General features: G+C 63.0%; 52 protein-coding genes (1 of these 52 cut by a window edge). 33 read left to right on the forward strand and 19 right to left on the reverse strand.

The genetic code is table 11. The features are described from left to right. Positions 1-50: 50 nt before the first annotated feature. The 5 genes from ACF8FG_RS16545 to ACF8FG_RS16565 all read left to right on the forward strand — a co-directional run bounded on the left by ACF8FG_RS16545 (position 51) and on the right by ACF8FG_RS16565 (position 3,969). A complete protein-coding gene (locus ACF8FG_RS16545) occupies positions 51-755 on the forward strand; it encodes a TetR/AcrR family transcriptional regulator (protein WP_019437363.1) in 705 nt (234 codons plus the stop codon). 30 nt (positions 756-785) lie between these two features. Continuing rightward, entirely contained in the window at positions 786-1,334 is a 549-nt protein-coding gene (locus tag ACF8FG_RS16550) for a hypothetical protein (protein WP_014592169.1), read from the forward strand. Positions 1,335-1,473: 139 nt separating this feature from the next. Further along, the gene (locus tag ACF8FG_RS16555) at positions 1,474-2,751 is read left to right on the forward strand and encodes a flavohemoglobin expression-modulating QEGLA motif protein (RefSeq protein WP_003252215.1); all 1,278 of its coding nucleotides are present in this window, start codon (positions 1,474-1,476) and stop codon (positions 2,749-2,751) included. Then, positions 2,723-3,646, forward strand: coding sequence for an alpha/beta hydrolase (locus ACF8FG_RS16560; protein ID WP_070384302.1), 924 nt, complete (start codon positions 2,723-2,725; stop codon positions 3,644-3,646). The genes ACF8FG_RS16555 and ACF8FG_RS16560 overlap by 29 nt, the downstream gene beginning before the upstream one ends. Further along, a complete protein-coding gene (locus tag ACF8FG_RS16565; protein ID WP_003252219.1) occupies positions 3,643-3,969 on the forward strand; it encodes a hypothetical protein in 327 nt (108 codons plus the stop codon). Before ACF8FG_RS16560 ends, ACF8FG_RS16565 begins: the two co-directional genes overlap by 4 nt. A gap of 177 nt (positions 3,970-4,146) precedes the next feature. Here ACF8FG_RS16565 and ACF8FG_RS16570 read toward each other — a convergent pair whose 3' ends face one another. The 3 genes from ACF8FG_RS16570 to ACF8FG_RS16580 form a co-directional block, all read right to left on the reverse strand. Further along, positions 4,147-4,938 (reverse strand): OmpA family protein, encoded by a 792-nt coding sequence (locus ACF8FG_RS16570; RefSeq protein ID WP_014592167.1) that lies wholly within the window; start codon positions 4,936-4,938, stop codon positions 4,147-4,149. 50 nt (positions 4,939-4,988) lie between these two features. Beyond that, entirely contained in the window at positions 4,989-5,402 is a 414-nt protein-coding gene (locus tag ACF8FG_RS16575) for a DUF4398 domain-containing protein (protein WP_014592166.1), read from the reverse strand. A 275-nt stretch (positions 5,403-5,677) separates the two neighbouring features. Further along, positions 5,678-6,022, reverse strand: a complete 345-nt coding sequence (locus ACF8FG_RS16580) for a hypothetical protein (protein ID WP_014592165.1) — start codon at positions 6,020-6,022, stop codon at positions 5,678-5,680. Between the two features lie 181 nt (positions 6,023-6,203). Between ACF8FG_RS16580 and ppc the strand changes: the two genes are divergently transcribed. The 7 genes from ppc (at position 6,204) to ACF8FG_RS16615 (ending at position 13,396) form a co-directional block, all read left to right on the forward strand. Further along, a complete protein-coding gene (ppc, locus tag ACF8FG_RS16585) occupies positions 6,204-8,831 on the forward strand; it encodes a phosphoenolpyruvate carboxylase (RefSeq protein WP_318081665.1) in 2,628 nt (875 codons plus the stop codon). A gap of 257 nt (positions 8,832-9,088) precedes the next feature. Next, positions 9,089-9,739 (forward strand): adenylate kinase, encoded by a 651-nt coding sequence (gene adk / locus ACF8FG_RS16590; RefSeq protein WP_004575467.1) that lies wholly within the window; start codon positions 9,089-9,091, stop codon positions 9,737-9,739. Positions 9,740-9,878: 139 nt separating this feature from the next. Further along, positions 9,879-10,553, forward strand: coding sequence for a tRNA (adenosine(37)-N6)-threonylcarbamoyltransferase complex dimerization subunit type 1 TsaB (gene tsaB / locus ACF8FG_RS16595; RefSeq protein ID WP_014592162.1), 675 nt, complete (start codon positions 9,879-9,881; stop codon positions 10,551-10,553). 131 nt (positions 10,554-10,684) lie between these two features. Further along, positions 10,685-10,975 carry a hypothetical protein gene (locus ACF8FG_RS16600; protein WP_014592161.1) on the forward strand — a complete coding sequence of 97 codons (291 nt, stop codon included), beginning with the start codon at positions 10,685-10,687 and terminating at the stop codon, positions 10,973-10,975. A gap of 3 nt (positions 10,976-10,978) precedes the next feature. Further along, on the forward strand, positions 10,979-11,848 hold the full coding sequence (locus tag ACF8FG_RS16605; protein WP_318081663.1) for a DUF72 domain-containing protein: 870 nt from the start codon (positions 10,979-10,981) through the stop codon (positions 11,846-11,848). A 28-nt stretch (positions 11,849-11,876) separates the two neighbouring features. Then, positions 11,877-12,707, forward strand: a complete 831-nt coding sequence (locus tag ACF8FG_RS16610; protein ID WP_014592159.1) for an oxaloacetate decarboxylase — start codon at positions 11,877-11,879, stop codon at positions 12,705-12,707. After that, positions 12,707-13,396 carry an extensin family protein gene (locus tag ACF8FG_RS16615; protein ID WP_318081662.1) on the forward strand — a complete coding sequence of 230 codons (690 nt, stop codon included), beginning with the start codon at positions 12,707-12,709 and terminating at the stop codon, positions 13,394-13,396. The genes ACF8FG_RS16610 and ACF8FG_RS16615 overlap by 1 nt, the downstream gene beginning before the upstream one ends. Positions 13,397-13,398: 2 nt before the next feature. On the opposite strand, the gene ACF8FG_RS16620 is transcribed toward ACF8FG_RS16615, so the two are convergent. Then, on the reverse strand, positions 13,399-14,019 hold the full coding sequence (locus ACF8FG_RS16620; protein ID WP_318081660.1) for an energy transducer TonB: 621 nt from the start codon (positions 14,017-14,019) through the stop codon (positions 13,399-13,401). A 104-nt stretch (positions 14,020-14,123) separates the two neighbouring features. Here ACF8FG_RS16620 and ACF8FG_RS16625 point away from each other — a divergent pair, with 104 nt between their 5' ends. Beyond that, a complete protein-coding gene (locus ACF8FG_RS16625) occupies positions 14,124-14,900 on the forward strand; it encodes a class I SAM-dependent methyltransferase (protein WP_019752421.1) in 777 nt (258 codons plus the stop codon). 66 nt (positions 14,901-14,966) lie between these two features. On the opposite strand, the gene ACF8FG_RS16630 is transcribed toward ACF8FG_RS16625, so the two are convergent. Next, positions 14,967-15,608, reverse strand: coding sequence for a TetR/AcrR family transcriptional regulator (locus tag ACF8FG_RS16630; RefSeq protein WP_019437671.1), 642 nt, complete (start codon positions 15,606-15,608; stop codon positions 14,967-14,969). Positions 15,609-15,857: 249 nt separating this feature from the next. On the opposite strand from ACF8FG_RS16630, the gene ACF8FG_RS16635 reads away from it, so the two are divergent. Both ACF8FG_RS16635 and ACF8FG_RS16640 read left to right on the forward strand, forming a co-directional pair. After that, positions 15,858-16,958, forward strand: a complete 1,101-nt coding sequence (locus ACF8FG_RS16635; RefSeq protein WP_014592154.1) for an efflux RND transporter periplasmic adaptor subunit — start codon at positions 15,858-15,860, stop codon at positions 16,956-16,958. A 6-nt stretch (positions 16,959-16,964) separates the two neighbouring features. Continuing rightward, a complete protein-coding gene (locus tag ACF8FG_RS16640) occupies positions 16,965-20,030 on the forward strand; it encodes an efflux RND transporter permease subunit (RefSeq protein WP_119713350.1) in 3,066 nt (1,021 codons plus the stop codon). A gap of 141 nt (positions 20,031-20,171) precedes the next feature. On the opposite strand, the gene ACF8FG_RS16645 is transcribed toward ACF8FG_RS16640, so the two are convergent. The 3 genes from ACF8FG_RS16645 to plsB all read right to left on the reverse strand — a co-directional run bounded on the left by ACF8FG_RS16645 (position 20,172) and on the right by plsB (position 23,853). After that, positions 20,172-20,858 carry a DUF4197 domain-containing protein gene (locus ACF8FG_RS16645; protein ID WP_318081659.1) on the reverse strand — a complete coding sequence of 229 codons (687 nt, stop codon included), beginning with the start codon at positions 20,856-20,858 and terminating at the stop codon, positions 20,172-20,174. Between the two features lie 33 nt (positions 20,859-20,891). After that, positions 20,892-21,290, reverse strand: coding sequence for a YbaY family lipoprotein (locus ACF8FG_RS16650; RefSeq protein WP_318081658.1), 399 nt, complete (start codon positions 21,288-21,290; stop codon positions 20,892-20,894). 76 nt (positions 21,291-21,366) lie between these two features. Further along, the gene (gene plsB / locus ACF8FG_RS16655; RefSeq protein ID WP_019437669.1) at positions 21,367-23,853 is read right to left on the reverse strand and encodes a glycerol-3-phosphate 1-O-acyltransferase PlsB; all 2,487 of its coding nucleotides are present in this window, start codon (positions 23,851-23,853) and stop codon (positions 21,367-21,369) included. A 233-nt stretch (positions 23,854-24,086) separates the two neighbouring features. On the opposite strand from plsB, the gene ACF8FG_RS16660 reads away from it, so the two are divergent. Beyond that, positions 24,087-24,296, forward strand: a complete 210-nt coding sequence (locus ACF8FG_RS16660) for a cold-shock protein (protein WP_003252255.1) — start codon at positions 24,087-24,089, stop codon at positions 24,294-24,296. Positions 24,297-24,418: 122 nt separating this feature from the next. Here the strand turns inward: ACF8FG_RS16660 and ACF8FG_RS16665 are convergent, their stop codons facing one another. The 4 genes from ACF8FG_RS16665 to ACF8FG_RS16680 form a co-directional block, all read right to left on the reverse strand. Continuing rightward, positions 24,419-24,796: a hypothetical protein gene (locus ACF8FG_RS16665; RefSeq protein WP_010952612.1), complete on the reverse strand. Its 378-nt coding sequence runs from the start codon at positions 24,794-24,796 to the stop codon at positions 24,419-24,421. A gap of 17 nt (positions 24,797-24,813) precedes the next feature. Next, complete coding sequence (locus ACF8FG_RS16670) at positions 24,814-25,626, reverse strand: putative RNA methyltransferase (RefSeq protein ID WP_014592149.1); 813 nt, start codon at positions 25,624-25,626, stop codon at positions 24,814-24,816. After that, on the reverse strand, positions 25,626-26,777 hold the full coding sequence (gene dapE, locus ACF8FG_RS16675; protein ID WP_014592148.1) for a succinyl-diaminopimelate desuccinylase: 1,152 nt from the start codon (positions 26,775-26,777) through the stop codon (positions 25,626-25,628). Before dapE ends, ACF8FG_RS16670 begins: the two co-directional genes overlap by 1 nt. A 190-nt stretch (positions 26,778-26,967) precedes the next feature. Next, on the reverse strand, positions 26,968-29,559 hold the full coding sequence (locus tag ACF8FG_RS16680) for a glycosyltransferase (protein WP_014592147.1): 2,592 nt from the start codon (positions 29,557-29,559) through the stop codon (positions 26,968-26,970). Positions 29,560-29,678: 119 nt separating this feature from the next. Here ACF8FG_RS16680 and tcdA point away from each other — a divergent pair, with 119 nt between their 5' ends. Next, positions 29,679-30,488, forward strand: coding sequence for a tRNA cyclic N6-threonylcarbamoyladenosine(37) synthase TcdA (gene tcdA / locus ACF8FG_RS16685; RefSeq protein WP_003252264.1), 810 nt, complete (start codon positions 29,679-29,681; stop codon positions 30,486-30,488). A gap of 108 nt (positions 30,489-30,596) precedes the next feature. Here the strand turns inward: tcdA and ACF8FG_RS16690 are convergent, their stop codons facing one another. The 4 genes from ACF8FG_RS16690 to ACF8FG_RS16705 all read right to left on the reverse strand — a co-directional run bounded on the left by ACF8FG_RS16690 (position 30,597) and on the right by ACF8FG_RS16705 (position 33,704). Further along, the gene (locus ACF8FG_RS16690) at positions 30,597-31,007 is read right to left on the reverse strand and encodes a SufE family protein (RefSeq protein WP_003252266.1); all 411 of its coding nucleotides are present in this window, start codon (positions 31,005-31,007) and stop codon (positions 30,597-30,599) included. After that, a complete protein-coding gene (locus tag ACF8FG_RS16695) occupies positions 31,004-32,209 on the reverse strand; it encodes a cysteine desulfurase (RefSeq protein WP_019437666.1) in 1,206 nt (401 codons plus the stop codon). The genes ACF8FG_RS16690 and ACF8FG_RS16695 overlap by 4 nt, the downstream gene beginning before the upstream one ends. Before the next feature lie 81 nt (positions 32,210-32,290). Next, positions 32,291-33,325 carry a 2,3,4,5-tetrahydropyridine-2,6-dicarboxylate N-succinyltransferase gene (gene dapD, locus ACF8FG_RS16700; RefSeq protein WP_019437665.1) on the reverse strand — a complete coding sequence of 345 codons (1,035 nt, stop codon included), beginning with the start codon at positions 33,323-33,325 and terminating at the stop codon, positions 32,291-32,293. 31 nt (positions 33,326-33,356) lie between these two features. Further along, the gene (locus ACF8FG_RS16705; protein WP_003252272.1) at positions 33,357-33,704 is read right to left on the reverse strand and encodes an ArsC family reductase; all 348 of its coding nucleotides are present in this window, start codon (positions 33,702-33,704) and stop codon (positions 33,357-33,359) included. Between the two features lie 610 nt (positions 33,705-34,314). Here ACF8FG_RS16705 and ACF8FG_RS16710 point away from each other — a divergent pair. Further along, entirely contained in the window at positions 34,315-35,961 is a 1,647-nt protein-coding gene (locus ACF8FG_RS16710) for a Na+/H+ antiporter (RefSeq protein ID WP_014592142.1), read from the forward strand. A 105-nt stretch (positions 35,962-36,066) separates the two neighbouring features. On the opposite strand, the gene dapC is transcribed toward ACF8FG_RS16710, so the two are convergent. From dapC to map, 3 genes are read right to left on the reverse strand one after another with little or no spacing between them, the layout of a single operon-like run. Further along, on the reverse strand, positions 36,067-37,263 hold the full coding sequence (gene dapC / locus ACF8FG_RS16715; protein WP_010952672.1) for a succinyldiaminopimelate transaminase: 1,197 nt from the start codon (positions 37,261-37,263) through the stop codon (positions 36,067-36,069). Positions 37,264-37,293: 30 nt separating this feature from the next. Further along, complete coding sequence (locus ACF8FG_RS16720; RefSeq protein WP_010952673.1) at positions 37,294-39,996, reverse strand: [protein-PII] uridylyltransferase; 2,703 nt, start codon at positions 39,994-39,996, stop codon at positions 37,294-37,296. A 40-nt stretch (positions 39,997-40,036) separates the two neighbouring features. Then, positions 40,037-40,819: a type I methionyl aminopeptidase gene (gene map, locus ACF8FG_RS16725; protein ID WP_003252286.1), complete on the reverse strand. Its 783-nt coding sequence runs from the start codon at positions 40,817-40,819 to the stop codon at positions 40,037-40,039. Between the two features lie 346 nt (positions 40,820-41,165). Between map and rpsB the strand changes: the two genes are divergently transcribed. The 15 genes from rpsB to rnhB form a co-directional block, all read left to right on the forward strand. Beyond that, the gene (gene rpsB, locus ACF8FG_RS16730; protein ID WP_003252287.1) at positions 41,166-41,903 is read left to right on the forward strand and encodes a 30S ribosomal protein S2; all 738 of its coding nucleotides are present in this window, start codon (positions 41,166-41,168) and stop codon (positions 41,901-41,903) included. Between the two features lie 185 nt (positions 41,904-42,088). Then, a complete protein-coding gene (tsf, locus tag ACF8FG_RS16735) occupies positions 42,089-42,952 on the forward strand; it encodes a translation elongation factor Ts (RefSeq protein WP_003252290.1) in 864 nt (287 codons plus the stop codon). A 181-nt stretch (positions 42,953-43,133) separates the two neighbouring features. Then, positions 43,134-43,877 (forward strand): UMP kinase, encoded by a 744-nt coding sequence (pyrH, locus tag ACF8FG_RS16740; RefSeq protein ID WP_003252294.1) that lies wholly within the window; start codon positions 43,134-43,136, stop codon positions 43,875-43,877. After that, positions 43,874-44,431 carry a ribosome recycling factor gene (frr, locus tag ACF8FG_RS16745; RefSeq protein WP_003252296.1) on the forward strand — a complete coding sequence of 186 codons (558 nt, stop codon included), beginning with the start codon at positions 43,874-43,876 and terminating at the stop codon, positions 44,429-44,431. The genes pyrH and frr overlap by 4 nt, the downstream gene beginning before the upstream one ends. Positions 44,432-44,446: 15 nt before the next feature. Further along, a complete protein-coding gene (gene uppS / locus ACF8FG_RS16750; protein ID WP_010952675.1) occupies positions 44,447-45,202 on the forward strand; it encodes a polyprenyl diphosphate synthase in 756 nt (251 codons plus the stop codon). After that, complete coding sequence (locus ACF8FG_RS16755; protein ID WP_014592141.1) at positions 45,202-46,017, forward strand: phosphatidate cytidylyltransferase; 816 nt, start codon at positions 45,202-45,204, stop codon at positions 46,015-46,017. The genes uppS and ACF8FG_RS16755 overlap by 1 nt, the downstream gene beginning before the upstream one ends. Continuing rightward, the gene (gene ispC, locus ACF8FG_RS16760; RefSeq protein ID WP_119713353.1) at positions 46,014-47,204 is read left to right on the forward strand and encodes a 1-deoxy-D-xylulose-5-phosphate reductoisomerase; all 1,191 of its coding nucleotides are present in this window, start codon (positions 46,014-46,016) and stop codon (positions 47,202-47,204) included. The genes ACF8FG_RS16755 and ispC overlap by 4 nt, the downstream gene beginning before the upstream one ends. 71 nt (positions 47,205-47,275) lie before the next feature. After that, positions 47,276-48,628, forward strand: a complete 1,353-nt coding sequence (rseP, locus tag ACF8FG_RS16765; protein WP_026031852.1) for an RIP metalloprotease RseP — start codon at positions 47,276-47,278, stop codon at positions 48,626-48,628. Between the two features lie 73 nt (positions 48,629-48,701). Beyond that, positions 48,702-51,062, forward strand: coding sequence for an outer membrane protein assembly factor BamA (bamA, locus tag ACF8FG_RS16770; RefSeq protein WP_014592138.1), 2,361 nt, complete (start codon positions 48,702-48,704; stop codon positions 51,060-51,062). A gap of 44 nt (positions 51,063-51,106) precedes the next feature. Next, entirely contained in the window at positions 51,107-51,610 is a 504-nt protein-coding gene (locus ACF8FG_RS16775; RefSeq protein ID WP_003252311.1) for an OmpH family outer membrane protein, read from the forward strand. Position 51,611: 1 nt separating this feature from the next. Further along, positions 51,612-52,667: a UDP-3-O-(3-hydroxymyristoyl)glucosamine N-acyltransferase gene (lpxD, locus tag ACF8FG_RS16780; protein WP_014592137.1), complete on the forward strand. Its 1,056-nt coding sequence runs from the start codon at positions 51,612-51,614 to the stop codon at positions 52,665-52,667. A gap of 114 nt (positions 52,668-52,781) precedes the next feature. Next, entirely contained in the window at positions 52,782-53,222 is a 441-nt protein-coding gene (gene fabZ / locus ACF8FG_RS16785; RefSeq protein WP_003252314.1) for a 3-hydroxyacyl-ACP dehydratase FabZ, read from the forward strand. Then, on the forward strand, positions 53,219-53,995 hold the full coding sequence (gene lpxA / locus ACF8FG_RS16790) for an acyl-ACP--UDP-N-acetylglucosamine O-acyltransferase (protein ID WP_010952681.1): 777 nt from the start codon (positions 53,219-53,221) through the stop codon (positions 53,993-53,995). Before fabZ ends, lpxA begins: the two co-directional genes overlap by 4 nt. Before the next feature lies 1 nt (position 53,996). Continuing rightward, on the forward strand, positions 53,997-55,124 hold the full coding sequence (lpxB, locus tag ACF8FG_RS16795; protein WP_318078856.1) for a lipid-A-disaccharide synthase: 1,128 nt from the start codon (positions 53,997-53,999) through the stop codon (positions 55,122-55,124). A gap of 1 nt (position 55,125) precedes the next feature. Next, positions 55,126-55,648: the 5' portion of a ribonuclease HII gene (gene rnhB, locus ACF8FG_RS16800; RefSeq protein ID WP_003252319.1), read on the forward strand. 101 nt of this gene lie beyond the right edge of the window; the window shows 523 of its 624 coding nt (coding positions 1-523); it begins with the start codon at positions 55,126-55,128; its stop codon lies off the right edge, out of view.

Consider the following 55,648-nt stretch of genomic DNA (forward strand, 5'->3'; position numbering starts at 1 on the left):
GCCAGCACTGACGAAACACTGCCCATGAGGTATCCCCCGTGACACCCGCCATGCCTGACCAAGGCGCCGCCGGCATCGCCACCGCCGTCGCCGAAAGCGTGCAATACCAAGGCCGCAAGACTGCCCGCCAAGGCAGCGAACAGCGTCGCCAGTTGATTCTCGATGCCGCCATGCGCATTGTCGTACGCGATGGCGTGCGCGGTGTGCGCCACCGGGCAGTGGCCGCCGAGGCCGGCGTGCCATTGTCGGCCACCACCTACTACTTCAAGGACATCGAGGACCTCCTCACCGATACCTTTGCCCAGTACGTCGAGCGCAGTGCGGCCTACATGGCCAAGCTGTGGGCCAATACCGAGGTGGTGTTGCGCCAGTTGCTGGCACAGGGCGATGGCAGCCCGCAGGCACGGGCGCGGCTGGCTGACGACGTGGCGCGCATGACCGCCGACTACGTTCAGCGGCAACTGCTGAACCGCCGTGACTTCCTGATGGCCGAGCAGGCCTTTCGCCAGGAAGCATTGCTGTGCCCGCGCCTGGCCGAGCTGGTGTGCGCTCATGAGCAGATCCTGCTGCACGGCACCCGGCAATTGCTGCAAGTCGTGGGCTCGCGGCAGCCGGAGCAGGATGCACAGATGTTGACGGCGATTATCGAGCAGTTGGAATATCAAGGCCTGCTCAAGCAAGCGAATGCGCAAGCCGATGGGCAGATGCTCGCTATGCTTACCCGATACCTGCAGCTGGTGCTGGCATCGGCCTGAGCCGAGAACGACCTTTTCAAGGAGAACCTGATGAAAGCCTGGCGTGTGGTGTTGTTGACTTTGTCATTCCTGCTGCTGGGCGGTTGTCTGGTGACCTTCCATGAGCCCTTGCCCAGCAACCAGGCAGCGCCCAAGGCCCTGCTCGGCAAGTGGAGCAGCAAGGACGCCTGGGGGGAGCCGTTGAAACTGGTGATCAGCCGTAGCGGTGGCGACGCCTACAAGGCGGTGGCCACGGCCAAGGGCAAGGCTCCTGAAGAGTACGTGTTCACCGTGTCACGCCACGGCAACCGCTGGTACTTGTCGGCGGGCGTGCCCAAGCGCCTGGGTGGCAATTTCCTGATTGGCGGCTTCGATATCGTCGATGGCAAGGAACTGGTGGTCTACAACCTGGATGTCGAGCAAGTACAGCAGGCGGTGGACAAGAAGGAACTGAGCGGTCGTAGTACCGAAGTGCCGGAGGACAACGGCGACGGCGTGCTGATCGACAGCCCGGCGGCGCGGGTGCTGGCCTACCTGGACGACCCGGCCAACTCCGACCTGTTCGTTGAAGTGGCGCGGTTCCAGCGTTCCGGCAAGTAGTGGCCTGTACCGGCCTCTTTGCGGGCAATCCCGCTCCTACAGGGGCCTTGCCAGGCCTGGGCTTGTTGATATCCATGTAGGAGCGGGATTGCCCGCGAAGAGGCCGGTACAGGTTTCGTGTACTAGAAAGGAGTCCCCGGTGGACGAATACCAGCAAACCATCCGCGCCCTGTCCGACCGCATCGTCGCAGCACAGACGCCTATCCGGGTCCTTGACGCGGTGAAGTGGGACGACAACATCCGCCAGGGCTTTCTCAAGGCCAAGGGCAAGGAGCCGCCGGCGGTTGACCGCGCCTACTACCAGTCGCGCCCGCTGTCATTCGACTCCAGCGCGGTCAAGGCCGAGTTCCAGGGCATCGAGCGCGACATCATTCGCCAGTTGGGCCAGTTCAACCCGGTCGGGCAGATCATGAAGCGCATGTGCCGCGAATACCGCATGGTGGTGCGCATGCTTGAAGCGCGCGGTACCGAGGACTTCGGCCTGATCTCCCAGGAACTGTACGGCGCCGCCTCGGATGCCTTCCACGCCGGTGACCCGACCCTGGCCGACCTTGGCCTGATGCTGTCGGACTACCTGAACAACATCGATGGCCGTGGTGACCTCAAGGATGAGCCAAAGAATCTCACCGCCAAGGAGGCGGTGGAGATCCTCCAGCACCGGCTGAACAACGTGTTCGGCGAGGCCGAAGGGACCATTCGCGTGTTCGAGTCCGACGGTATCGTCGCCGACGCCGCAGCCGGTGCCGACTACATCAAGGTGCGTGCCGATGCCATGTTCAACGCCCGCGATGTGCGCGCCCTGGAGGTGCACGAAGGGTTGGTGCATGTCGGTACCACGCTCAATGGCCTGAACCAGCCGATCTGCACCTTCCTGGCCAAAGGCCCGCCCTCGTCGACGGTAACCCAGGAGGGCCTGGCGATTCTCATGGAGGTGATCGCCTTTGCCTCCTACCCCAGCCGCCTGCGCAAGCTCACCAACCGCACCCGTGCCATCCACATGGTCGAGGAGGGTGCAGATTTCATGCAGGTCTACGGTTTCTTCCGCGAGCAGGGCTTCGAGATGGCGCAGAGCTACAGCAACGCCAGCCGGGTGTTCCGCGGCTCGGTGCCCAACGGCCTGCCATTCACCAAGGACTTGTCCTATCTCAAGGGCTTCATCATGGTTTACAACTACATTCAGTTGGCCGTGAAGAAGGGCAAACTGGAACAGATCCCGTTGCTGTTCTGTGGCAAGACCACCCTGGAAGACATGCGCACCCTGCGCCAACTGGTCGAGGAAGGGTTGGTCGAGCCGCCCAAGTACCTGCCTGAACAGTTCCGCGACCTGAGTGCGCTGTCGGCCTGGATGTGCTTCTCCAACTTCCTCAACCACCTGAGCCTGGATCGCATTGAAGCCGACTACGCGAACATTCTCTGAGCACTGCCGCCTGCTCGTCCTCGGCCTGGTCCTGCTGAGCCTTGGCGGCTGCAGCAGCCTGTTGTTCTACCCCGAGCGTGGTCAGGCCTTCACCCCTGAGCGTGCCAAGCTGGAATACAGCGATGTCACGCTGACCACGGCTGATGGCATTCGCCTTCACGGTTGGTGGCTGCCAGCCAAGGCCGGGGCCGAGGTCAAGGGCACGGTGCTGCACCTGCACGGCAACGGCGGTAACCTGCCAGGGCACCTGGGGGGGAGCTACTGGCTGCCGGAGCAGGGCTACCAGGTGTTGATGATCGATTACCGCGGCTATGGCTTGTCGCAGGGCCAGCCGAGCCTGCCGGAGGTGTATCAGGACATTGCTGCAGCCATGGCCTGGTTGGAGCAGGCGCCCGAGGTCAAGGGCAAGCCGCTGGTACTGCTGGGGCAGAGCCTGGGCGGTGCCATGGCCATTCATTACCTGGCGGCCCACCCCGAGCAGCGTCAGCGCTTCAGCGCCCTGGTGTTCGATGGTGTGCCGGCCAGTTACCGCGCGGTGGGGCGCTTTGCGCTCAGCACCTCCTGGATGACCTGGCCATTGCAGGTTCCGCTGTCGTGGCTAGTGCCGGACGGCGACAGCGCGATCCGCTCGATCGAGCGATTGAGCAGCCCGCCCAAGTTGTTTTTCCACAGCATCGACGACAACCTGGTGCCGATGGACAACGGCATCCGCCTGTTTCAGCACGCGCCACCACCGCGGGTGCTGCAACTGACCCGAGGGGGGCACGTGCAGACCTTCGCCGACCCGACCTGGCGCCAGGTGATGCTGCGGTTCCTCGATGACCCCAGCCATTTCAACGGCCTGCGGCGGCTTGCCGAAGTGCCCAATTTCCCTGACGAGAAGAACAAGCAATGAGTGAAGAACGCAACGCCATCCCGCTGATCCTGACCGGCGTCGGCAGCATCATCGTGACGGTAGGGGCTTTGTGGTATTACGGTTACCTGCATTTCGCCAAGCCCGAAGATGCCCTGCTGCTGCAGGACTTCACCATGCTCAAGACCATCCCCGGCGAGGACTACAAGGTATCGCTGGACCCGGCGCCGCAAGTGGCCCAGTGCGTCGACGGCGTGCTGGTGCTGTTCGACACCCAACAGAAAGGCCTGACCGGCGTGCTGGTGGACAACCGCAAGCGCGCGGTGCGCTGCATGGGCGAGGAAACACCGCAGCAGGTGCAGTGAGCCATTATCCCTGCTGCCTTAACTCGCCTCTTCGCGGGCACGCCCGCTCCCACAGGGTCGCGCAAAACTCGAAACTGGCGCCGTACCTGTGGGAGCGGGCGTGCCCGCGAAGAGGCCAGAACAGGCAAAAGAAAGCCCCGCGTCGATCGCGGGGCTTGTCCTTTCAGCTAGCCAGCCTTAGCGCTGAACCTGGCTCACCGAGCGTGGTGCCACCGGCTGGTTGTCGTTGGAGATGGTCACCTCCACCCGACGGTTCTGCGCACGTCCCGAGTTGCTCGAGTTGTCCGCTACCGGGTACTCCTTGCCATAGCCCTGGGAAACGATACGCGCCGGATCTACCCCGGCACGTACCAGTGCCATGCGCACGCTGTTGGCGCGGCGTTCGGACAGTGTCTGGTTGTAGTTGGCCGAGCCGACGCTGTCGGTGTAGCCCTCGACGATCACCTTGCGTTCCGGGTTTTCCTGAAGGAACTGGGCCAGCTTGGTGACGTTCGGATAGGCGTTGCTCTTGAGTTCGGCCTTGTTGAAGTCGAACAGCACGTCACCGAAGGTCACCAGCGTTCCGCGGTCGGTCTGCTTGGCGTTGAGGCTGTCCTGCAGCTTGGCGATTTGCGCGTCGCGGGCGTCCAGCTTGGCTTTGGCGCGTTCAGCCGAGGCGTTTTTCAGATCAGCTTCGGCGGTGCGCAGGGCAATGGTCTGCTTGGCCACTTCGACGCGCTGGTTGGTCAGGTAGGCCAATTGGTCGACTTTCTTCTCGTCTTCACGGTCCATGTAGGCCTTGTCGGCCTTGTTCAGCCAGTCCTGGGCGTCCTTGGTCTCCAGTGCCGCGACTTTGCTCGCTTGCGGGTCGCTCTGCAGCGAGGAGAAGTTGGTGCGGGCCGCTTCCAGGTTGGCATTCGGATCGTGCGAGCAGGCGGCAAGACCGACGCTCAGGGCCAGCAGGGCGGGAATCATGACGTGTTTGCGCATAGTGTTCATCCTTTGATCGTGTGCGAAGGCTAAGGTTGGCAGGGCAGGGCTCACTGAGCGCTGCGCAGGCCTTCCTCACGTACGTCCTGAACGCCCTGGCGGGCATCCTGCACGGCCTTCTGGGCTTTGGCTGCCTGGGCTTTGCGTTCGGCGAGGCGGGCGTCCCACTCGGCCTGTTGGGCCAGGCGCTTGGCCTCGTCGTACTTCTTGTCGTGCATGGCGATTTCGGCTTGCTTGAACTTGTCCTGAGCCGCTTTCATTTCCACGGCAGCAAACTCGGTACCGCCAGCGCTGACGGCGGAGTTCACGGCGGACTGGGTAACGGCATACTGCTCGGTGGGCGGATTGCCTGCACAGCCGGCCAGGACCAGGCTACTGCCCAGCGCCAGCGCGGCCAGCTTGAACCCGCGCACATGAGTGGATGACAGTTTGCTAGTGCGGGTCTTCATGGTGGTCAGCTCCATTGGATCACTCCTGATAACGACGATGTCCGTAGCAGTCCATCGCTCAATCCCTGACTAACCGCGCGCTTCAGCTCAACGGTGCACGAGGGCAGTGTGCAGGGTTTTAGCGTGATGGCTATTGGCTCCGACTCGAAGGTTTTTCGAATAGTTCAGAAAAAAGCCCCGTAATCGGATAACTATTTCTGACTGATCGGTCAGTGCGATTTGCCTGGAACTTTCTCAGGCGGGAGCGGTATTCCGGGCCTTGAGCAGGCCCGGAATGCTGGAGCGCAGGATTATTTGTCGCTGTCGACTGCCGCGTTGCTCAGGTTGTGCAGGTGCTGGCGGGACAGGGAGAGAAAGCGCGGCGTAGGACCAACGTCTTCGTACAGTGGGTCGCCTTCCTCGTCGGTGGCGATGACCTGGCGGCCCTGCACATAGGGGAAGCTGGCCTCCAGTTCTTCAAGGGCGGCTGCGACCAGTTCGCCGAGCAGTTCTTCGGCGGTGCGCTTGGGGTACATGTCGATCAGCGCGGCCAGGCGCGCTTCTGACTCCAGGTCCAGATGCAGGACATGGCCGGTACGGCTGAGGGTGCCGGCGGCATTCTGTTCCCAGTGCTGGGCGAGTTCACGGATTTTCATGATGACCTCTGTTGACGCCTGGAAAGGCTGCACTGCATGGGAGTGCTGTGCTTTCACTTTAGTTTGGTTTGGCCGATCACGGCTTGCCATCGTCGCCCGGCTGTGGGCACTCTTGGGGTATACCGCTCGCTCCTGCACAGGGCGCGCTGAGGCTGATAGGGATGCAACGGAGAGAGCGCCAATGACCGATATCGATGTGCGTTTGCGTGAAGATGTCCATGTGTTGGGTGAACTGCTTGGCGAAACCATTCGCCAGCAGCATGGCGATGCGTTCCTGCAGAAAATCGAGGACATCCGCCACAGTGCCAAGGCCGACCGTCGCGGCCCGGGTGAGCAGTTGAGCTCGACCCTGGCAGACCTGGCCGAAGAAGATCTGCTGCCCGTAGCGAGGGCCTTCAACCAGTTCCTCAACCTGGCCAACATGGCCGAGCAGTACCAGTTGATCCGCCGCCGCAACGCCGACCAGCCCGAGCCGTTCGAAGCGCAGGTACTGCCCGAGCTGCTGGGGCGCTTGAAGCAGGCCGGCCACAGCAACGATGCCCTGGCCCGGCAACTGGCCAAGCTCGATATCCAGTTGGTGCTCACCGCACATCCCACCGAAGTTGCCCGTCGCACGCTGATCCAGAAGTACGACGCAATCGCCGGCCAACTGGCCGCGCAGGACCATCGTGACCTGACCTCGGCAGAACGCCAGCAAGTGCGCGAACGCCTGCGCCGGCTGATCGCCGAGGCCTGGCACACCGAAGAAATCCGCCGTACCCGGCCTACGCCGGTAGACGAAGCCAAGTGGGGTTTCGCAGTGATCGAGCATTCACTGTGGCATGCCATCCCCAGCCACCTGCGCAAGGTCGACAAGGCCCTGCTGGAGGCCACTGGCCTGCGCCTGCCGCTGGAGGCCGCGCCGATTCGCTTTGCCTCGTGGATGGGTGGGGACCGTGATGGCAACCCCAATGTGACGGCTGCGGTCACCCGCGAAGTACTCCTGCTGGCGCGCTGGATGGCCGCCGACCTGTTCCTGCGCGACATCGATGCACTGGCCGCCGAGTTGTCCATGCAGCAGGCCAACGACGCCCTGCGCAAACAGGTTGGCGACAGTGCCGAACCCTACCGCGCTGTGCTCAAGCGACTGCGCGACCGCCTGCGTGCGACACGCGCATGGGCGCATTCGGCCTTGACCAGCAACCAACCGGCCGATGCCGACGTGCTGGTAGACAACCGCGAGCTGATCGCGCCGCTGGAGCTGTGCTACCAGTCACTGCACGAATGCGGCATGGGCGTGATCGCCGAGGGGCCGCTGCTCGACTGCTTGCGTCGTGCGGTGACCTTCGGCCTGTTCCTGGGCCGCCTGGACGTACGCCAGGATGCTGCTCGTCACCGTGATGCGCTGACCGAGATTACCGATTACCTGGGCCTGGGGCGTTACGCCGACTGGGATGAGGAGCAGCGCATCGCGTTCCTCCAGGCCGAGCTGAAAAACCGCCGGCCCCTGCTGCCTGCGCATTTCAAGCCGCAAGCGGACACCGCCGAAGTGCTGGCGACCTGCAGGGAAGTGGCCGCTGCGCCGGCCGCCTCGCTGGGGTCTTACGTGATCTCCATGGCCGGTGCCGCCTCGGATGTACTGGCGGTGCAACTGTTGCTCAAGGAAGCCGGCCTGACCCGCCCCATGCGTGTGGTGCCACTGTTCGAGACCCTGGCCGACCTCGACAACGCCGGCCCGGTCATGCAGCGCCTGCTTGGCCTGCCGGGCTACCGCGCGGGCCTGCGCGGCCCGCAGGAGGTGATGATCGGCTACTCCGATTCGGCCAAGGACGCCGGCACCACGGCCGCTGCCTGGGCGCAGTACCGGGCTCAGGAGAACCTGGTGCGTATCTGTGCCGAGCATCAGGTCGAGCTACTGCTGTTCCACGGCCGTGGCGGTACGGTTGGGCGAGGCGGTGGCCCGGCCCATGCGGCGATCCTGTCGCAGCCACCGGGTTCGGTGGCGGGGCGTTTGCGCACCACCGAGCAGGGTGAAATGATTCGCTTCAAGTTCGGCTTGCCGGGCATCGCCGAGCAAAACCTCAACCTGTACTTGGCCGCCGTGCTTGAAGCCACGCTGTTGCCTCCTCCGCCCCCGCAGCCGGCCTGGCGTGAAGTGATGGACCAGTTGGCCGCCGATGGTGTCCAGGCTTACCGCCGCGTGGTACGGGAGAATCCCGATTTCGTCGAGTACTTCCGCCAGTCGACGCCAGAACAGGAACTGGGGCGCCTGCCGTTGGGCAGCCGCCCGGCAAAACGTCGCGCCGGGGGCATCGAAAGCCTGCGGGCCATCCCGTGGATCTTCGGCTGGACCCAGACCCGGCTGATGCTGCCGGCCTGGCTGGGCTGGGAAACGGCGCTGACCAATGCCTTGGCCCGTGGTCAGGGAGAGTTGCTGGCGCAGATGCGCGAGCAATGGCCGTTCTTCCGCACCCGCATCGACATGCTGGAAATGGTGCTGGCCAAGGCCGATGCGCAAATTGCCGAGGCCTACGACGAACGTCTGGTGCAACCACACCTGCGACCTTTAGGTGTGCACCTGCGCGACCTATTGTCGCAGTCATGCCAGGTGGTGCTGGGCCTGACCGGGCAGCCGGTGCTACTGGCGCACAGCCCCGAGACGCTGGAATTCATTAGCCTGCGCAATACCTATCTGGACCCGTTGCACCGTCTGCAGGCAGAGTTGCTGGCTCGCTCGCGCAGCCGCGAAGCCGCTCTGGACAGCCCGTTGGAGCAGGCCTTGCTGGTGACTGTGGCGGGTATTGCCGCCGGGCTGCGCAACACCGGCTAAGGGCAAGCCCGGGTCATGTCTGGCGCGTACCCTACAGGCCCGGCACTATGACGGGGAGGGTGGTTGCGCCTGGCGCAACCGCCTGCCCGGTCAGCCGCAAGTGGCGCATTCCTGCAACTTTGGGACGCTTGTCTGGCTGCCGGGCGCTGTGTATCTTGAGCAGCCTTCTGACCGATTTATGGTCATACCCGATTTTCCGGACTTGGCCCTGGTCGCCGAATCCATTGAATTTCATAAAAAAATTTGAGGAGCACGAGATGCGCGTAATTCTGCTGGGAGCTCCCGGGGCCGGTAAAGGTACTCAGGCAAAGTTCATCACCGAAAAGTTCGGTATTCCACAGATCTCCACCGGTGACATGCTGCGTGCCGCCGTCAAGGCTGGCACCCCGCTGGGCCTGGAACTGAAGAAAGTCATGGATGCCGGCCAGCTGGTCTCCGACGAGTTGATCATCAGCCTGGTGAAGGAGCGCATCGCTCAGCCGGATTGCGCCAACGGCTGCCTGTTCGACGGCTTCCCACGCACCATCCCGCAGGCCGAAGCCATGGTCGCTGCCGGTGTCGACATCGATGCCGTGGTCGAAATTGCCGTGGACGACGAAGAAATCGTCGGCCGCATGGCTGGCCGCCGCGTGCACCTGGCCTCGGGCCGCACCTACCACATTCAGTACAACCCGCCGAAAGTGGAAGGCAAGGACGACGAGACCGGTGAAGACCTGATCCAGCGTGACGACGACAAGGAAGAAACCGTTCGCCATCGCCTGTCGGTCTACCACAGCCAGACCAAGCCGCTGGTGGATTTCTACCAGAAGCTGTCGGCTGCCAATGGCGGCAAGCCGAAGTACAGCCACATCGAAGGTGTCGGCTCGGTTGAAGCCATCACCGCCAAGGTCCTGGCAGCCCTGAGCTGATCCGGCGCCTGACGCACCTCGACAACGGCCCGCTTGCGGGCCGTTGTCGTTTGTAGGCCGCACAGCGCCCCCTCAGGACACAACGCCGCTGCTGCTCTATACTGCCGCTCTTTTTCATTCGCACCTGGATACCCGTTCGATGACCACCCTGCTGGCCCTGGATACCGCCACCGAAGCCTGTTCCGTCGCGCTGCTGCATGACGGCAAGGTGACCAGCCACTACGAGGTGATCCCGCGCATGCATGCCCAGAAGCTGCTGCCGATGATCAAGCAACTGCTGGCCGACTCTGGCGTGGCACTGAATGCGCTGGATGCCATTGCCTTTGGCCGTGGCCCGGGCGCGTTCACCGGCGTTCGTATTGCCATCGGTGTTGTGCAAGGCCTGGCCTTCGCCCTCGAACGCCCGGTGCTGCCGGTGTCCAACCTGGCCGCTTTGGCCCAGGGTGCATTGCGCGAGCAGGGCGTGCAGCAGGTGGCCGCTGCCATCGATGCGCGCATGGATGAAGTGTACTGGGGCTGCTACCAGGCCACGGCGGGCGAAATGTGCCTGGTCGGCCGTGAAGCCGTATTGCCGCCCGAGCAGGTGGCGCTGCCGGCAGGCAGCAATGGCGAGTGGTTCGGTGCCGGTACTGGATGGGGCTACGCCGAGCGCCTGGCGGTACAGGTGGCGGCGAGCAACCCGGCTGCCTTGCCCAATGCGCTGGACATTCTCAGCCTGGCCACCTTTGCCTGGGCCCGTGGCGAGGCAATCGTCGCCGAGCAGGCGCAACCGGTTTATCTGCGCGATAATGTAGCCACGCCCAAGAAGCACTGAGTGCTGTTCGTCGGTTATCGCCGAACACGCTAAAACCTTTTGCGCGATCTGTGGTCCAGTTATCACTCAAGCATTAGCGACGGAACCCTGATGCTGCTAAATTGCCATCATTGGTCCTGAGTGCTCATGCCATGCGTATCGACGGTTTCTCATCGCAGTCCTACCCGCTCAAGCGCACCTCGCGCAAAGCAGCGGTGCGTGACGAGGCCATCGACGATGCCGAGGTGATCGAGGAGGCAGAAGCCGCCCCGCAGGAAGCCACCGCCCGCCGCCCTGGTGGTGGCCTGCCAGCCCGCCAGCAGGACATGGTTTTCCCTCGCGCCCGTGACCGCCGCACCGCCACCGCACTGGCCAGCTACCTGAGCACTGCCGGCTTTACTGACTGGGACATGGAAGTACTGGGGCTCGACCTGTACATTTGATGGATGAATCCCTCACCACTGCCTTACTTTCTCGGTTGCCCGTCGTGGAGCGAAAACGCCTGGCGCGACTACCTGTACCCCGCTGACGCCAACAGTAATCAAATGCTTGGCTTCTACAGCCAGGTGTTCAACGCCGTCGAAGGCAACACCACTTTCTACGCACGTCCCGCTCCCGGCACCATTGCCCGCTGGGCGCAGGTCATGCCCGAGCACTTTCGCTTCACTGCCAAGTTTCCGCGGGATGTCAGCCATGAAGGCGACCTGCGAGACCAGCTTGAGCCTGCCTTCGACTTCACCCGGCTGATGGCCCCGCTGGGCCAGCGCGTATCACCCTACTGGCTGCAGTTGCCGGCCCAGTTCGGCCCGGCGCGCCTTGGTGAGCTTTGTCACTTCCTCGATCAGATTGCCGTGCCCGTGGCTGTGGAAGTGCGCAACCAGGCCTTTTTTGCCAAGGGTGAGGAAGAGCGCCTGCTCAATCGCCTGCTGCACGAACGCGGTGTGGAGCGCATCTGTCTCGACCCACGTGCGCTGTTCAGTTGCACCTCGCGCGACCCAGCCGTGCTGCATGCGCAGTCGAAGAAGCCCAAGGTGCCTCCGCGGCCGGCAGCCTTCAGCCAGCACCCGCAGGTTCGCTTCATTGGCCATCCGGAACTGGAGGCCAATCACACCTTCCTTAGCCCTTGGGTAGAAAAAGTCGCCGCCTGGATCGAAGAAGGCCGCAATCCCTATATCTTCCTGCACACCTCGGACAATCGCCTGGCTGCGGCGCTGGCCCAGCGCTTCCATCAACGCCTGATGGCACGCCTGCCGGGCCTGGCACCTTTGTCGGAATTGCCGCGCGCCCCTGAGGTCGAACAATTGGGGCTACTCTGACATTTCCCTGACTGCCGGAGGTTGAACCATGGATGTGCAAACCCTGCGAGCTGAGGCCTTCAAGGCGTTACACGAGCGCGACGGCGCGTTCGTCATCCCCAACCCGTGGGATGCCGGCTCCGCCAAGTTGCTCGCCAGCCTGGGTTTCGAGGCGCTGGCTACCACCAGTGCAGGCCTGGCCTTCAGCCTTGGCCGGCCGGACGCCGAAGGCGCCTTGAGCCTGGACGATACACTGGACAATGCCGGCGAGATCGTCGATGCCACCGCGCTGCCGGTGGCCGCCGATCTGGAAAACGGTTTTGGCGACTTGCCCGAAGACTGTGCCCAGACCATTCTGCGTGCCGCCGAAATTGGCCTGGTGGGCGGCTCCATCGAAGATGCCAGCGGCCGCAGTGATGCGCCCATCTATGACTTCGGGCTGGCTGTGGAACGCGTGCGCGCTGCCGTGCAGGCTGCGCGAAGCCTGCCATTCCCGTTCACCTTGTGCGCTCGTGCAGAAAACCTGCTGCACGGGCGCATGGACCTCGACGACACCATCCTGCGCCTGCAAGCCTATGCCGAAGCCGGTGCCGACGTGCTCTACGCGCCCGGGTTGCGCACCGTGGAGGAAGTCCGTGCCGTGGTGCAGGCAGTCGCACCGCGCCCTGTGAATGTGCTGATGGGCATGGCTGGCGTGCCGCTGAGCGTCAACCAGTTGCAGGACCTGGGCGTGCGCCGCGTCAGCGTTGGCTCGTCGCTAGCCCGTGCTGCACTCGGGGCCTTCTACCGGGCGGCGCAGGAAATTCGCGATGAGGGCACGTTCGGCTACGGTGAGCAGGCAATGCCATTTGCCCAGCTGAACGATCTGTTCCGCCGCTGATGAGGGCATTGCTGGCGCTACTGGCCGGCCTGCTTACGGTGGCCGGCCTGGCCTGGCACTTCGGCTGGCGCCTGCCTGCCACATGGAACCCCTGGGCGCCGCTGGACGTACGCCAGCCGCCCAACCTGCTGACCCCCTACAAACTGTCGCGCCTACGCGATGACCCAACGCTGTGCCGGCAGGCGCTGGAAACCAGCCACCTGCGTTACCGGGCACAAGCCGACAGCCCGGCGTCGGCCAACTGCCCGCTGCAGAACGTATGGCGCATCGAGGGCGGCCAGGCGCGGCTGAGCAGCAGCTTTCTGGCCAGTTGCCCGTTGGCGGTGGCCTATGCACTGTTCGAAAACCATGGCTTGCAGCCGGCGGCGCAGGAAGTGTTTGGGCAACCGGTGACGCAGGTCGATCACCTGGGCAGCTTTGCCTGCCGCAATGTCTACCACCGCAAGCAGGGCCGTTTGAGCCAGCACGCCACGGCCAATGCGCTGGACATCAGCGGATTTCGCCTGAAGGACGGCCAGCGCATTATCCTGGCGCGTGACTGGCAGGCGGGCCGGCAGAAGGCGGAATTCTTGCGTCAGGTGCAGCAGGCCGCATGCGAAAGCTTCAGCACGGTATTGGGGCCGGACTACAACGCTGCGCACCGCAACCACTTTCACCTGGACATGGGGCGCTGGCAGATCTGTCGTTAGCCTCAGGCGTACGCGCGCACGTTGTTCAGCACCACTGGGCGCGCCCAGTGGATGTCGAACTCCAGGTCATTCTGCTGCTTGGCCAGGGTGGCTTCGTCGAACGGTTCGGGCGCCGGGTCCAGCAGGTTGGTCTCGAACTCGGCAATGGGCAGGAACAATGACCGTGGCGTGGGGCCAGGGCCGGGTTCGGCGATCGGCTGACCCTGCTTCATCACCACCGGGCGCAGCCAGCTGTTGTTGATGTCGAGCTGGCGCTGTTGCTCGATCAGTTCCATGGCGCTGAACGGCTCGGGGGCGGGCGGCAGCAGCTTGGCTTCAAGCTCGGCCTTGGGCAGAAACAACGGTTCGGGCGGCGCCACGATGGTGTCGTGCACCGGGCAGGCGCGCTGGGCGTCGATCAAGGCCAGTGCACGGGCGCCGCCGATGGGTTCGCCGCTGTCCTGGTCGTACTGCACGAACGACTGGCTGACGCCGTCTACGGGCTCTTCCTGCTGCTCGGCCATGGCCCGGGCAAAGAAATCCTGCCACAGGTGGCTGACGCCCCCGAGTGCCTGGGTGTTGTGCTGACTGTAGTTGCCGACAGGCGACAAATAGGTCAAGCCGATGGGAAGAGTTTCTGACATGGCAGTCGTGCGCGCTGTGCTCTGGCAGAATAGCGGGATATTGCCTGTATCGGCCGTGGCTGCCGATTCATTAAGGGCTTGGTTTGATTTTTCGGGTGTGAACGATGGAAGAGCAAGGCACGGGTATCAGGGTCGAGGCGATGACAGCTGAGTATGCGCAACAGGCCAGGGCGTGGGCTGAACGCCTGGGCCTGCCGCTGCAGGACGATACCGCTGCCTTCGCGGTGCAGGTGGGCGCCGATGGCTTGCAGATTCAGCAACTGGGCCCGCAGGCGCCTGGGCCGGTGCGTGTGGACTTCGTCGAAGGCCAGGCTGCGCATCGCCGCCAGTTTGGCGGTGGCAACGGGCAGATGATCGCCAAGGCCGTGGGCATTGCCCAAGGTATCCGGCCGCAGGTACTGGATGCCACGGCGGGGCTGGGCAAGGACGCGTTCGTGCTGGCCAGCCTTGGCTGCCAGATGACCCTGATCGAGCGCCAGCCGCTGATTGCCGCGCTGCTGGAGGACGGCCTGGCGCGGGCGCGAGCGGACGAAGAAGTGGGCCCGATTGTCGGGCGCATGCGCCTGCTGACCGGCAACGCCATCGAGCGCATGCGCGCCTGGGAAGGGGAGGCGCCGCAGGTGATCTACCTCGACCCGATGTTCCCACACCGCGACAAGAGCGCCCTGGTGAAAAAGGAAATGCGCGTGTTCCGGCCTTTGGTCGGTGACGACCTGGATGCCCCGGCCCTGCTCGAAGCCGCCCTGGCGCTGGCCAGCCACCGGGTGGTAGTGAAGCGCCCGCGCAAGGCACCGATCATCGATGGGCCGAAGCCGAGCCATAGCCTGGAAGGCAAGTCGAGCCGGTATGACATTTATCCGAAGAAGGCGTTGAAAGCCTGACGTTTGTGTGGCCTGCCCAGGCCTCTTCGCGGGTAAGTTCGCGAAGAAGCCTGCTAAAACCAGAAATCAGGGTTTGAATGCCCTCAAGAACACCCCCACCACCTCGCGCACATGCGCCTCGGCTTGATTGCCTTCCAGCGGCCCCGCACATCCCAGCAGCAACCGGTAATCCGGTGCCCCTTTTACCAGGCAGAAGAAGTGCTCCGCGGCGCGCAGCGGGTTGTCGATGCGCAGCAGCCCACGCTCATGAGCCCGGCGCAGTAGCGCTTCCATGCCTGCGAGCACGCGCTTGGGCCCGGCTTCGTAGAAGTACTCGCCAAAACTCGGGTCCAGGCTGCCCTGGGCCATGATCAGGCGGCTGAGTTTGACCGCTTCGTCACTGCTGATAAGCGCCTGGAAGTTGCGGGCAATGGTCAGCAGTACTTCTTCTACCGGCACCCCCTCGGGATACTCGAACAGCAGGTCAGGCAACTGGACCTGGCAGGTGGCCATGACCGCCGAGCAGAACAGGGTCTGTTTGTCGGTGAAGTGGCTGTACACGGTGAGCTTTGAAACACCTGCCGCCGCAGCGACCGCATCCATGCTGGTGTTGGCGTAGCCTAGGCTGAGGAAGAGCGTCTTGGCCGCTTCGAGGATAGCCTCGCGCTTGGCCAGGTCCTTGGGCCGGCCCGGGCCGATGGGTGCGTCGTTGGGCATTGTGGTCTGCATCTGGTTTAAGAATCTCCATCTTAACGGGTCAGCCGCGATACGGCTAAAACTAGCTGACATTTACCTGCGGCCTGCCAACGTTAAGCTGATCGACAGGGGGGCGTTCAGCCGCCGCTTGATCTCACAGGCGCCCGAGGGCTCCAGCCAGGTCGTCGAAAAACCAGCGCATGCCCTTCCCGGCATCGTTGCGCTGATTTAATATACCAGCCAGTACAAATATTAAATGTGCACTCCGCGAAAGGATTCATCATGTTGCGCCATGCCTTGTCCATCGCTCTGCCCGCCGCTGCTGCCCTGCTTCTGGCGGCGTGTGGCCAGGAAGCCGCCCCACCCGCCGCGCCGCGCCCGGCGCTGGTGGTGCAGCCGCAGCCTGCCGAAGCCGCTGCCGACAGTTACCCCGGCGAAGTGCGCGCGCGCTTCGAGCCGGAGTTGGCTTTCCGCATTGGCGGCAAGGTCAGCAAGCGACTGGTGGAGGAGGGGCAGCGGGTCAAGGCCGACCAGCCGCTGGCCGAACTGGACCCGCAGGACGTGCGCCTGCAACTTGAGGCCAATCGCGCCCAGCTGGCGGCTGCCGAGGCCAACCTGGCATTGGTGCGCGCCGAACGCGACCGCTACCAGAAGCTGCTGGAGCGGCAGATGGTCAGCCACTCCCAATACGACAATGCCGAAAACCTCTACCGTGCAGGCCTTGCCCGCCTGAAGCAGGCCAAGGCCGAGTTCGATGTGGCGGGCAACCAGGCCGAATATGCCGTATTGCGTGCGCCGCAGGCCGGGGTGATCGCCAAGCGCCAGGTTGAAGTGGGCCAGGTGGTCGCCGCCGGGCAGACCGTGTTCACCCTTGCCGCCGATGGCGAGCGAGAAGTGGCCATCGGCCTGCCGGAGCAGCAGTTCGCCCGCTTCGCTGTGGGCCAACCGGTGAGCGTGGAGCTGTGGTCGCACCCGCAGGCGCGTTTCCAGGGGCGCATTCGCGAGCTGTCACCGGCCGCCGACCCGCGCTCGCGCACGTTTGCGGCGCGCATCGCCTTTACCACGGCCACCGTACCGGCCGAGCTGGGCCAGAGCGCCCGGGTGTTCATCGCCAAGGATGGGCTGATCCCGCTGGCGGTACCGCTGTCGGCAGTGACTGCGGAAAACGGTCAGGCCTATGTCTGGCGGGTGAACAAGGAAAGCCGCCTGGAGCGGGCGACCGTGCGCCTGGGGGCTTATGGCAGCGACAGTGTGCCGGTGCTCGAAGGCCTGGACCCGGGTGACTGGGTGGTTGCCGCTGGTGGCCATGTACTGCGCGAGGGCCAGGAGGTACGCCCCGTGGACCGCAGCAACCGTGTAGTGAACCTGACGGCCAAGGAGTAAGTCCCGATGGGTTTCAACCTTTCTGCCTGGGCGCTGCGCAACCGCCAGATCGTCCTGTTCCTGATGATCCTGTTGGCCGCCATTGGCGCCATGTCGTACACCAAGCTTGGCCAGAGCGAGGACCCGCCATTCACCTTCAAGGCCATGGTCATCCGCACCCTGTGGCCAGGCGCCAGCGCTGAGGAAGTGGCGCGGCAGGTGACCGAGCGCATCGAGAAGAAGCTGATGGAAACCGGTGAGTACGAGAGAATCGTCTCGTTCTCTCGCCCCGGCGAATCGCAGGTTACTTTCATGGCCCGCGACTCGCTGCACTCCAAGGACATCCCCGAGTTGTGGTACCAGATCCGCAAGAAGGTTGCGGACATTCGCCACACTTTGCCGCCGGAGATCCAGGGCCCGTTCTTCAACGACGAGTTCGGCACCACCTTCGGCAATATCTATGCGCTGACTGGCGAAGGCTTTGACTATGCGGTGCTCAAGGACTACGCCGACCGTATCCAGATCCAACTGCAGCGGGTCAAGGATGTGGGCAAGGTCGAGCTGATCGGCCTGCAGGACGAGAAAGTCTGGATCGAGCTGTCCAACCTCAAGCTGGCCACCCTCGGCGTGCCCCTGGAAGCCGTGCAGAAGGCGTTGCAAGAGCAGAACGCGGTGAGCACCGCCGGTTTCTTCGAGACGCCCAGCGAGCGCTTGCAACTGCGCGTGAGCGGGCGTTTCGACAGTGTCGAGCAGATCCGCCAGTTCCCCATTCGCGTGGGTGATCGCACCTTCCGGATTGGTGATGTCGCCGAGGTGCACCGTGGCTTCAACGACCCACCTGCACCGCGCATGCGCTTCATGGGCGAGGATGCCATTGGCCTGGCGGTGTCGATGAAGGACGGTGGCGACATCCTGGTACTGGGCAAGGCCCTGGAAGGCGAGTTCGAGCGCCTGGCGCATAACCTGCCTGCCGGCATGACGCTGCGCAAGGTTTCGGATCAACCGGCGGCGGTCAAGGCCGGCGTGGGCGAGTTCGTGCAGGTGCTGGTCGAGGCGTTGGTCATTGTGCTGCTGGTGAGCTTCTTCTCGCTGGGCCTGCGCACTGGCCTGGTGGTGGCGCTGGCCATTCCGCTGGTGTTGGCCATGACCTTTGCCGCCATGCACTACTTCGGCATCGGCCTGCACAAGATTTCCCTTGGCGCGCTGGTGCTGGCCCTGGGCTTGCTGGTGGACGACGCGATCATTGCCGTGGAGATGATGGCGATCAAGATGGAACAGGGCTATGACCGCCTCAAGGCAGCCAGCTATGCCTGGACGAGTACGGCCTTCCCGATGCTCACCGGTACGCTGATCACGGCAGCAGGCTTTCTGCCGATTGCCACCGCGGCCTCCAGCACCGGCGAATACACCCGGTCGATCTTCCAGGTGGTAACCATCGCTTTGCTGACCTCTTGGGTGGCGGCCGTGGTGTTCGTGCCTTACCTGGGCGAGCGCCTGCTACCCGACCTGGCCAAGCTGCATGCCGCTCGCCATGGCAAGGACGGCCATGCGCCAGACCCATACGCCACCCCGTTCTATCAGCGCGTGCGACGGCTGGTGGAGTGGTGCGTACGGCGGCGCAAGACGGTAATTCTGCTGACCATCGCTGCCTTTGTCGGCAGCATCCTGCTGTTCCGCTTCGTGCCCCAGCAGTTTTTCCCGGCTTCCGGGCGTCCGGAACTGATGGTTGACCTGAAGCTGGCCGAAGGCGCCTCGCTGGCCAATACCGCCGAGCGGGTCAAGCAGCTGGAGGCGCTGCTCAAGCAGCAGGACGGTATCGACAACTACGTGGCCTATGTGGGCACCGGTTCACCGCGCTTCTACCTGCCGTTGGACCAGCAACTGCCGGCAGCCAGCTTTGCCCAGTTCGTGGTGTTGGCCAAGTCGATGGAAGACCGCGAGCGCCTGCGCAGTTGGCTGATCAGCACTGTGGACCAGCAGTTCCCCGACCTGCGCGCCCGGGTCACGCGCCTGGAAAACGGCCCGCCTGTGGGCTACCCGGTGCAGTTCCGGGTCACTGGCGAGCATATCGAGAAGGCCCGTGCACTGGCCCGTGAAGTGGCGGACAAGGTGCGCGAGAACCCGCATGTGGTGAACGTGCACCTGGACTGGGAGGAACCCAGCAAGGCGGTGTTCCTCGAAATCGACCAGGACCGCGCCCGTGCGCTGGGCGTGAGCACTTCGCACCTGGCGAGCTTCCTGCAAAGCTCGCTGATTGGCACCACGGTCAGCCAGTACCGCGAGGACAACGAGCTGATCGAGATCCTGCTGCGCGGCACCCTCCAAGAGCGCAGCGAGCTGGGCAACCTGGGTAGCCTGGCGTTGCCCACCGACAATGGCCAGAGCGTGGCGCTGTCGCAGGTGGCGACCCTGGAGTACGGCTTTGAAGAAGGCATTATCTGGCACCGCAACCGCTTGCCGACGGTGACCGTGCGTGCCGATATCTACGACCAGGAGCAGCCGGCGACGCTGGTGAAGCAGATTCTGCCGACCCTGCAGGAAATCCGCGCCAAGCTGCCCGATGGCTACCTGCTGGAGGTGGGCGGCACGGTGGAGGATTCCGAGCGTGGGCAGAAATCGGTGAATGCCGGCATGCCACTGTTCATCGTGGTAGTCCTGAGCTTGCTGATGATCCAGCTGCGCAGTTTCTCGCGCACGGTGATGGTGTTCCTCACCGCGCCGCTGGGGCTGATCGGTGTGACCCTGTTCCTGCTGGTGTTCCGCCAGCCGTTCGGCTTTGTCGCCATGCTCGGCACCATTGCCCTGGCGGGGATGATCATGCGCAACTCGGTGATCCTGGTGGACCAGATCGAGCAGGACATCGCAGCGGGGATGGAGCGCTGGCAGGCGATCATCGAGGCTACGGTGCGGCGCTTCCGGCCGATCGTGCTGACTGCGCTGGCGGCGGTGCTGGCCATGATCCCGTTGTCGCGTAGCGTGTTCTACGGGCCGATGGCGGTGGCGATCATGGGCGGGTTGATCGTGGCCACGGTGCTTACACTGCTGTTCCTGCCGGCGTTGTATGCGGCATGGTTCAGGGTGAAGAAGGGCTGAAGACCGCTCCTACAACGGCCTGTGTCCAACCCCGCCGCCGTGTAGGAGCGGGTTTACCTGCGAATACGGTGGCGGCAGCAACGGTGAGCGGCTGGTGAAAATTGGCCAGCAGGCCCGGCCCTTTCGCGGGTGAACCCGCTCCTACAGCGCGCCGAAGACCTTCTTGGCCAGGCTGGTAGCCGCCGCTGCCGGGTTCTGGCGAATGTTCTGCTCCTGTTTGCCGATCATCTCGAACAGGCCATCCAGCGCCTTCTCGGTCACGTAGTTCTCGATATTGGCGTCATCCTTGACCAGCCCCAGGCCTTTGGCCTGGGCAGCGAAGGCATTGTACTGCTGGGCCACGCCGACCTTGTCGGTGGCCTGCTTGACGATTGGCAGGAACTTGGCGCGGATCTGCTCGCGGCTGCTCTTGTTCAGGTACTGGGTGGCCGAGTCGTCACCGCCGCTGAGAATGCCCCTGGCATCGGTCACGCTCATGTTCTTCACGGCATCCACCAGAATCGCCTGGGCCTGTGGCACGGCTGCCTCGGCGGCTTTGTTCATGCTGGTTTCCAGGGCTTCGACCTGTTCACCCTTGCCGAACATCTTCATCGCCTTGGCGGCTTTGCCCAGGTTGCCTGGCAGCTCGATGCGCACGTCCGGATTGTTGCTGAAGCCGCCTGGGGTGCTCAGTTGCTTGACGGCCAGCTGCGCACCTTGGGTCAGGGCATCTTTCAGGCCGCCGGTGGCGTCTTTCTGGCTGAGGTCGCCCAGCGACAGGGCCAGGGCACTGGCCGACAGCAGCAGGCCGGCGCACAGGGTGGTGAAGCGCAGGGAAGTGCGGATCATGAAGCTTTCCTTGTAAACGGATGAGAGCGGGTATCAGCGAACCTGATCTACCTTGATGCGTACCGATTGCGGGTCACTGCCATCAAGCGCGACACTGTGGTGTTCGGTATTGATGAACAGCAACTTGCCATTCAGCTCGATGCGCGCGCTCACCGCATAGCGGTGGCCAGGCTTGACCTGCGCGGGGTCATAGGTGAGATGGAACGGCAGCGGCACGTTGCCTTTGACCGGACCGGCCTGGCGCGCGAGGGTCACGGCAGGGGCGTCCATCAGCGACACATCCTGCAGTTCCACGCTCAGGGTGGCGGCAGGCGGCAGGGCAATGCGCTGCAGGTAGAAGACTTCGCCGTCCAGGCTGGCCTGGTTGGGTGGGGTTTGGCTGGAGCAGGCTGCAAGCAGGGATGCGCAACACAGCATAAAGAGCTTTTTCATGGAATCTCCGGTGTCCTTGGAGCTGGCTTGTGGCCAACCCCACGGACTTTAGCGGATTTTGCCGACCGATGAACCGTTAGAGGGTCGAAGTTTCCAGCCCGTCGTCACGGTGCAGGGCCACCTGGCGGATAGACAGGCGCAGCTCGGCCGACAGTACTCGCTTGGCTACGCCCTCGGCCAGCTCGCCGAGCTTGTCGTGATAACCCAGCTTGCCTTGCGCGTCGGCGTGCAGCACGCCTTGCTGAAGCAAGGTCTGGATGAAGTGGCGGAACAGCGTCTTGTCGAAGAACTCCGGTGCGTTCAGGCCATGCAGGATCGACAGGCGCTGGGCCATCATCACGCACAGGTCTTCCAGCGCTTCGGCGCTCAGGCTGTTCTGCCCGCTGTTGATCAGCAGCGAGGTGGCCATGTAGAAGCGCTGCAGGGTCTGGGTGATGGTGCGGGCGAGCAGGGTCAGCAACACGAACTGCCGCGAGCTGGGCGCCGGGCGCACGTACAGGTCGTTGTCCTGGCGCAGCAGGCCCTGTTCCACCAGCGCGACCAGCCATTGGTCGATGACCTCGTCCAGCTGTTCCGGCGTCCAGCGCAGGAACAGTTCGGCCTGCAGATAGGGATAAAGTGCATGCACATACTGGCCCAGCAGTTGGCGGCTCATGCGTGAACTGCTGAGGAAGAAACTGGCGAGCAGCGCCGGCAGGGCGAAGATGTGCAGCACATTGTTGCGGTAGTAGGTCATCAGCACCGCGTTGCCTTCATCCAGGTAGAGGATGCGGCCCAAGGCGTCCTTCTGCTCGGCCACCAGGTTCATGCTGCGCACATGTTCGATCAGTGCTTTGCCGTCGCCCTCGGGCAGGGTGGTGTGCGGCGAGTAGGGCACTTGGCGCAGCAGCGCCAGGTACAGGTCGAGAACGCGGGTCAGGGCGCGCTCGTCCAGGGCAAGGCGGCTGGTGGACAGCAGTGCCAGGGCCACCAGGTTGACCGGGTTGATGGCGGCCGCCTCGTTGAGGTGACGGGCCACGGTTTCTCCAAGGCGGGCGGTGGTGGCGTTGAGCCAGTCCGGACGGTACTGCGGACCGTGATCCTGTTCACGCCAGCCGGGCTGCTGCTGGTCGAGGAAGCCAGCCAGGCGGATGGGCTCGCCGAAGTTCACGTAGACCTGGCCAAAGCGCTGCTTGAGTGCGCCGAACACCTTGAAGATGTCGAACACCGACTCCTTCTTCTTGCTGGCGCCGCGCAGTTCGCCCAGGTAGGTACGGCCTTCGAGCACGCGCTCGTAGCCGATGTACACCGGCACGAACACGATTGGCGTACGCGACGAGCGCAGGAAGCTGCGCAGGGTAATGGCCAGCATCCCGGTGCGCGGCTGCAACATGCGCCCAGTACGCGAGCGGCCGCCTTCGACGAAGTACTCGACCGGGAAGCCCTTGGTGTACAGGGTGTGCAGGTACTCGTTGAACACTGCCGTGTAAAGCGGGTTGCCCTTGAACGTGCGGCGCATGAAGAAGGCGCCACCACGGCGTAGCAGGTTACCGACCACCGGCATGTTGAGGTTGATGCCCGCAGCCACGTGCGGCGGGGTGAGACCGTTGCGGAACAGCAGGTACGACAGCAGCAGGTAGTCGATGTGGCTGCGGTGGCATGGCACGTAGATCACTTCATGGCCAGGGGCGATACCCTGCACCTGTTCGATGTGGTTGACCTTGATGCCGTCGTAGATCTTGTTCCAGAACCAGCTGAGCACCACTTCGAGGAAGCGGATGGCGGTATAGGTGTAGTCCGAGGCTATCTCGTTGCCATAGCGCAGTGCCTGGGCCTCGGCTTTGGCCAGCGGCAGGTTCTCGCGCTGCGCTTCGTCGGCAATCGCCTGGCGCACTTGCGGGGCATGTACCAGGCCTTTGACCAAGGTTCGTCGGTGCGAGATGTCCGGGCCGATGACGGCAGTCTTGAGGTTGCGAAAGTGCACGCGCATCAGGCGCTGGGCCATGCGCACGGTGCGCTCGTGGCCTTTGTTGTGCTGCACCAGTTCGCGCAGGTGGATTGGCGCGGAGAACTGTACCCGGGTCTTGCGCCCCAGGATCAGTACGGTCAGCAGCCGGCGCAGGCGCCCGGTTACCGCCCAGCTGTCGGCGAACAGCAGCTTCCAGGGGCTGGACTCGCTGGCCGGGGTCTGGCCCCAGAACACGCTGACAGGAATGATCTGCGCATCTTCTTCGGCATGCTGGCTGACGGCAGCCACCAGGCGCTCGAGCGTGGGCGGGGCGCCGCTTTTGTCCTGGCGGCCGAGCCAGTCCGGGTCGGGGGTCAGGTAGAAGAACGCGGCGGGTTCCTGCAGTGGGCCGACGGCTACCGGCAGCACCGGGCGCGGCAGCCCCGCCTTGGTGCACTCGTGGTCGAGCACGGCCAGGTCAGTGAGCGCGGGCGAGGGCAGCGCATAGAACACCGGCCGGCTGCGGTCGAGGTTGAGGGTCATGGAAGACTGGTTGATGGTCTCGGAGCGCACCCACAGGTACAACAGGCGACGCAGGCCGCCGAAGATCAGGCGGTGCAGGGGGGAACGGGTCATGGGGTGTGTGCCCTGGGTGTGATTTTCAGGTGGGTATTCTGCTATTTAGTCTGCCGTATCGGCGTAAGTTCAGCAAAATTCGGCCAACGACGGGACCGTCATCAATTTTTTTTGTTCTGTGTCATATACTCGGCCTGCCACTTGCAGGATATTTCGGCAAGCGGCGTTGGCACGGGGCAGGTGACCTCGTGCCTGCAAGGCGATCTTCACAATAAAAATCCGGAGTAGTTCAGATGTCGTCTCGTGAGACTGGGAATGTAAAGTGGTTCAACGATGCCAAGGGTTATGGCTTCATTCAGCGCGAAGGTGGTGCGGATGTCTTCGTCCACTATCGGGCGATTCGCGGTGAGGGGCATCGTACCCTGGTCGAAGGGCAGCGGGTGGAGTACGCCTGCGTGCAGGGCCAGAAAGGCCTGCAAGCCGAGGACGTAGTGGGCCTCTGAGCCTCTGGTTTCAAGCCGTAGGAGCGGGCTTGCCCGCAAAGCAGCCACCACGGTGGCTGCCACGGGCATAGCCCGTGTTCGCGGGTAAACCCGCTCCTACAGAAACGAGCAAGGCTGCCGTTTCATGATGTACGCCAGGTGATTTCCTCTTCACCGTCGGCGCTGATGCGGACCCAGCGGTCAGCATCTTCTTCCCCGTCTTCCTCGACCCAGCCACCTGGCGCGCAGCGCACTTCCACACCCAGCGCGGCAAATGCGGCGCGGGCGCAGGCAACGTCATCGGCCCACGGCGTCTGGTCGCTTTCCAGGTACAGGCTGTTCCATTTCCCTACAGCCTTGGGTAACCAAGTGACCGGAATGTTACCGGCCTGGCATTTGAAGGTATGGCCTTTCTGCTTCCACTCGGTGCACGGGCCGATTGCCTGGGCGAGCCACTCGGCAATCTGCTTGTGGTCGACGTCGGCGTCCTTCAGGTAGATCTCGATATCAGGTTGACGCATAAGGGCTCCGGGTGTGCTCAGTCTTGGCGCACGAAATAGTCATAACGCATGGAAACCGTGACCTCGAACGGCTCGGGCTGGTCGATCACCCGGGCACGTTTTTCGGCGCTGGCGCGCCAGCCGTGTGGGGTCATGGCCAGCAGGTCGGCGCGGGCCTTGGACGCGGCCAGGCTCAGGCGGAACTCGAGGGTTTCGCTGTGGGCGTGGGCCATGCCTTCAGGGACCAGGGCCAGGTGCTTGTCGTCGGCGTAAGGGCGTACTTCATCGTAGAGCACTTCACGCAGTTCCATCAGGTGGCCGCTGGTCGGGCCGACCCGCATCAGGCCGCCGCCGGGGCTGAGCAAACGCTTGGCCTCGGCCCAGTCCAGCGGGCTGAAAACGCTGGCGATGAACTGGCAGCTGGCATCGGTCAGCGGTACCCGGGCCATGCTGGCGACCATCCAGGTGACCGCCGGTGCTCGGCGGCAGGCGCGCTTGACCGCTTCGCGGGAGATGTCCAGCGCATAGCCGTCGGCGGCCGGCAAGGCCTGGGCGATCTGTGCGGTGTAGTAACCCTCGCCGCAGCCGATGTCCAGCCAGGTGCCAGGCTGGCGCTCGGCGGCCAGCTCGGCCAGGCGGCGGGCGACTGGCGCGTAATGGCCCGCGTCGAGAAAGTCGCGGCGTGCCTCGACCATGGCCTGGTTGTCACCGGGGTCGCGGCTGTTCTTGTGCTGCACCGGCAGCAGGTTCAGGTAACCCTGGCGGGCGCGGTCGAAGCGGTGGCCAGCCGGGCACACCACACCATTGTCGAGCCGGCTCAGCGGCGCCTGGCAAAGCGGGCAGGCAAGCATCAGGCGAGCAACCGGACCAGGGTCTGGTAGTAGATTTCGGTCAGCAGATCGAGGTCGCTGGCCAGGATCCGCTCGTCAACCTGGTGGATGGTGGCGTTGACCGGGCCGAGTTCGACCACCTGGGTGCCCATGGTTGCGATGAAGCGGCCATCGGAGGTACCGCCGCTGGTGGAAGGCTGGGTATCGCGACCGGTGACGCCCTTGATGCTGGCCGCCACGGCGTCGAGCAGCTCGCCTGGTTCGGTCAGGAACGGTAGGCCCGACAGTGCCCAGTCGACCGACCAGTCCAGTTCATGCTTGTCGAGAATCGCCGACACTCGGGCCTGCAGGCCTTCGACGGTGGACTCGGTAGAGAAGCGGAAGTTGAACAGCGCGGTCAGCTCGCCCGGGACCACGTTGGTAGCGCCGGTGCCGGAATTGAGGTTGGAGATCTGGAAGCTGGTTGGCGGGAAGAAGGCATTGCCTTCGTCCCAGTGCTCGGCAGCCAGTTCCGCCAGGGCCGGGGCGGCCAGGTGGATCGGGTTGCGCGCCAGGTGCGGGTAGGCCACATGGCCCTGCTTGCCGCGTATGGTCAGTTTGGCGCCCAGCGAACCGCGGCGACCGTTCTTGACCACGTCACCCAACAAGGTGGTGCTGGACGGTTCGCCGACGATGCACCAGTCCAGGCGCTCGTTGCGCGCTTTCAGGCGCTCGACCACCGCTTTGGTGCCGTGGTGGGCGGGGCCTTCCTCGTCGCTGGTGATCAGAAACGCGACCTTGCCGCGATGGTTCGGGTAGTCCTGCACGAAGCGCTCGCTGGCGATGACCATGGACGCCAGGCTGCCCTTCATGTCGGCGGCGCCACGGCCGCAGAGCATGCCGTCGGCGTCGATCAGTGCCTCGAAGGGTTCATGCTGCCATTGCTGGACCGGGCCGGTAGGCACCACGTCGGTGTGGCCGGCAAAACACAGTACCGGGCCGTCCTGGCTGCCGTGGGTAGCCCAGAAGTTGTCGACGTCTTCAATGCGCATCGGCTCCAGCTGGAAACCGACGGCGCCCAGACGGCTCATCATCTGCGCCTGGCAATCGGCGTCGACGGGGGTGACCGAGGGGCGACGGATAAGGTCGCAGGCCAGTTGAAGGGTAGGCGAGAGCTCGGCAGGGGCCGTCATGGGGGACTCCGGGGCAAGGCAAGGCGGGGAAATCTGAGGGGCGTTATCTTATATCAAATGGTTTCGGGCAGCACGGCCCATTCGCGGGCACGCCCGCTCCCACAGGTACTGCACAGCTCTGAACGCCTGTGCCAAGCCTGTGGGAGCGGGCGTGCCCGCGAATGGGCTGCACAGGTCAGCCCAGGCAGCTTCAAGCCTGCTGCGCTTCGGCAGCCTTTTCTGCGGGCTTGGGCAGCGACGACAGGAACGCCATCACCAGCGCAGCCACATAAGGCAACGACTGCACCAGCAACATCGCCACCCAGAAGCGCATGTCCGAACTCGGAAGCCCCTGCACCAGGTAGATGCCCAGCGCCGCGCCCCACAGCATCAACATGATGAACAGCTCTTCACGGGCTTCGGAAATCGCCACCAGCAACCCATGGCTGTCAGCGTTCTTCGGCGTTCGGAAGAACGGCATGCTGCTGGTGAAGAAACCATACAGTACCGCCTTGGCGATGGTGTGCGACAGCGCCAGCCCGGCCAGCGCAGCTGCGAAGGCATCCTTGAGGTTCACCCCCACCGCTCGGCGGTACAGGAAGATGATCTTGCCGACCTTGAAGAAGAACAGCGCCAGCGGCGGGATGGCGAAGATCATCAGGGGCGGATCGACCCGATGCGGCACGATGATCATCGCCGCCGACCACAGCAGCGCGCCGATGGTGAAGAAGATGTTCATGCCATCGGCGATCCACGGTAGCCAGCCGGCCAGGAAGTGGTAGCGCTGGCCACGGGTCAGCTGGCTGCCTTTGCCGCGCAGCAGCGCGCCGGCGTGGTGCTTGATGATCTGGATGGCGCCGTAGGCCCAGCGGAAGCGTTGCTTCTTGAAGTCAATGAAGGTGTCGGGCATCAGGCCTTTGCCGTAGCTGTTGTGGGCGTAGGCGGCGGACAGGCCTTTCTCGAACACGCGCAGGCCCAGTTCGGCGTCCTCGCAGATGCACCACTCGGCCCAGCCCAGTTCTTCCAGCACACTGCGCCGGGTCATGGTCATGGTGCCGTGCTGGATGATCGCGTCACGGTCGTTGCGGGTGACCATACCGATGTGGAAGAAGCCCTTGTATTCGCTGTAGCACAGCTTCTTGAAGGCGCTTTCGTGCTGGTCGCGGTAATCCTGCGGTGACTGCACCACGGCAATTTTCGGGTCGGCGAAGTGCGGCACCATGTGCTTGAGCCAGTTGCGGTCGACGCAGTAGTCCGAGTCGATTACCGCGATCACTTCGGCGTCCTTGGCCGTGTGCGGGATCAGGTAATTCAGCGCGCCACCCTTGAAGCCGGCCAGAGGCGCGACGTGGAAGAACTTGAAGCGCTCGCCAAGCTTTTCGCAGTGGGCCTTGAGCGGCTCCCACACGGCCGGGTCCTTGGTGTTGTTGTCGATCACCAGCACTTCGTAGTCGGGGTAGTCCAGGGCGGCCAGGGCGTCCAGGGTCTGTTTCACCATCTCAGGTGGCTCGTTGTAGCACGGCACATGCACCGACACCTTGGGCCGGTAGGCACTGTCGGCCTGCACGGGCAGGAATTCGCGTCGGCGCTTGCGTATCCAGACCGCCTCGGCCAGTTCGTGGGCCTCGGTGAGCAGCACGATGAACACGCCCAGCGCGCCGAGGGCCAGCAGCACGCCCACGGTCAGGCTGAACCAGGTGCTGTATTGCTGGCTGTAGTCATAGGCGATCCACACCAGCACCGACCCGCACAGGAAGGTGATGAACGTCAGGAAGGTACGGCCACGCTGGCGCAAGGCCGAGCCATCGATGAACAGCACCATCAGGGCGATCACTGCCAGCACCACCGACGCCACTGCCAGGGCCCGCCACTGCGGGATCGCCACCACGGGGCCGTCGAAGTTGAACTTCTGCTGCCGCTCGGCGTTGTAGACGCCCCAGTAGGCGCCTACCGAACCTTCGTCGCTGGCCTTCCAGGGTTGGTCATAGGCTTCAATGACAAAGTAGTTGTAGCCACGGCGGTTGAGGGTGTTGACCAGGGTGCGCAAGTAGATGGCCTGGTCGGCCTGTGTGGCATCGGCACCGCCGCGCATGCGGCCGTTGCTCGGCCAGCCGACTTCCGACAGCAGCAGGGGTTTGCGCGGGAACTGATGCTTCAGTTCACGGGCGCGGTCGAGGACGAACTCGACCGAATCCTTCATCGGCACGAACTCCCAGTAGGGCAGGATGTGCGCGGCAATCAGGTCGACGTGCCTGGCCAGCTCAGGATGCTCCTTCCAGATGTGCCATTGTTCACTGGTGGTCACGGGCACCTTCACGGCTGCACGTACGCGGTCCAGGTATTTGATCAGGTTTTCCGGTGTGACTTCTTCACGGAACAGCGCCTCGTTGCCGACCACCACCCGCACCACGCTGCGCGACGTGTTGGCCAGCTGGATGGCCGTGGCGATTTCGCGCTCGTTGCGCTCCAGGTCCGGGCTGATCCATATCCCCAGCGTCACCCGCAGGCCGAACTCCTCGGCCAGGCGCGGGACGTCGGCCTGGGTACCTTCCACGGTATAGATACGGATGCTGTCGGTCAGCTTGCTCAGTTGCTCCAGATCCTGGCGCATTTCGTCGTCAGTGGGGTACTGACCCTTCTGTGGGCTTTCGCCCAGGCGGAACGGCGAATACGAAAAGCCAGAGATCTGTTCTGGCCAGGCGGGGGCGGAGACCGGGCGGTTGATCAGTGCCCAGAACCCGGTGAACAGTGCGGCGATGGCCAGCACCACTACCAGGTTCAGGCCGAATTTACGTGAAGACATCGTCGTCCATTCATGTGGAAGTGATAGGACATTAAAGCAGGGTTGGCAGTCTCTTTCCTAACGATGCAGGCCAAGGGTCCACTGGCATATAATGCGCGCCGGTTTTTTGGGGTATGAACATGAGCACAGAAGATCCACGCTTTGCCGGCGTTGCCCGGCTGTATGGCGACCAGGGGCTGCAACGTCTGGGCCAGGCCCATGTGGCTGTGGTCGGTATTGGCGGGGTGGGCTCGTGGGTGGCCGAAGCACTGGCACGCAGCGGCGTGGGCGAGATCACCCTGTTCGACCTGGACGATGTCTGCGTCAGTAACACCAACCGCCAGGCCCATGCGCTGGAAGGGCAGGTGGGGCGGCCCAAGGTCGAGGTCATGGCCGAGCGCCTGCGGGCGATCAACCCAGGGTGTACGGTGCATGCGGTGGCCGACTTCGTCACCCGCGAGACCATGGCCGAGTACATCACCGAGCATCTCGATTGCGTGATCGACTGCATCGACAGCGTCATGGCCAAGGCGGCGTTGATCGCCTGGTGTCGGCGGCGCAAGATTGCCATTGTCACTACCGGTGGCGCGGGCGGGCAGATCGACCCGACGCAGATCCAGATCGCCGACCTGAACAAGACCTTCAACGACCCATTGGCTTCACGGGTGCGTTCCACCCTGCGCCGCGACTACAACTTCTCGCGTAATGTCAGCCGCAACTATGGCGTGCCGTGCGTATTCTCCAGTGAGCAGCTGCGTTACCCCAAGGGGGATGGCAGCGTTTGCCTGCAGAAAAGCTTTGTCGGTGAGGGCGTGCGGCTGGACTGCTCGGGTGGCTTTGGTGCAGTGATGATGGTGACCGCGACCTTTGGCATGGTAGCGGCGAGCAAGGCGATAGAAAAACTGGTGGCTGGAGCGCGCCGGCCGTCGGAACGGGTAAAGCCTGAATAGACCGCGTGGGCGTCTTCGCGGGCCCGCCCGCTACAGGTATTGCATCTCTCTCAAGCATGATGCCGTACCTGTGGGAGCGGGCAGGCCCGCGAAGAAACCGGCGCCGATTCAGCGGTTGGACGCCAACTCCGCCATCCGCTGCAACACCGCATGCAGCCCATTGCTGCGCGACGGCGACAGTTGGCGTTCCAGCCCGAGCTGGGTAAACCACTCGCGCAGATCAATCCCGGCCAGCTCCTCACTGGCCAGTCCCTGCACCCGCACCAGCAACAGCGCCAGCAGCCCACGCAACAAGCGGGCATCGCTGCTGGCCTTGAACCGCCACACGCCTTCGATCTGCTCGGCCACCAGCCACACCAGGCTCTCGCAGCCATGCACCCGGTTGGCCTCGGTCTTTTCGGCATCAGCCAGCGGCTCCAGGCGGTCACCCCACTGCATCAGCAGCCGCGCACGCTGTTCCCAGCCTTTGCCCTGTTGAAAAGCTTCCAGCGCTTGGTGCGCCTGTTCCGGCAGGCTCATCGCAACAGCTCCAGGCCTTGGTCCAGCGCGTCGAAGAAACGCTGCACGTCATCGCTGTCGTTGTACAAACCCAGCGATACCCGTATCGCGCCTTCCAGCCCCAGCCCCTTCAGCAGTGGCATGGCGCAGTGGTGACCCGCACGCACGGCAATGCCCTGTTCAGTCAGCAGGTGAGCGATATCGGCGTTGTGCACGCCCTCGATGACGAAACTGGCCAGGGCCGCCTGCGGTGTGCCCAACACCCGCACGCCCTCGCGGTCGCCCAGGCCACGCAGCAGGTGCTGGTGCAGGCTGGCTTCATGCGCTGCGACCGCATGGGCATCGAGGCTGGCCAGATAGTCCAGTGTCGCACCCAGGCCGATCACCCCGGCAATCGGTGGCGTACCCGCTTCGAAGCCCAGGGGCGCGGGACGGAAGCTGGCGCTGTGGTACTCGGCCAGCTGCACCATCTCGCCACCGAACTGCCAGTGGCGCAACAGCGCCAGGGCCTGGGCGCGGCCATAGAGCACGCCGACGCCGTCCGGGCCGTACAGCTTGTGGCTGGAAAACACATAGAAGTCGCAGCCCAGTTGCTGCATGTCCTGGCGACCATGCACCACGCCCTGGGCACCATCGACCACCGTCAGCGCGCCCTGGGCGCGGGCATGGGCCAGCAGCGCAGGCAGCGGTTGCCAGGTACCCAGCACGTTGGACAGCTGGCTGATGGCGAGTACTCGGGTGCGCGGGCCGATCAGTTGCAGTGCCTGGTCCTGGTCGATACGACCATGGGCGTCCAGTGGCAGCACCACCAGGCGCAGGTTGCGCCGGTACGCCAGCTGTTGCCAGGGCAGCAGGTTGGCATGGTGCTCCAGGGCACTGATGGCAATTTCGTCACCGGCTTCGAGGCGGTGCTCCAGGCCATAGGCCAGCAGGTTCAGTGCCGAGGTGGCGCCGTGGGTGAACACGATCTGCCGCGAGTCTGCGGCATTGAGCCAGGCGGCGACTTTGTCGCGGCTGGTTTCGAAGGCCTGGGTCGCCAGCGCACCTGGCAAATGCTGGGCACGGTGCACGTTGGCTGCGCCATGGCCGTAGTAATGGCTCAGGGCATCGAGCAAGGCTTGCGGCTTCTGGGTGGTGGCGGCGCTGTCCAGATAAGTCTGGTGCTGCCGTTGCAGGGCGGCGATGGCGGGGAAGTCGGCACGCCAGGGAGAGGGCTGGAACATGTTTGCGAGGCCTGGAATGAAAATCGGGTCTGGTGCATTGGCGCCAGACCCGATCTTAACACCTCAAACCCGGCAGGGTTCTCAGTTGTGAGCGTGCAGCGCTTCGTTCAGCTCGATGGCCGACTTGTGGGTCTTGCACTCTACCGCGCCGTTCAGCGAGTTGCGGCGGAACAGCAGGTCGGTCTGGCCGGCCAGGTCGCGGGCCTTGACCACTTTGACCAGTTCGTTGTTCTCGTCCAGCAGGTTCACCTTGGTGCCCGCGGTGATGTACAGGCCGGCTTCGACAGTGTTGCGGTCGCCCAGCGGAATACCGATACCGGCGTTGGCGCCGATCAGGCAGCCTTCGCCTACTTTGATGACGATGTTGCCGCCACCGGACAGGGTGCCCATGGTCGAGCAGCCGCCGCCCAGGTCCGAGCCCTTGCCGACGAATACGCCCGCGGAAACGCGGCCTTCGATCATGCCCGGGCCTTCGGTACCCGCGTTAAAGTTGACGAAGCCTTCGTGCATGATGGTGGTGCCTTCGCCAATGTAGGCGCCCAGGCGCACACGGGCGGTGTCGGCGATACGCACGCCGGCCGGAACCACGTAGTCGGTCATTTTCGGGAACTTGTCCACCGAGAACACTTCCAGCAGCTCGCCCTTCAGGCGTGCTTCCAGTTGCAGTTCGGCCAGCTCGCCCAGGTCGACTGCGCCCTGGTTGGTCCAGGCCACGTTCGGCAGCAGCGGGAAGATGCCGGCCAGGCTTACGCCATGCGGCTTGACCAGGCGGTGCGACAGCAGGTGCAGCTTGAGGTAGGCCTCTGGGGTCGAGCTCAGGGCAGCGTCTTCGGCCAGCAGGGTGGCGACCAGCGGCTTGTGGCTCTCTGCCAGGCGGGTCAGCAGTGCGGCTTGCGCGGCGTCCACGCCTTTCACGGCTTCGGCCAGTTGCGCGGCCTGGGCGTTGCTGAAGGCGATGGCCTGGTTACCACCTTCGTAACCGAGAACAGGGGCTACTGCAGCAACCAGTTCGGCGCTCGGGTTGAGCAGTGGTTGTGCGTAGAACACTTCCAGCCAGGCGCCCTGGCGGTTCTGGGAGCCGACACCGAAGGCCAGGCTGAACAGGGTATTGGACATGTGATTACCTCGTGCGAAATAGGGTAGGGGCTCAGGCCAGGGCAGCGGCGTACAGGTCGGGCTTGAAGCCAACCAGGGTACGCGCGCCAAGGTCGAGCACCGGGCGTTTGATCATCGACGGCTGGGCCAGCATCAGCTCGACGGCCTTGGCCTGGTCGAGGTCTGCCTTGCTGGCGTCGTCCAGCTTGCGGAAGGTGGTGCCGGCACGGTTGAGGATGACTTCCCAGCCGTGTTCGTCGCACCAGCGGTTCAGGCTGTCGCGGTCGATGCCTTGGGTTTTGTAATCGTGGAATTCGTAGGCGATGGCTTTGTCTTCGAGCCAGGTACGCGCCTTTTTCATGGTGTCACAGGCTTTGATGCCGTAGAGCGTGTAGGTCATTGTGTACATTGGGGTTACAAGTCGCCCCAATCTCTCCGTTTTTCGATGTCAGTCGCGGGATTATGCGGGAACGAGACTGGGAGCGCCACGGGTGTGCAAGTCTTGGGGTTTGGTGGGGCGTGGTTAGGTCTGCCTTGAGTCTTGTAGCGCCTTTGAGATCGAGCGCCGCCCGCGCGGCGCTTCGCGGGTAAACCCGCTCCTACGTTTGTTTCTGGCCAGTTATGCCTGTGGCATTTGCGCGCGAACGCCTTGGCGCACGCCTCGATATCGCGTCGTACAAACAAGGCGGTCGCGCGGGTCTGGCACAGGCGATACTGGCCCGAAACAAACGTAGGAGCGGGTTTACCCGCGAAGCGCCGCGCGGGCGGCGCTCGATCTCGCAGGCGCTGTATGTCTTAAGCCGGGAACCTGGCGGCGCTCGATCTCAAAGGCGCTACAAGACTCAAGGCAGGCCCTACCATCAAACCTAAGTATCATCATGTTACATATTCAACCTCCACCTGCGACTATCGTGCAGCGGCCCCAGCTTGCCGATCGCCGCTAACATATTGTTTCAATGGCGATGTTTCGCCCCGTTGTCGTTTCTGGTTCACAAAGGAAGCTTTCCCGGATGCAGTCCGCCTACACCGTTCTCATCCTGCTGACGCTGGTCAGCCTGTCGAAGCTGGTCGGCCGTGTGATCCCGCTGCCATTGCCGCTGGTACAGATTGCCGCCGGTGCCTTGCTGGCGTGGCCGACGCTGGGCCTGCATGTAGCCCTTGACCCCGAATTGTTCCTGTTCCTGTTTCTGCCTCCGCTGCTGTTCGCCGACGGCTGGCGCATCCCCAAGCGTGAGTTATGGCGCATTCGTGGCCCGGTAGTGGCGCTGGCCGTGGGGCTGGTGTTGTTCACCGTGGTCGGTGCCGGTTATTTCATCCACTGGTTGCTGCCGAGCATCCCGTTGCCGGTTGCCTTCGCCCTGGCCGCAGTGCTTTCGCCGACCGACGCCGTGGCCGTTTCGGCCATTGCCCAGGACCGCCTGCCCACTCCCCTGATGCACATGCTGCAGGGCGAGGCGCTGATGAACGACGCGTCGGGCCTGGTAACCTTCAAGTTCGCCTTGGCGGCGGCGATCACCGGGGTGTTTTCGTTGGCTGACGCCAGCTTCAGCTTCGTGTTGGTCGCACTGGGCGGCCTTGCGGTGGGCGTGGTACTGAGCTGGTTGATCGGTCGCCTGCGCATGTGGATGATCACCCGGGGCTGGGACGATCCGGCTACCCACGTGGTGTTCATGTTGCTGCTGCCGTTCGCAGCCTACGTGCTGGCCGAGCGCCTGGGCGTTTCGGGTATTCTCTCGGCGGTGGCGGCCGGCATGATGCAGAGCTGGCTCGACCTGCTGCCGCGTCAGACCAGTACCCGCCTGCTCAACCGCAGTGTCTGGTCGTTGCTGGAGTTTGCCTTCAATGGCCTGATCTTCCTGTTGTTGGGCTTGCAGTTGCCAGACATCATCAAGGCTGTGGTCAGCCACGAAGCGACCCTCTGGCCGACATTGGCCTACCGCTGCCTGGACGTGGTGGCGATCTTTGCCGCACTGATTCTGTTGCGGTTCATCTGGGTCCAGAGTATCTGGCGCTCAATCGGTGTGGTACGTCGCTGGCGCGGCAAGCCGGCATTGGTGCTGATGCCTACGGCGCGTTCCTGCTGGTTGCTGACCTTGGGTGGTGTGCGCGGCGCGGTCACCCTGGCGGGTGTCATGTCGATCCCGTTGCTGATAGGGGCTGGTACAGCTTTCCCGGAGCGTGACCTGCTTATCTTCATTGCTGCGGGGGTAATACTGCTGTCGTTGATCAGTGCCTGCATCGCGCTGCCGCTGTTACTGCGAGGGGTGACCAAGAGCCCTGACGAGCGCTTGCACCAAGAGGTGCAGGAAGCCTGGCGGCGCACAGCCGAGGCGGCGATTCATGCCTTGGAGGCAGAAGAGGTGATCGACAGCAACGCCCCGCAGGACGCTGCGCAGGCAACCTTGGCGACCGAGCTGAAGGCGCGCTTGATGGCTGAATACCGGGATGAGCTGGACAGTTACAACGACAGTGCCGAAGCCAAGGCCCTGGCCGCACAGATGGACTTGTTGGAGCGGCGTTTACGTTTGCGTGCCCTGAGGGCGCAGCGGTTGGAGCTGTACAACCTGCATCGCCAGCACCTGGTGGGGGATGAGGTGGTGCGGCAAGTACTGGGTGAGCTGGATATGAGTGAGGCGAACCTGGGGCAGGTCAAGTAGACCCTATCAAGGCCCTTCGCGGGCACGCCCGCTCCCACGGGTACTGCGCTGCGCTTGAAATCAGCGCAGTACCTGTGGGAGCGGGCGTGCCCGCGAAGGGGTTGATCAGCGGTTTTGCAGGAAGGCGCGAATCCGCTCCGCCGCTTCGATGCATTCGGCCAGCGGTGCAACCAGTGCCATGCGCACGCGCCCGGCACCCGGGTTCACCCCATCCACTTCACGCGACAGGTACGACCCCGGAACCACGGTCACATGCTGGGCTTCGAACAGGTCGCGGGTGAACTCGGCATCGTCGCCCGGTACCTTGGCCCACAGGTAGAAACTGCCGTCCGGGCGCTGCACGTCCAGTACCGGCTGCAGAATATCCAGCACGGCATCGTACTTGGCCCGGTATTGGTCGCGGTTCTCGCGCACATGCGCCTCGTCCTGCCAGGCGGCGATGCTGGCCAGCTGGGTTTGCACTGGCATCGCGCAGCCGTGGTAGGTGCGGTACAGCAGAAACGGCTTGATGATCTGGGCATCGCCCGCGACGAAGCCCGAGCGCAGCCCTGGCAGGTTGGAACGCTTGGACAGGCTGTGGAACACCACGCAGCGCGCAAAATCGCTACGACCAAGCTCGGCGCATGCCGACAGCAGGCCTGGCGGTGGCGCATCCTCGTCGAAGTACAGCTCGCTGTAGCACTCGTCGGCGGCGATCACGAAGTCGTGTTCGTCAGCCAGGGCAATCAGCTTCTTCAGGGTGTTCATCGGCACCAGCGCACCGGTAGGGTTGCCCGGCGAGCACAGGAACAGGATCTGGCAACGCTTCCACACCTCGGCCGGTACGGCGTCGAAGTCTGGGTTGAAACCGTTGTTTTCCAGGCACGGCAGGTAGTGCGGGGTGGCACCGGCCAGCAGCGCTGCGCCTTCGTAGATCTGGTAGAACGGGTTGGGGCTGATCACCAGGCCGTCATCGGCGCGGTTGACCACGGCCTGGGTGAAGGCGAACAGCGCTTCACGGGTGCCGTTGACCGGGAGAATGTGGCGGTCGGCGTCCAGCCAGCCGGCGGGCACGCCAAAGCGTCGTTCGCACCACTGGCCGATGGCCTGGCGCAGGGCTGGCAAACCAAGGGTGCTGGGGTAAACCGCCAGCTTGTCGAGGTTGTCGGCCATGGCCTGGGCGACGAACGCCGGCGATTCGTGCTTCGGCTCACCGATCGACAGGGCGATGGCGCGTTTGTCCGCCGCAGGCTTCACGCTGCCCAGCAGGGCGCGAAGCTTTTCGAACGGATAGGGCTGAAGCTGGGTCAAGGCATGGTTCATCGGCGCAAGGTCTCGTCAATCGTCTAATCGTTAAAAGGTCACGCGGGTCTGGCTGGTGTCACTACCTTGACCGGCCTGCAGTTGCTGCACGATGGCTTCCTGCAGGCGGCTGCACAGCTGCGGGTCTGACAGCGGCTGGTTGTCGGCATCGGTAATGAAGAACACGTCTTCTACCCGCTCGCCGAGGGTGGCGATCTTGGCGTTTTGCAGTGACAGGTCGAACTCCAGGAAGATCCGCCCCAGCCGGGCCAGCAGGCCCGGGCGGTCTGGCGCGGTGATTTCGAGGATGGTCACCGGCCGCTGGGCATCGTTGAGGATGGTCACTTGCGGCGGGAAGTCGAAGTGCTTGAGCTGGCGCGGTACGCGGCGCTGGATGATGGTCGGGTAGTCCTCGGGGTTGCGCAGGGCTTCGGTCAGGCCATCGCGAATCTGCTTGACCCGCTGCGGGTTGTCGCCGATCGAGCCACCGTCGTTGTCCAGCACAATATAGGTGTCGAGGGTGAACTGGCTGCTCGACGTGATGATCCGTGCGTCGTGGATGTTCAGGTTCAACTGCGACATGGCCGCCACCGTCACGGCGAAGAAATCGTGCTGGTCGGGGGCATAGATGAAGATCTGCGTGCCGCCTTCGAACTCGCGCTGGGTGGTTTCCTTGATCAGCACCAGCGGCCCGCCATCGGCCGGTTGCTGCAGGATCGCATCCGTGTGCCAAGCCACGTCGGCGGCGGTGTGCTTGAGGAAATAGTCATCGCCCAGTTGCGCCCATAGCTGCTCGACATCGTCCGGGTCGGTGCCCTCACGCACCAGGATATCCAGTGCTGACGACTGGGTCTGGCGAATCTGCTCTTCGCGGTCCAGCGGGTTTTCCAGGCCCCGGCGCAGGGCGCGCTTGGTCTCGGTGTACAGCTGGCGTAGCAGGCTGGCCCGCCACGAGTTCCACAGGCTCGGGTTGGTGGCGTTGATGTCGGCCACGGTCAGTACGTACAGGTAGTCAAGGCGCGTCTCGTCGCCCACGTGCAGGGCAAAGTCGTTGATCACCTGCGGGTCGGACAAGTCCTTGCGCTGAGCGGTGGTCGACATCACCAGGTGGTTCTGCACCAGCCAGACGATCAGGCGGCTGTCCCAGGCCGGCAACTGGTGCCGTTCGCAGAACTTCTGCGCGTCCACTGCACCGATTTCCGAGTGGTCGCCCTGGCGGCCCTTGCCGATGTCGTGGTACAGCCCGGCCAGGTAGATCAGCTCGGGTTTGGGCAGGCGCCCCATGAGCTTGCTGGCCAGCGGGAATTTCTCGGACACCGGCGTGTATTGCAGCTTGCGCAGGTGCTTGATGAGGTTGAGGGTATGCGCGTCGACCGTATAGATATGGAACAGGTCATGCTGCATCTGCCCGACGATCAGGCCGAACTCTGGCAGGTAACGGCCGAGAATGCCGTAGCGGTTCATCCGGCGCAGGTTGCGGTGGATGCCGATTTCGCACTTGAACAGCTCGATGAACAGGCTGGTATTGCGGATATCGGTGCGGAACGTGTCGTCGATCAGGTGGCGGTGTTCGCGCAGCAGGCGCACGGTATCGGCACGCACGCCCTTGATCTCGGGGTGTTGGGCCATCAGCACGAAGATTTCCAGCATGGCGAATGGCGTGCGTTTGAACACGTTCGGGTGAGTGGCCTCGATATAGCCGTCATGCAGGCGGAACCGCGCATTCAGCGGCTGGGTGCTGCCACTTTCCTCATCGGCGAGGATAACCTCTTCGAAGTGCTGGATGATCAGGTCGCACAGCTGGCTGATGCTCATCACCACCCGGTAGTACTGCTGCATGAACTGTTCGATCGCCCGCTTGGGGTTTTCATCGCTGTAGCCCAGCAGCGTGGCGATGCTGCGCTGGTGGTCGAACAGCAGGCGGTCTTCGGCGCGACCGGCCAGCATGTGCAGGGCATAACGGACTTTCCAGAGGAAGTCCTGGGATGAAGCCAGCAGTTCATTCTCGCTTTCCAGCAAGAAGCCTTCGCCGGCCAGTGCGTGCAGGTTGAGCGTCCCGTACTGGCGGCGGGCCACCCACAGGACCGTCTGGATGTCACGCAGGCCACCTGGCGAACCCTTGACGTTGGGTTCGAGGTTGTACTCGGTGTCGTTGTACTTGTGGTGGCGGGCCTTGAGTTCGGCGCGCTTGGCCAGGAAGAACTCCTTGCTCGGCCACATGTGCGCGGTGCTGGTGACTTCCAGCATGCGCTGGCGCAAGGCCTCGGGGCCGGCGATGGTGCGGCTTTCCATCAGGTTGGTGATCACCGTCAGGTCGGCGCGGGCCTGTTCGGCGCACTCGTCGACGGTGCGCACGCTCTGGCCGACTTCCAGGCCAATGTCCCACAGCAAGGTCAGAAAGCGCTCGATGGCGTCGCGGTACTGCTCGTGCTCGGCAGCGCCCAGCAGAATCAGCAGGTCGATGTCCGAGTGCGGGTGCAGTTCACCGCGCCCGTAGCCGCCCACCGCAACCAGGGCAATGCCGCTCTGGTCGCCCCAGTCGAACTGGTTCCACGCCTGTTGCAGGATATTGTCGACGAGCCAGGCGCGGGCCTCGATCAGCGGGCGGATGTCGCTGCCGGCGCGAAAACGTTTGTCGAGCACCTCGCCGGCCAGGCGGATGGCTTTCTTGAAGGCGGCGATGGGGCTCGCCTTGAGGGCCAGTTCCGCCTGGAACTGGCCACGGTCGAACAGCTCGGGGTCCACCTGGGGCATCGCGTCACGTTCCTGTCGTGGGTGGCCTGTCGGGGTGTGGTCAGGCCGAAGTGCGCGGGATGGTGTCGTCCTTGCGCAGGGTGAAGATCTCGTAGCCAGTCGCGGTCACCACCAAAGTGTGTTCCCACTGGGCCGAGAGCTTGCGGTCCTTGGTGATGGCGGTCCAGCCGTCGCCCAGCACCTTGGTGTCGGCCTTGCCCTGGTTGATCATCGGCTCGATGGTGAAGGTCATGCCTTCCTTCAGCTCCATGCCCGTGCCAGCGCGGCCATAGTGGAGGATCTGCGGCTCTTCGTGGAACACCTTGCCGATGCCATGACCGCAGAACTCGCGTACCACCGAGAAACCGTTCTTTTCCGCGTGCTTCTGGATCACTTCACCGATGTCGCCCAGGCGGCAGCCCGGCTTGACCAGCTCGATGGCCTTGTACATGCATTCCTGGGTGACCTTGGACAGGCGCTCGGCCCAGACCGGCACGTTACCGACGTGGAACATGCGGCTGGTATCGCCGTGGTAGCCGTCCTTGATCACGGTGACGTCGATATTGAGCGTGTCACCGTCCTTGAGCGGCTTGTCGTTGGGGATGCCGTGGCAGACCACATGGTTGATCGAGGTGCAGATCGACTTCGGGTAGCCCTTGTAGTTGAGCGGTGCCGGGATGGCCTGCTGAACGTTGACGATATAATCGTGGCACAGGCGGTCGAGCTCTTCGGTGGTGACACCGGGCTTGACGTGTTCTTCGATCATTTCCAGCACTTCGGCGGCCAGGCGGCCAGCGATGCGCATCTTCTCGATGTCTTCTGCGGTCTTGATGGTGACGGTCATTACAGGCTCTCTACGGCGCCGTGCACGGCGCGAACAAACGGGAAAGGCCGGATTCTAGCAGAGCAGGGCGCCGATCGGTCGGGATAAAGGCGGCCATGCTGTTGTCTACAGCTGGCATTCTGGCGCGAAAGCCGGGGTGCTGCAAAAAGTGCTGACAGACGCAACAGTATCCGGGTTCCGTTCGCTCGCGGTCTGTGGTATAAAATGCGCCGCTTTCGGGGACGACCCCGTCAGCACTTAACCCACACACGTGTCGACACGATGACCTGGGTGCCCCGAGTTGCAGAATTCGCGGGTTGGTCATTGGGATACGTGGAGGCCCAACCCGACTTATCAAGGAACTATCATGTCCCAAGTCAACATGCGCGATATGCTGAAGGCCGGTGTGCACTTCGGCCACCAGACCCGTTACTGGAACCCGAAAATGGGCAAGTACATTTTCGGCGCGCGTAACAAGATCCACATCGTCAACCTGGAAAAAACCCTGCCAATGTTCAACGACGCTCTGTCGTTCGTAGAACGCCTGGCCCAGGGCAAGAACAAGATCCTGTTCGTCGGCACCAAGCGTTCCGCCGGCAAGATCGTCGCCGAGCAAGCAGCTCGTTGCGGTTCGCCGTACGTTGACCACCGTTGGTTGGGCGGCATGCTGACCAACTACAAGACCATCCGCGCTTCGATCAAGCGTCTGCGCGACCTGGAAACCCAGGCCGAAGACGGCACTTTCGCCAAGCTGACCAAGAAAGAAGCCCTGATGCGCTCCCGCGACCTGGAAAAACTGGATCGCAGCCTGGGTGGCATCAAGGACATGGGCGGTCTGCCAGACGCTCTGTTCGTTATCGACGTTGATCACGAGCGCATCGCGATCACCGAAGCCAACAAACTGGGTATCCCGGTTATCGGCGTTGTCGATACCAACAGCAGCCCGGAAGGTGTTGACTACATCATCCCAGGTAACGATGACGCCATTCGCGCTATCGAGCTGTACATGACTTCGATGGCTGACGCAGTCATCCGCGGCCGCAACAACGTTGCCGGCGGCACCGAAGTTTACGCTGAAGAAGCGGCTGCACCTGCTGCTGAGTAATAGGCGCTAGCGTCTACTTGGCACGCAAAAAGGGGGCTTTGCCCCCTTTTTGCCACCTTGAAATCCTGCTGTCAGCATCGGCCCCGCATCATGGGCCTGCTGAAATGAAAACAGCGGATTTGCAGAATTGAACGCCCGTGATTGACGGGTGGAATGGTTGAAAAACTTTCCAAGAGGATTTTGAAATGGCAGCAATTACTGCAGCGCTGGTAAAAGAACTGCGCGAGCGTACCGGCGAAGGCATGATGGATTGCAAAAAGGCCCTGGAAAAGGCCGGCGGCGACATCGAGAAAGCCATTGACGACATGCGTGCCTCGGGCGCCATCAAGGCCGCCAAGAAGGCTGGCAACGTCGCTGCTGAAGGCGCTATCGCCGTCAAGACCGACGGTACATCCGCCGTCCTGCTGGAAGTGAACTCGCAGACCGACTTCCTGGCCCTGCAAGACGACTTCAAGAACTTCGTGGCCGAAAGCCTCGAAGAAGCCTTTGCCCAGAAGCTGACCGACGCCGCTCCGCTGATCGCCTCGCGTGAAGCTGCTCGTGAAGCCCTGGTTGCCAAGTGCGGCGAGAACGTCAACATCCGTCGCCTGGTGCGCGTTGAGGGTGACGTTGTCGGTGCCTACCTGCACGGCAACAAGATCGGCGCTGTCGTCGTTCTGAAAGGCGGTGACGTGGAGCTGGCGAAGAACATCGCCATGCACGTTGCAGCTTCGAACCCTGAGTTCCTGGATTCGTCGGAAATCTCAGCCGAGGCCATCGAGCGCGAGAAGAATGTCTTCCTGCAGCTGAACGCCGACAAGATCGCCGGCAAGCCGGAAAACATCGTTGAGAACATGATCAACGGTCGTATCACCAAGTTCAAAGCCGAAGCCTCGCTGAAAGAGCAAGCCTTCGTCATGAACCCGGAAGTCAAGGTTGGCGAGCTGGCCAAGAAAGCCGGTGCTGAAATCGTTTCCTTCACCTACTTCAAAGTAGGCGAAGGCATCGAGAAGCCAGTCGACGACTTCGCTGCTGAAGTTGCCGCTCAGGTCGCTGCTGCCAAGCAGTAAGACAGCCCCGTCTGTCGCCCCAAAGAGGCTGCCCGCTCACGCGCGCAGCCTCTTTGTCAAAACGGGGAGGGGTTTATACGACTCCCTCTTCGCTGGCACCGAAGCGGTGCCACGCTACAGTTAGCAGGCTGCAAGCAGCCCGCACGAATTTTCTAAAAGTACGCCGCAGGAGAGACTCGCAATGGCTCAGCAGGTGAGTGGTCGCCAACCTCGCTATAAACGCATTTTGCTCAAACTTAGCGGCGAGGCCCTGATGGGCTCGGAAGACTTCGGGATCGACCCGAAAGTGCTGGATCGCATGGCGCTTGAAGTTGGCCAGTTGGTAGGGATCGGCGTCCAGGTCGGCCTGGTGATTGGTGGTGGCAACCTGTTCCGCGGCGCCGCGCTCAGCGCTGCCGGCATGGACCGCGTCACGGGTGACCACATGGGGATGCTGGCTACCGTGATGAACGGCCTGGCCATGCGCGATGCGCTGGAGCGCTCGAACATCCCGGCCCTGGTCATGTCGGCCATTTCCATGGTGGGTGTCACCGATCATTACGATCGCCGTAAAGCTATTCGTCACCTCAACTCCGGGGATGTGGTAATTTTCTCCGCCGGTACCGGCAACCCGTTCTTCACCACCGACTCCGCGGCCTGCCTGCGCGCCATCGAAATCGATGCTGACGTGGTGCTGAAGGCGACCAAGGTCGATGGTGTGTACACTGCCGATCCATTCAAGGACCCGCATGCCGAGAAATTCGATCACCTGACCTACGATGAGGTTCTGGATCGCAAGCTGGGTGTGATGGACCTGACCGCAATCTGCCTGTGCCGTGACCACAAGATGCCATTGCGGGTATTCAACATGAACAAGCCTGGCGCCCTGCTGAACATCGTGGTGGGTGGCGCTGAAGGCACACTGATCGAGGAAGGCCAAGCATGATCAACGACATCAAGAAAGACGCGCAGGAGCGCATGGGCAAGTCCATCGAAGCCCTGTCCCGCAACCTGGCTGCAATCCGCACCGGTCGCGCTCACCCAAGCATCCTGGACAGCGTCAAGGTTACCGCCTGGGGTAGCGAAATGCCGCTGAACCAGGTCGCCGCGATCACCGTCGAAGATGCCCGCACCCTGAAGATTGTCGCTCACGACAAGAACCTCAGCGCTGCCATCGAAAAGGCCATCCTCACCTCCGATCTGGGCCTTAACCCGTCCAGCGCCGGTACCACCATCCGTGTGCCGATGCCGGCCCTGACCGAGGAAACCCGCAAGGGCTACACCAAGCAGGCCAGCGGTGTTGCCGAGGATGCCAAGGTGGCCGTGCGCAACGTGCGCCGCGACGCCCTGGCTGACCTGAAAAAGCTGACCAAGGACAAGGAAATCAGCGAAGACGAAGAGCGTCGCGCCGCGGACGAGATCCAGAAGCTGACCGACAAGTTCGTCGCCGAAGTGGATGCTGCCTTCAAAGCCAAGGAAAAGGACCTGATGGCCGTCTAAGGCCGGGGTTTTTTAATGGAAAAGACCAAGCCAGCGGCGCCGTCCTCGGTGCCGCGTCATGTCGCGATCATCATGGATGGCAACAACCGCTGGGCGAAAAAACGCCTGCTGCCCGGCGTGGCCGGGCACAAGGCGGGTGTGGATGCCGTTCGCGCGGTCATCGAAGTCTGTGCCAAGTCCGGGGTCGAGGTACTGACCCTGTTTGCCTTCTCCAGCGAGAACTGGCAGCGCCCTGCCGAAGAGGTCGGTGCGCTGATGGAGTTGTTCTTCTCGGCGCTGCGCCGTGAGGCCAAGCGCCTTGACGAGAACAATATCAGCCTGCGCATCATCGGCGACCGTTCGCGTTTCCATCCTGAGCTGCAGGCCGCCATGCGCGAGGCCGAGGCAGTGACCGCTGGCAATAACCGTTTCATTCTGCAGATAGCAGCCAACTACGGTGGTCAGTGGGACATCGCCCAGGCTGCCCAGCGGCTGGCGCGGGAAGTGCAAGCCGGGCACCTGCGCCCGGAAGACATCACCCCGGGGCTGCTGCAGACCTGCCTGGCAACCGGCGACCTGCCATTACCGGACCTGTGCATTCGCACCGGTGGCGAGCACCGCATCAGCAATTTCCTGTTGTGGCAGCTGGCCTATGCCGAGTTGTACTTCTCCGACCTCTACTGGCCGGACTTCAAACACGAGGCCATGCGCAATGCCCTGGCCGATTTCGCTTCGCGCCAGCGCCGCTTCGGTAAGACCAGCGAGCAGGTCGAGGCTGGAGCTCGTGCTTAATGCTTAAACAACGCATCATTACTGCGCTGATCCTGCTGCCGGTCGCGCTGGGTGGTTTCTTCCTGCTCAATGGCGGGGATTTCGCCCTGTTCATCGGCTTCGTAGTGACCCTCGGTGCCTGGGAGTGGGCGCGCCTTGCCGGGCTGATGGCCCAGCCCCTGCGCATTGCCTATGCAGCGGTGGTCGCGGGGGCGCTGATGCTGCTGTACATCCTTCCGGAGCTGGCACCCTGGGTGCTGGGCGCTGCCGTGATCTGGTGGGGGCTGGCCACTTGGCTGGTGCTTACCTACCCGCGCAGCGGCGACCTGTGGGCCAGTGCTGCCTGTCGGTTGTTGATCGGCCTGCTGGTGTTGCTTCCGGCCTGGCAAGGGTTGGTGCTGCTCAAGCACTGGCCCTTGGGAAACTGGCTGATCCTGTCCGTCATGGTGCTGGTGTGGGCCGCCGACATCGGTGCGTACTTCTCTGGCCGGGCATTCGGCAAGCGCAAGCTGGCTCCACAGGTCAGTCCGGGCAAGAGCTGGGAAGGCGTGTACGGTGGCCTGGCGGTCAGCCTGTTGATTACCCTGGGTGTCGGCATCAGCCGCGACTGGGGCTTTGGTCAGATCCTGCTGGGCCTGTTGGGCGCTGCGTTGCTGGTGATGTCCTCGGTGGTCGGTGACCTGACCGAGAGCATGTTCAAGCGTCGCTCCGGTATCAAGGACAGCAGCAATCTGCTGCCCGGGCATGGGGGGGTGCTCGATCGCATTGACAGCCTGACTGCGGCAATCCCGATATTCGCCGTGCTGTTGTGGGCTGCCGAATGGGGTGTGATGTGAGTCGCCCGCAGCGTATTACCGTACTCGGGGCCACCGGTTCCATTGGCCTTAGCACGCTGGATGTGATTGCGCGTCATCCTGACCGTTATCAAGCGTTCGCCCTCACAGGCTATTCGCGCATCGACGAGCTGTTGGCGCTATGCGTGCGTCATCGTCCGGCATTTGCTGTGGTGCCGAGCACTGAGGCGGCGGTGAGGTTGCGTGCGAGTCTGGCTGCGGCCGGTTGCACCACCGAGGTGCTGGAAGGTGAGGCCGGGCTTTGCCAAGTGGCGTCGGCCGCTGAAGTGGATGCAGTGATGGCAGCCATTGTCGGTGCTGCCGGCCTGCGCCCCACGCTGGCGGCAGTCGAGGCAGGCAAGAAGGTGTTGCTGGCCAACAAGGAAGCACTTGTGATGTCGGGCGCGCTGTTCATGGAGGCGGTGCGGCAAAAGGGTGCGGTGCTGCTGCCGATCGACAGTGAACACAACGCTATCTTCCAGTGCATGCCAGGCGACTATGCCCGTGGCCTGAGTGCCGTCGGTGTGCGCCGGATCCTGCTTACCGCGTCCGGCGGGCCGTTCCGCGAAACGCCGGTCGAGGCGCTGATGGACGTGACCCCGGAGCAAGCCTGTGCGCACCCCAACTGGTCCATGGGGCGCAAGATCTCCGTGGATTCGGCCAGCATGATGAACAAAGGCCTCGAGTTGATCGAAGCCTGCTGGTTGTTCGATGCCGTGCCGTCCAAGGTTGAGGTGGTGGTGCACCCACAGAGCGTAATCCACTCGCTGGTCGACTACGTGGACGGTTCGGTACTCGCGCAGTTGGGCAACCCGGACATGCGTACGCCGATCGCCAACGCGTTGGCTTGGCCGGAACGGATCGATTCCGGGGTTGCCCCTCTGGATCTGTTCGCCATCGCCCGTCTGGATTTCCAGGCGCCCGACGAACAACGCTTCCCTTGCCTGCGCCTTGCGCGGCAGGCTGCCGAGGCTGGCAATAGCGCGCCTGCCGTGCTCAATGCGGCCAACGAAGTCGCGGTCCAGGCATTTCTTGAACGGCGCATCCGCTTTCCGGAGATCGCGGGTATGATCGAACAGGTACTCGACCAGGAACCGGTCGTACCGCTGCCGTCGCTGGATGCGGTGTTTGCCGCCGATCAGCGTGCCCGGGAGCTTTCCCGTGAGTGGCTGAGGCGTCACGGCCGCTGATGCAGCCCCGCCAAGGTTCGTGAGGGGGCTGGGCAGGATGCCGGCCCGCTGAACATCATTCGGAGATGGACATGACAGCGCTCTACATGATTATCGGCACCCTCGTGGCGTTGGGTGTGTTGGTCACTTTCCACGAATTCGGTCACTTCTGGGTGGCGCGCCGCTGCGGCGTCAAGGTGCTGCGTTTCTCAGTGGGTTTCGGCACGCCGCTGCTGCGGTGGCATGATCGCCACGGCACCGAGTTCGTTGTTGCGGCCATTCCTCTGGGTGGCTACGTCAAGATGCTCGACGAGCGCGAAGGCGATGTGCCGCCGGCGCTGGCCGGGCAGTCGTTCAACCGCAAGTCGGTGCGCCAGCGTATTGCGATTGTCGCGGCAGGCCCGATCGCCAATTTTCTGCTGGCTATCCTGTTTTTCTGGGTGCTGGCGATGCTGGGTACCCAGCAAATCCGCCCGGTTATCGGCGCGGTCGACAGTGGCAGCCTGGCAGCATCTGCGGGGCTGACCGCAGGTCAGGAAATCGTTTCTGTTGATGGCAAGCCGACCAACGGTTGGTCGGCGGTCAATTTGCAGCTGGTTCGTCGTCTGGGCGAGAGCGGTACCTTGCAGATTGGCGTGCGCGATGAGGGCGCCAGCGCCGAGCGTCAGTTGCAGGTCAAGCTGGACAATTGGCTCAAGGGCGCCGACGAGCCGGACCCGATTCAATCCCTGGGGCTGCGTCCTTGGCGACCGGCGATCACACCTGTGCTGGCCGAGATCGATCCGAAGGGGCCGGCTGCCGCTGCGGGCCTGAAAACCGGTGACAAGCTGCTGGCTCTGGATGATGTGGCAGTGACCGAATGGCAGCAGGTTGTCGACCGCGTACGCGCCCGCCCGGATGCCAAGGTCGTGGTGCGAGTGGAGCGCGATGGCGCTGCCCTGGAGCTGCCGGTGACCTTGGCCCGCAAGGGAGAGGGCAAGGCAGTCGGTGGCTATCTTGGCGCGGGCGTCAAAGGTGGCGAATGGCCTGCCAACATGCTCCGCGAAATCAGCTACGGCCCGCTGGATGCGGTGGGTGAGAGCTTGTCGCGTACCTGGAACATGAGCGTCCTGACCCTTGAATCGCTGAAGAAAATGCTGTTCGGGGAGCTCTCGGTAAAAAACTTGAGTGGACCGATAACCATTGCTAAAGTGGCGGGCGCTTCAGCCCAGTCCGGCGTGGGGGATTTCCTGAATTTCCTGGCCTACCTGAGCATAAGCCTGGGGGTTCTTAACCTGCTGCCCATTCCAGTACTGGACGGGGGGCATTTGCTGTTTTACCTGGTCGAGTGGGCGCGCGGTCGTCCGCTGTCGGATCGGGTGCAAGGTTGGGGGGTTCAGATCGGTATCAGTTTGGTCATAGGGGTGATGTTGCTCGCCCTGATCAACGATCTGGGTCGACTATAAAGCTTCGCTCAATTGCGAACCTGCCGTTCTGTGACGGCAGGTTGTTTATTGCCAGTTGGAATAAAAGGACTTCATGAAACGTCTGCTGCTAACTGCGGTCATGTCCGCACTGATGATCGCTGAAGTTCACGCCGAGTCCTTCACCATCTCCGATATTCGCGTCAACGGCCTGCAGCGGGTTTCCGCTGGCAGTGTGTTCGGTGCCTTGCCGCTGAACGTTGGCGACCAGGCCGACGACCGCCGCCTGGTGGACTCGACTCGTTCCTTGTTCAAGACCGGGTTCTTCCAGGACATCCAGTTGAGCCGCGATGGCAATGTGCTGATCATCAACGTGGTCGAGCGCCCGTCGGTGTCGAGCATCGAGATTGAAGGCAACAAGGCGATCAGCACCGAAGACCTGATGAAGGGCCTGAAACAATCGGGCCTGGCCGAAGGCGAGATCTTCCAGCGTGCCACCCTCGAAGGTGTGCGTAACGAGCTGCAGCGCCAGTACGTGGCCCAGGGGCGCTACTCGGCCGAGGTTGACGCCGAAGTAGTGCCACAGCCGCGCAACCGTGTGGCGCTGAAGATCAAGATCAACGAAGGCACCGTCGCCGCCATCCAGCACATCAACATCGTTGGCAACAACGTATTCGATGACGAGACCCTGGGGCAGCTGTTCGAACTGAAGACCACTAACTGGTTGTCGTTCTTCAAGAACGACGACAAGTACGCCCGTGAAAAACTCTCCGGTGACCTGGAGCGCCTGCGTTCCTACTACCTGGACCGCGGCTATATCAACATGGACATCGCCTCCACCCAGGTGTCCATCACGCCGGACAAGAAGCACGTCTACATCACCGTCAACATCAACGAAGGCGAGAAATACACCGTTCGCGACGTGAAGCTGTCCGGTGACCTCAAGGTGCCGGAAGACCAGGTCAAGTCGCTGCTGCTGGTGCAGCCGGGCCAGGTGTTCTCGCGCAAGGTGATGACCAGCACGTCCGAGCTGATCACCCGCCGTCTGGGTAACGAAGGCTACACTTTCGCCAACGTCAACGGCGTGCCGCAACCAAACGATCAGGATCACACGGTCGATATCATGTTCGTGGTCGACCCGGGCAAGCGTGCCTACGTCAACCGCATCAACTACCGCGGCAACACCAAGACCGAGGACGAAGTGCTGCGTCGCGAAATGCGCCAGATGGAAGGCGGCTGGGCGTCGACCTACCTGATCGACCAGTCCAAGACCCGTCTTGAGCGCCTGGGCTTCTTCAAGGAAGTCAACGTCGAGACCCCGCAGGTGCCAGGCACCGACGACCAGGTCGACGTCAACTACAGCGTCGAAGAGCAGGCCTCGGGTTCGATCACCGCCAGCGTCGGTTTCGCCCAGAGCGCCGGCCTGATCCTGGGTGGTTCGATCAGCCAGAGCAACTTCCTCGGTACCGGTAACAAGGTATCCATCGGCCTGACCCGTTCGGAATACCAGACCCGTTACAACTTCGGCTTCGTTGATCCCTACTTCACCGCCGATGGCGTCAGCCTGGGCTACAATGCCTTCTACCGCAGCACCGATTACGACGACCTCGACGTCGACGTTGCCAGCTATGCGGTGGACAGCTACGGTGCCGGCGTCAGCCTGGGCTACCCGATCAGCGAAACCTCGCGCCTGACCTACGGCCTGAGCGTGCAGCAGGACAAGATCAAGACCGGCAAGTACACCGTTGACGAGATCTTCGACTTCCTCGAGCAGGAAGGTGACAACTTCCTGAACTTCAAGGCCTCGATCGGCTGGTCCGAGTCGACCCTGAACAAAGGCGTACTGGCCACCCGTGGTCACTCGCAAAGCCTGACCCTGGAGTCCACCGTTCCGGGCAGCGACCTGTCGTTCTTCAAGCTTGACTACCGTGGCCAGCTGTTCAAGCCGATCACCAGCGACTACACCCTGCGCCTGCATACCGAGCTGGGCTATGGTGATGGTTACGGTAGCACCTCCGGTCTGCCGTTCTACGAGAACTATTTCGCAGGTGGTTTCAACTCCGTCCGTGGCTTCAAGGACAGCAGCCTGGGCCCGCGCAGTACCCCGAGCATCGGCGAGGCCGCAGGTGGCAAGCCAGGCACCATCGCCGACCCGGATCAGGATCCGTTGCCGTTTGGTGGTAACGTGCTGGTACAAGGCGGTGCCGAGCTGCTGTTCCCGCTGCCGTTCGTCAAGGACCAGCGTTCACTGCGCACTTCCGTGTTCTGGGACGTGGGTAACGTGTTCGACACCAATTGCGGCAACAAACCTGATTGCGAGAAGGTCGGATTCTCGGGCATGGCCAGTTCGGTCGGCCTGGGCGTGACCTGGATTACCGCACTGGGCCCGCTGAGCTTCAGCCTGGCAATGCCGGTCAAGAAGCCGGACGATGCCGATACCCAGGTGTTCCAATTCTCTCTGGGCCAGACCTTCTAAGGTCGGCCCTTGCTTAATGACAACGGTTTATCCAGGAGTGCATCGTGCGTAAATTGGCTCAATTGGCCGTAGTGGCCGCGGCGCTGGTCGCCACCCCGGCTTTCGCCGAAATGAAGGTTGCCGTCCTGAACTACCAGATGGCCCTGCTCGAGTCGGATGCTGCCAAGAAGTATGCGGTTGATGCCGAGAAGAAATTCGGTCCGCAACTGACCAAGCTGAAAAGCCTGGAAAGCAGTGCCAAGGGCATCCAGGACCGTCTGATCAAGGGCGGCGACAAGATGCAGCAGCAGGAGCGTGAGCGCCTGGAGCTCGAGTTCAAGCAAAAGGCCCGCGATTTCCAGTTCCAGTCCAAGGAACTGAACGAAGCCAAGGCCGTTGCTGATCGCGACATGCTCAAGCAACTGAAGCCGAAGCTGGATGGTGCTGTCGAGGAAGTGATCAAGAAGGGCGGCTACGACCTGGTCCTCGAGCGTGGTGCGGTCATCGATGTCAAACCTCAGTACGACATCACCCGCCAAGTCATCGAGCGCATGAACCAAGCCCGTTGATATGAGTGTGACCATGACGCTAGGCCAGCTGGCCGAGGTACTCGGAGCTACCCTAAAGGGGCCCGAGGCGCTGCAGATTACCGGGCTGGCCACCTTGCAAGAGGCTGGCCCGACGCAGTTGAGCTTCCTCGCCAACCCGCAGTACCGCAAGTACCTGGATAACAGCCAGGCCGGCGCGGTGCTGCTCAAGGCTGCGGATGCCGAAAGCTTTGCCGGCAATACCCTGATCGTGGCGGACCCGTACCTGGCTTACGCGCGGATTTCCCACCTGTTCGATCCCAAACCCAAGGCTGAGGCGGGAATACATCCCAGCGCCGTGGTGGCGGAAGATGCCCAGGTGGACGCCAGCGCCAGCATCGGGCCGTTCGCGGTCATCGAAAGTGGTGCGCGCATCGGCGCCAACGTCAGCATCGGCGCACACTGCTTCATCGGTGCCCGCTGTGTGGTCGGTGAAGGTGGTTGGCTGGCACCGCGGGTCACGCTGTATCACGACGTGACCATCGGTAAGCGTGTGGTCATCCAGTCGGGTGCCGTGATCGGCGGCGAGGGCTTCGGCTTTGCCAACGAGAAGGGCATCTGGCGCAAGATTGCACAGATCGGCGGCGTCACCATTGGTGATGACGTGGAGATCGGCGTCAATACTGCTGTTGACCGTGGCGCGCTGTCCGACACCCGGATCGGCGACGGGGTCAAGCTGGATAACCAGATCCAGATCGCTCACAACGTGCAGATCGGTGATCACACTGCCATGGCCGCTTGCGTCGGAATCTCCGGCAGCACGCGCATCGGCAAGCACTGCATGCTGGCCGGTGGTGTGGGGCTGGTTGGGCACATCGATATTTGCGATAACGTTTTCGTTTCCGGAATGACCATGGTTACCCGTTCGATCACTGAACCGGGTTCCTATTCTTCCGGCACTGCCATGCAGCCGCTGGCTGACTGGCGCAAGAGCGCCGCGCGTATCCGCCACCTGGACGACATGGCCAAGCGTCTCCAGCAGCTGGAAAAACGCGTCGATACCGTGACCTCAGGTGGCCTGCCGACATCAGAAGGCTGATACCATTCCCTGAGCAAGAGTGAACAGTCGCTAGCTGGCTCCTCTTTGGATTGCAAAAGGAGCGTGTGGTCAGCACCTGCGCTCCCTATTCTTATTACAGGCTTCCCCACCGAAATGATGGACATCAACGAGATTCGCGAATACCTGCCTCACCGCTACCCGTTCCTGCTGGTAGACCGTGTGACGGATCTGGACTTCGAGGCCCAGAGCATTCGTGCCTACAAGAATGTCAGCATCAATGAGCCGTTTTTCAATGGCCACTTCCCGGCACACCCGATCATGCCGGGTGTCCTGATCATCGAAGCCATGGCCCAGGCGGCCGGCATCCTTGGTTTCAAGATGCTCGATGCCAAGCCGGCCGATGGCACCCTGTACTACTTTGTCGGTTCCGACAAACTGCGTTTCCGTCAGCCGGTTCTGCCGGGTGACCAGCTTGTGCTGGAAGCCAAGTTCCTCAGCCGTAAAAGCATGATCTGGAAGTTCGAGTGCCGCGCCCTTGTCGATGGCAAGCCGGTCTGCTCGGCAGAAATCACCTGTGCGGAACGCTCCCTATGAATTCGATTGATCCTCGGGCCATTATCGATCCGTCGGCCAAGCTGGCCGACGGCGTCGAGGTCGGCCCTTGGTCGATCGTTGGCCCTGATGTAGAAATCGGGGAGGGCACCGTTATCGGCCCGCATGTTGTGCTCAAAGGCCCGACCCGCATCGGCAAGCACAACCGTATCTTTCAGTTTTCCTCGATCGGTGAAGACACCCCGGACCTTAAGTACAAGGGTGAGCCGACGCGCCTGGTGATCGGTGATCACAATGTGATTCGCGAAGGGGTGACCATCCACCGCGGTACTGTTCAGGACCGTGCGGAAACCACCGTGGGCGACCATAACCTGATCATGGCCTATGCCCACATTGGCCACGACAGCGTCATCGGCAACCACTGCATCCTGGTCAACAATACGGCGTTGGCAGGTCATGTACATGTGGGTGACTGGGCGATCCTGTCCGGTTACACCCTGGTGCACCAGTACTGCCATATTGGCGCCCACGCGTTTTCCGGCATGGGCACGGCCATTGGCAAGGACGTACCGGCCTTCGTTACCGTGTTCGGCAGCCCGGCCGAAGCCCGCAGCATGAACTTCGAGGGTATGCGCCGCCGCGGTTTCAGCGACGAGGTGATCCATGTGCTGCGTCGTTGCTACAAGATTGTCTACCGTCAGGGCCTGACCGTCGAAGACGCGCTCAAGGAGCTGGCCGAACCGGCCACGCAACACCCTGAGGTCGAGCTGTTCCGTCAGTCGATCCTGAGCTCCGCTCGCGGCATCACGCGCTGATATGGCTCAGCTTTGCGTAGCGCTGGTCGCGGGTGAGGCCAGTGGCGATATTCTTGGTTCAGGCTTGATGCGTGCCCTCAAGGCACGCCACCCCGACGTGCATTTCATCGGGGTTGGCGGCCCCTTGATGGAGGCCGAGGGCCTGCAATCCTATTTCCCCATGGAACGCCTGGCCGTCATGGGGCTGGTCGAGGTACTGGGGCGTCTGCGCGAGCTGCTCAAGCGCCGCAAGCTGCTGATCCAGACCCTGATCGAAGAAAAGCCCGACGTATTCATCGGCATCGACGCCCCTGACTTCACCCTCAACATCGAGCTGAAGCTGCGCCAGGCCGGGATCAAGACCGTGCACTATGTCAGCCCGTCAGTGTGGGCCTGGCGGCAGAAGCGCGTGCTGAAGATCCGCGAAGGCTGCGACCTGATGCTGACGCTGTTGCCGTTCGAGGCACGGTTCTACGAAGAGCAGGGTGTGCCAGTGCGTTTTGTCGGCCACCCGCTGGCAGACACCATCCCGCTTGAAGCCGACCGCCCGGCCGCGCGCGTCGCGCTGGGCCTGGGCGAGGGGCCGGTGGTGGCGTTGATGCCGGGCAGCCGGGGTGGCGAAGTAGGGCGCCTGGGCGCGCTGTTCCTCGACGCCGCCGAGCGCCTCTGCCAACAAGTGCCCGGTGTGCGCTTCGTGTTGCCCTGCGCCAACGCCACGCGGCGCGCCCAGATCGAACAGATGCTTGAAGGGCGCCAACTGCCGCTGACCCTGCTCGATGGCCAGTCGCACCAAGCCCTGGCGGCCTGTGACGCGGTGCTGATCGCCTCGGGTACCGCCACCCTTGAGGCGCTGCTGTACAAGCGGCCGATGGTGGTGGCGTACCGCCTGGCGCCCTTGACCTTCTGGATTCTCAAGCGCCTGGTGAAAAGCCCTTACGTGTCATTGCCGAACCTGCTGGCCCAGCGAGAGCTGGTGCCCGAGTTGCTGCAGGACGACGCTACCAGCGAAGCGCTGGCCAACACCCTGGCGCCGCTGGTGCGCGATGGAAGCCAGCAGACCGAACGTTTCGGCGAAATTCACCGCACCCTGCGCCGTGACGCCTCCAATCAGGCGGCCGAGGCGGTACTGGCCCTGCTCAAGGACCGCTGACATGCAAATTGGACTGGACTTCAACCTGGTAGAAGACCTGGTCGCCGGCGTTGACGAAGTGGGCCGTGGCCCCCTGTGCGGCGCGGTGGTAACGGCGGCAGTGATTCTTGATCCCGCGCGGCCGATTCTCGGTCTGAACGATTCGAAGAAACTCACCGAAGCCAGGCGTGAGGCGCTGTTCGACGAGATCTGCGAAAAGGCCTTGAGCTTCTGCATCGCCCGTGCCGAAGTCGAGGAAATCGACAGCCTGAACATCCTGCAGGCCACCATGCTGGCCATGCAGCGGGCAGTGGAGGGCTTGCACATTACGCCGAAGCTGGCCCTGATCGATGGCAATCGCTGCCCGAAGCTGGCGGTGCCGGCAGCACCGGTGGTCAAGGGGGATAGCCAGGTGCCGGCCATTGCGGCGGCATCGATCCTGGCCAAGGTGACCCGTGATCGGGAAATGAGTGCGTTCGAACTGATCTACCCGGGTTATGGCATTGGCGGGCACAAGGGCTACCCGACCCCGGTGCATCTGGAGG

It is taken from the genome of Pseudomonas sp. YQ_6, from assembly GCF_043103245.1.
GTDB classification, from domain to species: domain Bacteria; phylum Pseudomonadota; class Gammaproteobacteria; order Pseudomonadales; family Pseudomonadaceae; genus Aquipseudomonas; species Aquipseudomonas alloputida.

What these genes read in the sequence shown, in the direction of transcription:
- ACF8FG_RS16545 (WP_019437363.1), top strand. Translation starts at nt 51, where the DNA reads ATGCCTGACCAAGGCGCCGCCGGCATCGCCACCGCCGTCGCCGAAAGC.
- ACF8FG_RS16550 (WP_014592169.1), top strand. Translation starts at nt 786, where the DNA reads ATGAAAGCCTGGCGTGTGGTGTTGTTGACTTTGTCATTCCTGCTGCTG.
- ACF8FG_RS16565 (WP_003252219.1), top strand. Translation starts at nt 3,643, where the DNA reads ATGAGTGAAGAACGCAACGCCATCCCGCTGATCCTGACCGGCGTCGGC.
- ACF8FG_RS16570 (WP_014592167.1), bottom strand. Translation starts at nt 4,938, where the DNA reads ATGCGCAAACACGTCATGATTCCCGCCCTGCTGGCCCTGAGCGTCGGT.
- ACF8FG_RS16575 (WP_014592166.1), bottom strand. Translation starts at nt 5,402, where the DNA reads ATGGAGCTGACCACCATGAAGACCCGCACTAGCAAACTGTCATCCACT.
- ACF8FG_RS16580 (WP_014592165.1), bottom strand. Translation starts at nt 6,022, where the DNA reads ATGAAAATCCGTGAACTCGCCCAGCACTGGGAACAGAATGCCGCCGGC.
- ppc (WP_318081665.1), top strand. Translation starts at nt 6,204, where the DNA reads ATGACCGATATCGATGTGCGTTTGCGTGAAGATGTCCATGTGTTGGGT.
- adk (WP_004575467.1), top strand. Translation starts at nt 9,089, where the DNA reads ATGCGCGTAATTCTGCTGGGAGCTCCCGGGGCCGGTAAAGGTACTCAG.
- tsaB (WP_014592162.1), top strand. Translation starts at nt 9,879, where the DNA reads ATGACCACCCTGCTGGCCCTGGATACCGCCACCGAAGCCTGTTCCGTC.
- ACF8FG_RS16600 (WP_014592161.1), top strand. Translation starts at nt 10,685, where the DNA reads ATGCGTATCGACGGTTTCTCATCGCAGTCCTACCCGCTCAAGCGCACC.
- ACF8FG_RS16605 (WP_318081663.1), top strand. Translation starts at nt 10,979, where the DNA reads ATGAATCCCTCACCACTGCCTTACTTTCTCGGTTGCCCGTCGTGGAGC.
- ACF8FG_RS16610 (WP_014592159.1), top strand. Translation starts at nt 11,877, where the DNA reads ATGGATGTGCAAACCCTGCGAGCTGAGGCCTTCAAGGCGTTACACGAG.
- ACF8FG_RS16615 (WP_318081662.1), top strand. Translation starts at nt 12,707, where the DNA reads ATGAGGGCATTGCTGGCGCTACTGGCCGGCCTGCTTACGGTGGCCGGC.
- ACF8FG_RS16620 (WP_318081660.1), bottom strand. Translation starts at nt 14,019, where the DNA reads ATGTCAGAAACTCTTCCCATCGGCTTGACCTATTTGTCGCCTGTCGGC.
- ACF8FG_RS16625 (WP_019752421.1), top strand. Translation starts at nt 14,124, where the DNA reads ATGGAAGAGCAAGGCACGGGTATCAGGGTCGAGGCGATGACAGCTGAG.
- ACF8FG_RS16630 (WP_019437671.1), bottom strand. Translation starts at nt 15,608, where the DNA reads ATGCAGACCACAATGCCCAACGACGCACCCATCGGCCCGGGCCGGCCC.
- ACF8FG_RS16635 (WP_014592154.1), top strand. Translation starts at nt 15,858, where the DNA reads ATGTTGCGCCATGCCTTGTCCATCGCTCTGCCCGCCGCTGCTGCCCTG.
- ACF8FG_RS16640 (WP_119713350.1), top strand. Translation starts at nt 16,965, where the DNA reads ATGGGTTTCAACCTTTCTGCCTGGGCGCTGCGCAACCGCCAGATCGTC.
- ACF8FG_RS16645 (WP_318081659.1), bottom strand. Translation starts at nt 20,858, where the DNA reads ATGATCCGCACTTCCCTGCGCTTCACCACCCTGTGCGCCGGCCTGCTG.
- ACF8FG_RS16650 (WP_318081658.1), bottom strand. Translation starts at nt 21,290, where the DNA reads ATGAAAAAGCTCTTTATGCTGTGTTGCGCATCCCTGCTTGCAGCCTGC.
- plsB (WP_019437669.1), bottom strand. Translation starts at nt 23,853, where the DNA reads ATGACCCGTTCCCCCCTGCACCGCCTGATCTTCGGCGGCCTGCGTCGC.
- ACF8FG_RS16660 (WP_003252255.1), top strand. Translation starts at nt 24,087, where the DNA reads ATGTCGTCTCGTGAGACTGGGAATGTAAAGTGGTTCAACGATGCCAAG.
- ACF8FG_RS16665 (WP_010952612.1), bottom strand. Translation starts at nt 24,796, where the DNA reads ATGCGTCAACCTGATATCGAGATCTACCTGAAGGACGCCGACGTCGAC.
- ACF8FG_RS16670 (WP_014592149.1), bottom strand. Translation starts at nt 25,626, where the DNA reads ATGCTTGCCTGCCCGCTTTGCCAGGCGCCGCTGAGCCGGCTCGACAAT.
- dapE (WP_014592148.1), bottom strand. Translation starts at nt 26,777, where the DNA reads ATGACGGCCCCTGCCGAGCTCTCGCCTACCCTTCAACTGGCCTGCGAC.
- ACF8FG_RS16680 (WP_014592147.1), bottom strand. Translation starts at nt 29,559, where the DNA reads ATGTCTTCACGTAAATTCGGCCTGAACCTGGTAGTGGTGCTGGCCATC.
- tcdA (WP_003252264.1), top strand. Translation starts at nt 29,679, where the DNA reads ATGAGCACAGAAGATCCACGCTTTGCCGGCGTTGCCCGGCTGTATGGC.
- ACF8FG_RS16690 (WP_003252266.1), bottom strand. Translation starts at nt 31,007, where the DNA reads ATGAGCCTGCCGGAACAGGCGCACCAAGCGCTGGAAGCTTTTCAACAG.
- ACF8FG_RS16695 (WP_019437666.1), bottom strand. Translation starts at nt 32,209, where the DNA reads ATGTTCCAGCCCTCTCCCTGGCGTGCCGACTTCCCCGCCATCGCCGCC.
- dapD (WP_019437665.1), bottom strand. Translation starts at nt 33,325, where the DNA reads ATGTCCAATACCCTGTTCAGCCTGGCCTTCGGTGTCGGCTCCCAGAAC.
- ACF8FG_RS16705 (WP_003252272.1), bottom strand. Translation starts at nt 33,704, where the DNA reads ATGACCTACACGCTCTACGGCATCAAAGCCTGTGACACCATGAAAAAG.
- ACF8FG_RS16710 (WP_014592142.1), top strand. Translation starts at nt 34,315, where the DNA reads ATGCAGTCCGCCTACACCGTTCTCATCCTGCTGACGCTGGTCAGCCTG.
- dapC (WP_010952672.1), bottom strand. Translation starts at nt 37,263, where the DNA reads ATGAACCATGCCTTGACCCAGCTTCAGCCCTATCCGTTCGAAAAGCTT.
- ACF8FG_RS16720 (WP_010952673.1), bottom strand. Translation starts at nt 39,996, where the DNA reads ATGCCCCAGGTGGACCCCGAGCTGTTCGACCGTGGCCAGTTCCAGGCG.
- map (WP_003252286.1), bottom strand. Translation starts at nt 40,819, where the DNA reads ATGACCGTCACCATCAAGACCGCAGAAGACATCGAGAAGATGCGCATC.
- rpsB (WP_003252287.1), top strand. Translation starts at nt 41,166, where the DNA reads ATGTCCCAAGTCAACATGCGCGATATGCTGAAGGCCGGTGTGCACTTC.
- tsf (WP_003252290.1), top strand. Translation starts at nt 42,089, where the DNA reads ATGGCAGCAATTACTGCAGCGCTGGTAAAAGAACTGCGCGAGCGTACC.
- pyrH (WP_003252294.1), top strand. Translation starts at nt 43,134, where the DNA reads ATGGCTCAGCAGGTGAGTGGTCGCCAACCTCGCTATAAACGCATTTTG.
- frr (WP_003252296.1), top strand. Translation starts at nt 43,874, where the DNA reads ATGATCAACGACATCAAGAAAGACGCGCAGGAGCGCATGGGCAAGTCC.
- uppS (WP_010952675.1), top strand. Translation starts at nt 44,447, where the DNA reads ATGGAAAAGACCAAGCCAGCGGCGCCGTCCTCGGTGCCGCGTCATGTC.
- ACF8FG_RS16755 (WP_014592141.1), top strand. Translation starts at nt 45,202, where the DNA reads ATGCTTAAACAACGCATCATTACTGCGCTGATCCTGCTGCCGGTCGCG.
- rseP (WP_026031852.1), top strand. Translation starts at nt 47,276, where the DNA reads ATGACAGCGCTCTACATGATTATCGGCACCCTCGTGGCGTTGGGTGTG.
- bamA (WP_014592138.1), top strand. Translation starts at nt 48,702, where the DNA reads ATGAAACGTCTGCTGCTAACTGCGGTCATGTCCGCACTGATGATCGCT.
- lpxD (WP_014592137.1), top strand. Translation starts at nt 51,612, where the DNA reads ATGAGTGTGACCATGACGCTAGGCCAGCTGGCCGAGGTACTCGGAGCT.
- fabZ (WP_003252314.1), top strand. Translation starts at nt 52,782, where the DNA reads ATGATGGACATCAACGAGATTCGCGAATACCTGCCTCACCGCTACCCG.
- lpxA (WP_010952681.1), top strand. Translation starts at nt 53,219, where the DNA reads ATGAATTCGATTGATCCTCGGGCCATTATCGATCCGTCGGCCAAGCTG.
- lpxB (WP_318078856.1), top strand. Translation starts at nt 53,997, where the DNA reads ATGGCTCAGCTTTGCGTAGCGCTGGTCGCGGGTGAGGCCAGTGGCGAT.